A 57671-nucleotide genomic window follows, 5' to 3' on the forward strand; every position below is an offset into this window, starting at 1 on the left:
GTCGAGGTCTCTCAGGTGGCGTGTGTAGCAGCTCCCATCATCGAGGGACCTCGACCCCCACCCAAGCAACGACGCACCCACCCCACCTATGAACTTCAATAGGCTCCACCTACCACACCCTCAAACACGAAGAGCCTTTTTAGTGATCGACCACTTGCATTACGCAATGCAGCCAGTGTTAGTGATGGACTCTAATCATCTGTTGTATGCAGGATATCTCAAGGGGGTCGCTTTAGGAAGAGGGTCTCCGTGACGTTTCAGGTGTGTCACTCCAATTAGTTTATAGTTCATTCGGTGTAGTATTGACGGGCGTCTAGGTGGTGTGACTCCCTGTGTTGAGGTTAGTATGGGTGGCGGAAGACTTTGAGGTATGCGTGTTTGAGCTGGAGGTGGTAGTTCTTTGGGGGTAACAATGCGTGTGTTGTGTTGTTTGAGTGAGATGTAGTTGCTGGTTTTTAATGGCACTTGGAGGTCTTGAGGTGGATTTGAGTCGGACTGCTGGTGATGGGCAATGCGCGCTATCAAAATCGCCGCAACTTGATGTGTTGTTGGCTGGGTATGCGGTGCAACGCGCGGAATGTTCTGCCATGTATGGGACTTCAACTAGTATGTTGGGTTTGATTGTCGGGACCATGGGGTTTGTTGTTGCGTTTGTTAGCGACCTCAAGGAAGTGTCGCCAATATGGTTGGCCCTGTTATCAATTCTGCCATGGGGTATGTTGTCCTATCATTCTGTCCTCATTGGGGTGAACGCAGGACATTCTTATGTCTGTGAGGTTTATGAGCGTATCCTCGCTGAAGTAGCGCCTGATGGGATCGTGTATCGTGAGAAAAGAGGAGGTGAAAGGGTGATTCTGGGTGTTACGGTCGGGGAGAGGATTTTAGACTACAGGCGGGCGTCGATTTCTAGGCTGGCGGCTGTAGTGTATGCATATACGACGAAGTTCGTTCTCCCTATCTTATATTCTTCTGCTATTTTGGTTGCACTTCGTGAAGTGAGTTATTTTTGGTTCGTTTTCTCTGTGGTTGCCGTCATGGCTGGGGTGACCGTTGTTGCGATTAATGAGCTCAAGAATGCTGGCCGCTCGGAGGTTAAAGAAATTGGCAGAGCGTTGAGGCTGTCAAATTAGTTTTCGCTGGGTCGATATGTTGTCCATTTGGTGTTCGTAAACTTCTTGCGAGGTTGAGGTCTATTGATGATTTGTGTGGTCTTCCACTGCTAGCACAGAAGATGTCTAGGTGCGATTAAAATTATTGGTTTTCATTGAATGTTCGGGTTGCTTTCGGTAAAGGGTGAGTCTCGATGGCAGTGGCGTGGGTTTGTCGCGTTCGGTGGGTGAATGTTGGCTGCTTGGTCAAGGAGTGTCGTCGCTGAGGTGCCGAACGTGTCGGTGGCCTGGCCTAGGCTTGGCCTCACGATGAACGCGATGAACTCCCTCTTCGGCGCCCTGCCCATGCCCGGCTCCGGCGGCGCGCCCACCCCGCCGCCTGAGGCCGCGCTGCCCGCCCTCATCCCCGCCGCAGGCTCCTTCGACGACGACTCCTGGGCCGACGTCGAGGCGCCTGAGGAGGACTGGGGCCCTGAGGACGCCCCGCCGCCCGAGGACGAGTCCGCCGCAGCCCCCACCTGGGAGGAGCGCCAGGACGAGGTCTCCGCTCTGGTCGCCCGCGCCCAGGCCAATGCCGCCGCGGCCCGCGCCCGGGCCGACGGCACCGCGCCCTCGGGCCGGCCCTCCGGCCGGTCCTGGGGCGTGACGGTCTCAGACCCGGCCGAGCTGCTCACTGGCCTCAACCCCGCCCAGGAGGCCGCCGTCACCCACGCAGGCGCCCCCCTGCTCATCATCGCCGGTGCGGGCTCGGGCAAGACCCGGGTCCTGACCCACCGCATCGCCCACCTCATCGCCACCGGCCGCGCCCGCCCCGGCGAGATCCTGGCCATCACCTTCACCAACAAGGCCGCCGCCGAGATGCGCGAGCGCGTCACCGCCCTGGTCGGGCCCGCCGGCGAGCGCATGTGGGTCTCCACCTTCCACTCCGCCTGCGTGCGCATCCTGCGTCGCGAGCACGAGGCCGCCGGCCTGCGCTCCACCTTCTCCATCTACGACGCGGCCGACTCCACCCGCCTCATCACCCTCATCGTGCGCGAGCTGGGCATCGACCCCAAGCGCTTCACCCCCAAGACCTTCGCCCACCGCATCTCCGACCTCAAGAACGAGCTCATCACCCCGGCCCAGTTCGCCGAGCGCGCCGTCACCTCCAACCCTCTCGAACGCCACCTGGCCGAGGTCTACCGCGCCTACGCCCAGCGCCTGAGCGCCGCCAACGCCCTGGACTTCGACGACATCATCATGCGCACCGTCGCCCTGCTCCAGACCCGCCCGGCCGTGGCCGAGATGTACCGGCGCCGCTTCCGCCACATCCTGGTCGACGAGTACCAGGACACCAACCACGCCCAGTACGTCCTCGTGCGCGAGCTCGTCGGCGGCCCCGGCACCTCCGGGGCAGGCTCGGCCCTGCCCCCGGGGGAGCTCACCGTCGTCGGTGACTCCGACCAGTCCATCTACGCCTTCCGCGGCGCCACCATCCGCAACATCGAGGAGTTCGAGGAGGACTACCCCTCGGCGCGCACCATCCTGCTGGAGCAGAACTACCGCTCTACCCAGAACATCCTCTCGGCCGCCAACGCCGTCATCTCCCGCAACAGCGGCCGGCGCGAGAAGAACCTGTGGACCGCCGCCGGCGACGGCGCCCCCATCACCGGTTACGTCGCCGACTCTGAGCACGACGAGGCCCGTTGGATCAGCCAGGAGGTCGACCGCCTGGCCGACGAGCACGGCGTGCGCCCCCGCGACGTCGCCGTCTTCTACCGCACCAACGCTCAGTCCCGCGCCCTCGAAGAGGCCTTCATGCGCGCCGGCCAGCCCTACAAGGTCATCGGCGGCACCCGCTTCTACGACCGCCGCGAGATCAAGGACGCCATCGCCTACCTGCGCGCCGTCGACAACCCCGACGACGACGTCAACCTGCGCCGCATCCTCAACGTCCCCAAGCGCGGCCTGGGGGACAAGGCCGAGGGGGCCCTGGCCGAGCACGCGGCCCGCTACGCCGTCTCCTTCGGGCAGGCCGTCGCTGACGCCGCCGGAGCCTCCCGCGAGGCTCAGACAGGCGAGACCGAGGAGACCGGCGGGCAGGCCCCCTCCACCACCGGGGCCGGCGAGCCGCCCGAGGTCGAGGGCCTGACCACCCGGGCCCGCAACCAGGTGCGCGGCTTCCACGAGCTGCTCACCACCCTGCGCCACATGGTCACCGCCGGCGACGGCGTCGCCGACGTCCTCGACTCCGCCCTGGACGCCTCCGGCTACCTCGCCGAGCTGCGCGCCAGCGACGACCCCCAGGACGCCACCCGCGTGGAGAACCTCGCCGAGCTCCACTCCGTGGCCAGCGACTTCCAGGCCGCCAACCCCGACGGTACCCTGGCCGACTTCCTCGAACGAGTCTCACTCGTGGCCGACTCCGACCAGCTCCCGCCCAGCGCCGACCTGGAGGACGAGGACGCCCGGCAGGCCGAGGAGCAGGGCCAGATCACCCTCATGACCGTCCACACCGCCAAGGGCCTGGAGTTCCCGGTCGTCTTCGTCACCGGCATGGAGGACGGCACCTTCCCCCACGCCCGCTCCCTGACCGAGGAGACCGAGCTCGCCGAGGAACGGCGCCTGGCCTACGTGGCCCTCACCCGCGCCCGCGAGCGCCTCTACCTCACTCGCGCCGCCGTGCGCTCGGCCTGGGGAGCCGCCAACGCCATGCCCGCCTCCCGCTTCCTCGACGACGTGCCGGACGAGACCATCGACTGGAAGCGCCTGGCCTCCTCCATGGAGGCGCTGCGTGGCGGCGGCACCGGCTGGGGCAGCAGCTGGGGCGAGGGCGGCTTCGGCTCGGGCGGACGGCGCTCGGGCTCCTCCCGGCAGAGCCCCTACTCCGACGACGATGACTTCGCCCCGCCCGTGGGCGCAGGCACCAGGCGCTCGGGCAAGCTGGGGCGCGTGGAGACCGCCCAGGACCGGGCCGCCAAGCGCGCCTCCGCCCGCCTCGAGGCCCGCGGCAAGCAGAACGACTCCTCACCGGCCGGCGGCGCAGGCTCACAGGACCTGCCCGCAGCCGTCGCCGGGCTGAGAACCGGCGACCAGGTGCGCCACGACTCCTACGGGGTGGGCACCGTCGTCGGCCTGGAGGGCAAGGGGCGGTCCCTGACCGCCCGCGTCGAGTTCGTCATCGACGGCGCCCCCACCACCAAGCGCCTCATCCTGCGCTACGCCCCCGTCGCCAAAATCTGACGGAGCCATCCCCCATCAACCTCCCGCGGTATCGGACACCGTGCTGAAGGCAGTGGGCGCCGGTTCCTCCTGGCGGGGGAGGTGCGGTGACCGGCAGACGGGGAACACTGGGGTCATGAACACCCCGGCCTCCTCTTCGGCGTCATCGGTAGCGCCTCGGGCCTCTCGCCTTCTGGACCGGCTCGTCCCGGTCAGTCCCCAGTGGCGCATCCCTGCGCGAAAGGCGGAGCGCCTCGGCTGGCTCCAGCTTCTTCTGGGGGTCCTGGTCGTCGTCGGCGCTCAGATGATCGTCGGGCTGGTGGCGGTGGCGGCTGGACTCGTGCGACTCGGTGCCGGGGGAGGGGCGGCAGCCCGGCCGGGTGCCGCGTTCATCATCGCGATCAGTGCCGTGCCCCTGGCCCTGCTCGGGTACTGGCTGGTGGTGCGCTTCGTCGGTAGCCGGCCCGTCATCGAGCTGGGCGGGCGCGGGGCGGCACTGCGCGAGCTCCTGGTCGGCCTGGCCATGGGTGCGCTGCTCATGTGCGCCGTCATCGCGGTACTGGCCCTGCTCGGTTCCTACCACGTGGTGGATGTCGGCTGGAGCACGGGGATCCTCGCCGGCCTCCAAGCCGGAATCCTCGCCGGATTCACCGAGGAGATCCTCGTCAGAGGCGTCATGCTGCGCCTCATCGAGGGGTGGGTGGGGACCTGGTGGGCGTTGGCCGTCACCGCCGTGTTCTTCGGCGCCGCCCACCTCGGCAACCCTCAAGCCACCATCTTCGGCGCGGTCGCGATCGCACTGGAGGCGGGGATCCTGCTGGGCGCCTGCTACCTGCTCACCCGGCGCCTGTGGCTGGCGATCGGGGTGCACGCCGCCTGGAACTTCGTCCAGGGAGGCATCTTCGGCTCCGACATCTCCGGCACCGGGTCGGGACGCGGACTCATCGAGGCCCGCTTCACCGGCCCCGACCTGCTCACCGGCGGAGCCATGGGGATCGAGGCCTCCGTCGTCGCGGTCGTGCTGTGCACGGCAGCCGGGCTGGTCATGCTGCTGGCGGTCCGCCGGCGCGGGCTCGTCGTACCGCCCTGCTGGCGCCGCCCCGTACTGGGGGAAGCCGTCGGCGATGAGCGCAGTGCCGGGTGAGCGCTCACCCCGGTCAGGGCCGAGTCAGGAACGGGCGGGCACCAGACGCACGGGGCGCCGCTCGGCCCGGAAGTCGTTGACGGGGGCCTCGGAGGCGTAGCCCAGGGCGAAGCCCGTGATGAGGCGGTAGTCCGACGGCGCCTCGAACTCGGCGTCGAAGGGGCGGCGCCAGGTGGCCAGGACCCCCAGGGGGCAGGAGTCGACGCCGTGGGCCTTGGCGGACAGGAACAGGGTCTGCAGCATGATCCCGGCGTCGAGCGCGGCGAAGGGCATGAGACCCTTGTGGACCAGGACGAAACCGATGACCGGGGCGCCGAAGGCCTCACAGTTGCGGCGGGCGGCCGCATCACGGGCATCGCGGTCCTTGCGGGCGATACCCATGTGCGCGTACAGCCGGCCGCCGACCGCCTGGGAGTGGGGCAGCAGGTCCGCGGGGTAGGGCGCCCAGGTCCGGTAGTCGCCGTCGGGAGTCTTGCCGCTCAGAGCCAGGCGGGCCATCGCCCCGCGCTCCTTGTGCTGGACGGGGAGAGTGGCATCGAACTCCTTGACGTAGGCCGCGCGCAGGCGGTCCGCCTGCTCACCGGTGGCCAGCGCCACCATGAAGGGGCGCGTATTCGACCAGCTCGGCGCCTGGCGGGCATCCTCCAGGATCTCCTCGATGACCTCAGACGGTACGGGATCGGGCCGGAAGTCCCGCACGGAGTGCCGGGAGGCGGCCAGGTCGGAGAAGGCTTCAGGGTTCATTGCGGCGTCTCCTGAGGCGGGTGCTGATGGCGCGGGCCGAAGGTGGAGTCATCGAGCTGACGCAGGACCCGGGCCGGGTTGCCCACTGCCAGGCTGCTGGCGGGAACGTCCCTGGTGACCACCGAGCCCGCGCCGATGACGCAGTTGTCCCCGATGGTCACGCCGGGGCAGACGATGACCCCGCCGCCCAGCCACACGTTGTCCCCGATCGTGATGGGGTCGGCCGCCTCCAGGGAGCAGGCGCGCGGCGTCGGCTCCAGGGGGTGTATCGGCGTGAGCAGCTGGACGTTCGGGCCGAGCTGGCAGTGCACGCCGATACTGATCCGGGCGACGTCGAGCGCCACGAGCCCGTAGTTGGCGAAGGTCCCCTCACCCACGGTGATGTTGTCCCCGTAGTCCACGCGCACCGGCGGCAGCAGGCGTACCTGGTCACCCAGCCCCGGGATCGCTGAGCGCAGCAGGTCCCAGCAGTCCTCCTCGCCCTCGGCGAAGGCCCGCTCGAAGCGGTGGAGCATCTTGCGGGCGTGGGCGGCGATCCTGGCGTTGTCCGGGTCGTCGGAGACGTACCAGTCACCGGCGAGCATGCGCTCGCGGTTGGTGCGCTTATCGCCCACGAAGTAGGGCTCGGCCTCCGGGAAGCGCGGGGTGGGACTCTCACTCATACCCAGCAGCCTAGCGGCGGCCCGACACGCCCGTCGGTCCGTTCGAGCCGACCCGCCGGAGTCGGTGCTCGGAGCCTGTTCAGGAGTGGTGGAGTACCTCGGCCACGGCCGCCCGCAGCGTCTCCGGCAGGCCCAGGGCCTCGAGCTCACCCAGCAGGGCGGTTCCGCTCAGGCCCCGCTGCACCGCGTCCCAGGCCAGGTCCTTGGCCATGTACTCCACTCGCGCCCCGTCCAGGACCGCGTGGACCTCTTTGCGCCAGTCGGCCGGGGAGTGCTTCGTGCCGCGAAGGACCAGCTGGACGCCGTCGATGAGCTTCTGGCGGCTCAGCTCCTCCAGGTGCACCAGCGTCCCGGCCCCCAGGGTGAAGCCGTCACCACTGACCTCCTCGGTGGCCAGCCGGCGCGCCCGCTCACCCACCCCCAGCCAGGCGCCGGCCACCTGGCCGGCCAGAAGCCGCACCGTCACCAGTCGCGAGGCCGGCACGACCTCGGCCGCCCCCTCCAGGCGGATGCGCAGCACCACGTCGGCGCCGTCCTCGTCCTCGGCCTCCGGCCAGGTCAGCGCCATGTGGGTGCGGGCGATGCGGTCGTCCCCGGGCTGGGCCGAGCCGTCGTCCTCCTCCAGGGTGAAGCTCCCCGAGTCCCCGGGCACGACGACGATCTCCAGCTCGCGCGGATTGTCTCCGGCCGCCTCCCTCAGGTTCCCGGCCAGGGGGATCACGGAGCCGGCCCGGGCCAGCGCCCCGATCCGGTCCAGGGGGCGCGACAGGCTCAGCATGCGACCGCGCCCGCCGGTGGTGGCCTCATAGCGGCGAGCCGTGGGCAGGTCGTACCAGACGCCGTCGGGCAGCCAGGTCAGCTCCCGCCCCAGGCCGGTGGTCTCATCGAGCCGGCAGGTGAAGGGCACCACCAGCAGATCCCCGAAGTAGAAGCTGCCCCGGTGCTCGTAGGCGGCCAGCTCGCGCGGGTGGTCGTGGTAGACCGGGCGCACCGGCCCGACACCCTCACTCACCGAGCGGCGCGCCCACGTGTACAGGTAGGGCACCAGCCGGTGACGCAGCCGCAGGTGCGCCTCCATCGTGGCGCGCGCGTCCCGCGAGTAGCGCCACGGCTCCTTGGAGGTGAAGGCTGAGTTCGACGAGTGCAGGCGGTTGATGGGGGAGAAGCAGCCCAGCTGGAACCAGCGGGCCGCCATCGCGTCGTCGCTGCCGCCCATCATGTGCCCGCCGATGTCGTTGGACCACCAGAAGTAGCCGATGTTGGCGGCCGTGGCCGTGAACCGCGGCTGGAAGCGCAGGGAGTCCCAGCTGATGATCGTGTCCCCGGAGAAGCCCACCGGGGTGCGGTGGCTCGAGGCGTCGGCGAAGCGCGAGAAGGTCACCGGGCGGCGCCGCTCCACGCCACCGCTGGCCGCCGGGCGCTCGCGGCCCGAGTCGAGGTAGTGGACGTGGTTGAGCATCCACAGCGGGTCCAGGCCGGGAACCGTCGTGGAGCCTCCCTGCTGCCAGTCCAGCCACCAGAAGTCCACGCCCTCGTCCTCCAGGGGATGGTGGAGGCGCGAGAGGTAGGAGCCCACGAAGTCCCGGTCGGCGATGTTGAAGGGCACGTCCTCCCCGGTGCTCGCATCCAGGCCCAGGTCGGCGCAGACCTCCTCATAGGCCTCCTCGTGGCGCCGCACCCCCTGGGCCGGGTGCACGTTGAGCGTGGTGAGCATGCCCCGCTCGTGCAGGCCGGCCAGGAAGGCCGCCGGGTCGGGGAACAGCTCCCGGTTCCAGGTGTAGCCGGTCCATCCCGTGCCGATCGCCGGGTCGATGTCGGTGACGTGCCAGTCCATGTCGATGACGGCCACGGAGAAGGGCAGCTCCTCGGCGGCGAAGCGGTCCATGAGCGCCAGGTACTCCTGGTCGCTGTAGGGGTGGTAGCGGCTCCACCAGTTGCCCAGCAGCGCCCGCGGGATGAGGGGGCTCGGCCCGGTGAGGCGGAAGAAGTCCCGCAGTGCCTCCTGGTAGTCCTGGCCGTAGCCGAAGACGTAGAGGTCCTGCGCCCCGTCGGCCAGGCGGTTGCCGGGCTCACGGGGCTGGACCCACTCGTCCTGGGTGAGCAGCAGCGAGGCCGAGTCGTCCAGGGCGGTGATGCCGTTGAGACTCAGCAGGCCCGGACCGAGGGCGACGGCGCCGTCGGCCTCATCGAGGGTGCGGGCGGTGCCGCCCAGGTTCGTCGGGAAGGTCTCGCCCGGGTCCCACACGTCGCCGTGGTGCCAGGTGCCGCCGTGGGCGTGGAGCGCCGTCGAGCGCAGCCTGACGCTGAGCCCGGAGGGGGAGAAGCCCAGGGAGGGCACATGGGTCAGGTGCAGGTGCTCGGTGATGATCTCCAGGCGGTCCTGGCCGCGCACCACCCGGAACGACGGCGTCTCACCCAGGTCGCGGTTGACGACCAGCTGGGTGGCGGCGTCGGTGAAGACGCCCGTGGGGGAGTGCTCCATGCGGATGAGCCGAGAGGTGAGCACCGTGAACCGGTAGTGGGACTCCTCCGACGAGGTCCCGGCGATGACCGCCTCGGGGCGGGCAGCGGCCGGACGCGGAGCATCAGGGGCATCGCGGAGAGGAGAAACCAACGGTCGGCCTTTCACAGCAGGGGTCGTCACGGGGATCGGTGGAGAGGCGGCGCCCTGGGGCAGGCGCGAGAACTCATCTTAATCGGCCCTCCTCCCGGGCGGGTTCTGACACAATCGGTACCGGCCCGCAAGAACCCGTCAGCCCCGGTGGCGGAGCAGGGGCAGGCCCTCACGCACCCGGCCCCGCCCCGTTACTCTCGCATCCCCCTGGCCGGTAGGAAGGAAGCCGCCCGTGACCTCTCCCGCACCCCTCGTTGTGTCCGCCCACCACGTCGGCGACGATCCGGACTGGTGGCGCCGCGCCGTCGTCTACCAGGTCTACCCCCGCTCCTTCGCCGACTCCGACGGCGACGGGATCGGTGACATCCCCGGCCTGACCAGCCGCCTGGACCACCTCGACGAGCTGGGTGTCGACGTCGTGTGGCTCAGCCCCGTCTACCGCTCCCCGCAGGACGATAACGGCTACGACATCTCCGACTACGAGGACGTCGACCCGCTCTTCGGCACCCTGGACGACCTCGACGCCCTCATCGACGGCCTCCACGCCCGCGGCATGCGCCTGGTCATGGACCTCGTCGTCAACCACACCAGCGATGAGCACCCCTGGTTCACCGCCAGCCGCTCCTCGAAGGACGACCCCAAGCGCGACTGGTACATCTGGCGGCCCGCCCGGCAGGTCGACGGGCTCGCCCCCGGGCAGCCGGGCACCGAGCCCACCAACTGGGGATCGGCCTTCTCCGGGTCGGCCTGGGCCTGGGATGAGGAGAGCCAGGAGTTCTACCTGCACCTCTTCTCACCCAAGCAGCCCGACCTCAACTGGGAGAACCCGCAGGTGCGCCGCGCCATCCACGAGATGATGGCCTGGTGGCTGGAGCGCGGAGTCGACGGCTTCCGCATGGACGTCATCAACTTCATCTCCAAGACCTACCCGCTCACTGACGCGCCCCAGGGCGAGGGCGACCTCTACGGCAGCGCCTTCGCCGCGGTGGCCAACGGCCCGCGCATCCACGAGTTCCTGCGCGAGATGAACCAGCAGGTCCTCGCGCCCCGGCCCGGGCACGTCATCACTGTCGGGGAGATGCCCGGGGCCACGAGGAGTGAGGCCGCCCTCTACACCGACCCCGCCCGAGGCGAGCTCGACATGGTCTTCCAGTTCGAGCACGTGAGCCTCACCGACGGGCCCGGAGGCAAGTTCGACCCTCAGCCCCTCGAGCTCGTCACCCTCAAGAAGAACCTCGCCGACTGGCAGGCGGCCCTCGCCCCCGTCACGGACTCCTCCGGCGTCGTGAGCGCGGAGAAGGGCTGGAACTCCGCCTACTGGGACAACCACGACCAGCCCCGCGCCGTCTCCCGCTTCGGCGACGACGACCCGGCCTGGCGCGTCCGCTCGGCCAAGACCCTCGCCTCGATCCTCCACACCCACCGCGGCACCCCCTACGTCTACCAGGGCGAGGAGCTGGGCATGGCCAACACGGTCTTCCGTGGCATCGAGGACTACCGGGACCTGGAGTCCGTCAACCACTTCCACGAGCGCGTGCGCGCCGGCGATGACCCGGCCGCCGTCCTGGCCGGCATCGCCCCCGTCTCCCGGGACAACGCCCGCACCCCCGTCCACTGGGACAGCAGCGAGAAGGCCGGGTTCACCACCGGCGAGCCCTGGATCGCCCTGGCCCCCGACCACGGCACCGTCAATGCCGCCGCCCAGGTAGGAGTTCCCGGCAGCGTCTTCGAGCACTACCGCCACCTCATCGCCCTGCGGCACGACGACGACGCCCTCTCCCTGGGGACCTTCCGGCTCCTGGCGGCCGACCACCCCTCCGCCTGGGTCATCCTGCGCCAGTGGCGCGCCCCTGAGGCCCAGGGCGGCGGCATCGAGCAGCTGCTGCTCATCGCCCAGTGCGCCCGCGAGGACCTGCCCCTGACCGGGCAGGGCGGCCTGCTGGCGGCCCTCGCGGCCGAGGACCTGGAGCCAGGGGAGTGGAGCGGGGCCGAGCAGGTGCTGCGCGCCGCCGATCCGGACGTTCAGCCCGGCTCGACCCACGCGGGCCTGCCGGAGGCGCTACCGGGATGGGACTCGGTCCTGCTGCGCCGTTGGGCCTGAGGAGGGGCGCTCTGCGCCCGCCCGACGGTCCCAACTGGAATAGTGCTGGCCGGCCGGTCGTTGGTCTGGGTGGACAAACCCGTGGATTTCGGAAGTAGGGGAGCACTATGGAGTTCAGCCAGGTCGTCGCCAATCGTCACTCGGTACGAGACTTCACCGACCAGCCCGTCTCCCAGGAGGATCTGGTCGACATTGTCCGCACCGCCCAGCAGGCGCCGTCGTGGGTGAACTCCCAGCCCTGGCGGGTTTATGCGGCCACCGGGGCCACGCTGGCCGGGATCAAGAAGCGCCATGCTGCGGACGTCGCTGCCGGCAGGAAGGGAAACGCCGACCTCCCGGTGAAGCCTCGTGCAGAGTGGTCTCCGACCACCCAGGAGAACATGGCCGCGCTCGGCGAGCAGATCGGTGCACAGCTGGGTGAAGGCGTCCAGGAGTTCCAAGCATCGCAAGGACGGCTGTTCAACGCCCAGGCAGTCCTGTACGTGACGATCCCGGTCGAGTCCACTCCGTGGTCCTTCCACGACCTCGGGGCCTTCTCCGCCATGCTCGTCCTGGCGGCCGCCGACAAGGGCCTTGGCGCCATCAACGCCTACGCCCTGGTCATGTACCCGGACGAGGTGCGCGAGGCCATGGGGATCGGAGCCGATGAGATCGTAGCGGTCGGGATCGCGCTGGGCCATCCCGCGGACTCGGCACTGGCGGCCTTCGCCCCTGACCGCGTCGACGTCAACGAGATCCTCACAATCAAGGACTGAGCGCCGAGGGCTGCTTCCCTCGTCGGCCCTGGAGGAGGATGAGGGCGGCCACCACGGCCGCGCCGGTGAGCAGGATCGCCGCGTTGAGCCACGAGAGCTCGAAGTCGGGCAGGTTCTCGCTCTGAAGCTGGCCGATGAACAGGCCCAGGGCGTTACCGCTGACGTGCAGGCCCAGGGCGAAGAATATCGACCGCAGCCGCACCGCCGACCAGCCGGCGAGCAGCCCGAAGAGCACCTTGTGGAGAATCTGCCAGGCGTAGCCCTTGGGACTGGTGTCGGAGGTCAGCCAGGTCGGCAGGTGCAGGGCGGTGAAGGACGCCGTCGTCATCAGCACAGCGGCCGTTGCCCCAAAGCGCTCGTGCACCGGTGAGAACAGGGTGCGCCTGAGCGTGATCTCCTCGGGGATCGCGTTGTAGGCGACGCCGACGGTCAGGGCGAAGACCAGGGCGTGAAGCACCGTGGAGGCGCCGATCTCCAGTTTCCACAGCGGGCCGGTGCCCGTCGGCCCCATCCAGGTGTGCAGGCCGCCGAAGGCGACTCCGCCCAGGGCGCCAGCGGCGAACAGGACGGTTCTGCTACGTATGCCGCCACCGGTCAGCAGATTGCGCCAGCCGCGCCGAGCCATCCCGAACCACAGGACGAGCCCGCCCACGTGAAGGAGAACGAGCATGAGGATCCACGGGCCCCGAAGGAACGCCAACGCCGTGCCCAGCGCCGGGGCACCGGTCAGTAGGGCGACGGCGGCAAGGGTGACGCCTTCGGAGGCGGCGGGTCCTCCGGTCTCGAAGGCGTGGGCGTCGGCCGCGCAGGGCCGTAGCGCGTGACGAGGTGGTGCGGCGTCGTGGTGGCGATCCATAGTGATTCCGATTGCGACGTGGCTGCCGGGTGCAATCCGCTCAGGAGTATATGTTCACTCGGTAGAATCAATGACCCTGACACGTCGCAGGCGGGTCCGGCTACCGCAGCCGTGAAGCCACGGTGCGCCGCCAGGCGGGGGAGGCCAGCAGCGTGACCGCCACGACGACGGCGAACAGGGCCACCAGCGTCCAGGCCCCGGCGCGGGCCAGCTCCCAGGTGAAGACGATCCCGAAGACAGGGGCCCTCTGGGTGGTGGCGAGCACCGCGCCCGCGCCGGCGATTGCCAGTACCGCGACACTGACCTCCACCCCACAGGCGTGGAGCGCGATCGCCAGGGCGGCCCCGGCGCTCGAGCCCGCGGCCAAGGAAGGGGCCAGCCGGCCGCCGGTGGCGCCTGCTCCCAGTGTCAGACCGGTGAGGACCGGCTTGAGGACCACGATGCCCACCAGCAGGGCCAGGACCGCACCCGTAGCGCCGCTCCAGGCCTCGGGAATGTCAGTACCCACAGCCATCTCCATGGCGTCGCGCCCATTGCCGACGACGGCCGGGACCCACAGGCTCACCAGCCCGGTGACCAGCCCCGCCGCTCCGATCGCCACTGGCAGCCACCGGAGGACACGCACCCGGTGCGCCAGCATCCACGACCACAGTCGCCTCGCCCCCACGCCGAGCGCGGCGGCCACGGGCACGAGCATGACCAGCCCGAGGGCGGTCCCCGACGACATCCCCGGTGAGGTGACCTCGAAGGTGGGGCGCCCGCGGGAGTGCAGCCAGGAGACGAGCGTGGCGATGAGGCACACGGGGAGCGCCACGAGGGCCCCGCGCCGTCGCATCCCGGAGACCATGACGAGCTCGACGGCGTAGGCCGCCCCTCCCAGCGGCGCGTTGTACATGGCGGACAGGCCCGCGCCGGCGGCGGAGGCGATGAGGATCGCGCCCTCACTCCTGCCGATCCCCAGGCGGGTGGCGAGTCTGGCCGCCACCGCGCCGGCGGCCAGCCGCGGGGCGCCCTCGCGGCCCACCGAGTTGCCCGCGCCGACCGTGAGGACCTGGGTGACGGCGTCGAGGAAGGGGCGCGCCAGCCCCATCCGGGAAGCCGCCTGACCGCTGCGGTCCGCCACTGCGGCCTCCACGTCGGCCACCCCGCCAGTGGCGCGCAGCCACCACCACATGCCGCCGGCGATAAGGCCGCCCATGGCCGGGGCGAGTGCGCGCCGCCAGGGCGGGGCGTCGGCCAGGCGTTCCAGGAGCCCGCCGTGGGCGACGCCGTAGAACAGCGACTCGAAGAGCTCCAGGAGCAGCGCCATCGCGATCCCGATGAGACCCGCGGCCACGCCCGTCACGGCGGCAGCCACCAGGAACCGGGGTCGTATCAGCGCGCGCACGCCAGGCACGATACCCGGCCCCGAGGCTCCGGGGCCGGTGGGTCAGCTGGCCGCGTCGTCGACCGCCTCACCGAAGTCGGGCACGTCCTGAAGCGTCAGGGTCCCGATGTTTTGGCTGACCAGGCCGACGGCGGGGCGCAGGCCCAGCCACCACTGGTGGCGGGGGCGACGGTTGTCGCGGTCGAGGTCGTCGTTCATGCGGTCCAGGGGCTGGTCGGAGACCTTGCCCCCCAGCAGGCCCACGTAGGAGGCCGTCGGCTCGCCGCGCTTGAGGGCGCCGGCCAGCAGCTCCAGGGAGTAGGAGACGAGCTTGGTCGCCATGAGCCGGTCGAAGGCTGTGGGGCTGCCGCCCTGCTGCTGGTGGCCCAGGATCGCCTCGCGCACGTCGTAGAGGCCCTTGCCCTCCTCGGCGAAGATGTGGGCCAGGACGTCGGTGGTGTAGTTGACGCTGGCCCGCTCGTTGCGGATCACCAGGTAGAGGCTGCGGCCCGAGCGGAAGGACTCCACCATCCGCTCGGAGTCCGCCGCCAGGCCCTTGAGCGTGATGCCCTCCTCGTTGAGGTAGACCTTCTCCGCGCCGGTGGCCAGGCCCGACATCAGGGACAGGTAGCCGCACTTGCGGCCCATGACCTCGGCGACGAAGCAGCGGTGGGAGGCCGCCGCGGAGAGCTTGATGGAGTCCAGGGCCACCACCGCGTTGTTGAGGGCCGTGTCGGTGCCGATGCTCAGCTCGGAGCCGGGCAGGTTGTTGTCGATGGAGGCGGGCACGCACACGATCGGGATCTGGAAGGCGGGGTAGCGGTCCCGCTCGGTGACCAGGCGGAAGGCGCTCAGGTAGGCGTTGTAGCCGCCGATGACCAGCAGGGCGTCGATCTCATGGAGCTCGATGGCCCGGCCCAGGGCGTAGAGCTGCTCAATGGTGGGCACCTCGCGGCGAGTACCCAGCTGGGCACCGCCGTCACCGACCCAGCCCTCGACGTCGGCCCAGGTCAGCTCGCGGACGTCGCCGTCGAGCAGGCCGGGGAAGCCGCCGTAGACACCCAGCATCGTGAAGTCGTGGTCGATGCCCAGGCGCACGGCCGCGCGCGCCGCCGTGTTCATCCCCGGGGCCAGGCCGCCGGCGTGGATGATGGCGACCCGCTTGGGGCGGTCGGAGGACGACGGCGTCGAGCCCGCGTCGGTGGCCGGCTCGGCGGGAGGCGTGGACATGGTCTCGAACAGCTCGAGCATCCTGCCGAAGCTGGCCCCGCGGGCCTGGATCGCCCCGAGGTAGTCGTGGGCGGCCACGAGGTCCTTGACGGCGCGGGTGGCCGCGATCTGCTCCATCATCGGCAGACGGCGGATGCGGTTGTGGCGCTCGGCGATGATGACCGGCTCGCTGCCCGGCTCCATGGACACCACCTCGCGGGCGGCGGCGCAGCCCAGCAGCGTGGACATCCAGCGGTCGTAGGCGCTGGGGCGGCCACCGCGCTGGACGTGACCCAGGATGGTGACGCGGGCGGCCTCACCCAGCTTGTCGGCGATGACCTGGCGGACGTCGTCGGCGGTGATGCGGTTGCCCTCACGGTCGGTGGCGCCCTCGGCGACGATCACCATGGACTCGCGGCGCCCGGCCTCCCGGCCCGCCTGGAGCTTGGAGCACATGTCCTCCTCCCAGTCCTTGCCCGGGGGGAGCTCGGGGACCAGGACGTAGTCACAGCCCCCGGCCACGGCCGCCATGAGGGCCAGGTAGCCACAGTGGCGGCCCATGACCTCCACGACGAAGGTGCGCTGGTGGGAGGCGGCCGTTGAGGAGATGTCGTCGATGGCCTCCAGGATGCGGTGGAGGGCCGAGTCGGTGCCGATGGTCATGTCGGCGCCCACCAGATCGTTGTCGATGCTGCCCACCAGGCCGGTCACCATGAGAACGGGGTGGGCGGCCGCCGTCTCCGCACTGATGTCACCTGCTGCGACGAGCTCCTCGAGCAGGGAGGGCCAGTTCTTGCGGAACTCGTTGGTGCCGGTCAGGGATCCGTCGCCGCCGATGACCACGAGCCGGTCGATGCCGTGCTCCAGGAGGTTGCGGGCGGCCGCCAGCTGGCCGGCGCGCTCGCGGAACTCGGCCGAGCGGGCGGTGCCGATGATGGTGCCGCCGCGTTGGAGGATGGAACCCACCGAGTCCCACTCCAGGGGGCGGATGCCGTCACCCCCGGCCACGGCCCCGGCCCAGCCCTCCATGACCGCGTAGGGCTTGGCCCCCAGGCGGATGGCGGTGCGCACCACGGCCCGCACGGCCGCGTTCATGCCCTGGGCGTCACCGCCGGAGGTGAGGACCCCGATGCGCAGGGGCTCGCCGTCCAGGCCGAGCAGCGGGCCGGCCGACGAGCCGGTGGGGGAGGGGACGGTGTCTGAGGACATGGCGGTTGGCATGTGGGGTCCTTCCCTGGGATCGCCGGTGGGCCTGGCTCCCGGCGTCGTCCGGGAGGGCATCAGTCCATATTGTTGCTGGTGAGCGCCGCCACGTCATCCGCCTGTGGTCCCAGAAGCGTTTCCTGGCCGCGGCATCCGCACATTCGCCGGTTCCCGGTGAGCCCCAGGAGAAGGGGAGCGATGTGTCCCCCTGCTTTGGGAACAGGGGGACAGTAGGTCCACGGGCTAAGGAGCTACCGGTCGCTGCGGGCGCGGAGGCTGTGGGCCCCGGCGTCGAGGGCGCGCTTGCGTCGTCGGCCCCACCGCCTGCCGCTCCAGAGACCGAGCAGCACCATGGCGCCGACCAGCACGCTCGTCACGGTCAGTGAGGGCATGACTGCCTCCCCTCTCTCGAGCCCCTCGTGTCAACCCATGATAATTCCCGTGCGCGGCGCACGGCCCTGGAACCAGGACGTACATCCCGAACGAGGACTGCGATCTCCCCCAGACGACTGGGGTCTGACCTCAGTCATCTGGAGGAAGACGCAGTCCTCGTGGGGAAAGTACGTCCTCGACGGCGCTCGTGGCCGGCGGAGGCCCCGGCACGCCCCATCGAGACGCGGCGACCACGTTGCGTGAGACTCCGTCGCCTCGCGCCCGTGTCCACCCTCCTGACCGGCCAACGGGACGTTAGGCTCATCATTGGCGCCTGCCCGGCGTTGGCCCGCGCCCGCAAGCCATCCACATGCCCCGAGAGGATCAGCTGCATGGATCTGTACGAATACCAGGCCAGGAACCTGTTCCGCCAGCACGGCGTCCCCGTGCTCGACGGCGCGGTGGCCACGACCCCCGAGGAGGCGCGCAGCGCGGCGCAGTCCCTCCTGGAGGCGGGTAGCGAGCTGGTGGTCGTCAAGGCCCAGGTCAAGACCGGCGGCCGCGGCAAGGCCGGCGGCGTCAAGCTCGCCCGCACCGCAGACGAGGCCGAGGCCCGCGCCCGCGACATCCTGGGCATGGATATCAAGGGCCACACGGTGCGCGCCGTCCTCATCTCCGACGGCGTCGACCTCGACGCCGAGTACTACTTCTCCATCCTCCTGGACCGCGCCGAGCGCCAGTACCTGGCGATGTGCTCGCGCGAGGGCGGCATGGACATCGAGACCCTCGCGACCGAGCGCCCCGAGGCCCTGGCCCGCGTCGGCATCGACCCGCTCGAGGGCATCACCCCCGCCGTCGCCCACCGGATCGTCGAGGCCGCGGGCTTCGAGGCCGGGCCCCTGGCCGACGAGGTCGCCGCCGTCATCGAACGCCTCTGGGAGGTCTTCACCGCCGAGGACGCCACCCTTGTGGAGGTCAACCCCCTGGTCAAGGCCGCTGACGGCCGCATCATCGCCCTGGACGGCAAGGTCACCCTCGACGACAACTCCCGCTTCCGCCACCCCGCCCACGCCGATCTCGTCGACAACGCCGCCACCGACCCCCTCGAGACTCGCGCCCGTGAGGCCGGCCTCAACTACGTGCGCCTCGAGGGCCAGGTCGGGGTCCTGGGCAACGGCGCCGGCCTGGTCATGTCCACCCTCGACGTCGTCGCCGGTGCCGGCGAGCGCCACGGCGGCATGAGGCCCGCCAACTTCCTCGACCTGGGAGGCGGGTCATCGGCCGAGCTCATGGCCACCGGCCTGGAGGTCGTCGCCTCCGACCCCCAGGTGCGCGCCATCCTCGTCAACGTCTTCGGCGGCATCACCTCCTGCGACACCGTCGCCCGGGGCATCGTGACCGCCGTCGAGTCCCTGGGAGGGCTGCCCAAGCCCGTCGTCGTGCGCCTGGACGGCAACAACGCCGACACCGGTCGCGCCATCCTGGCCGACGCCGCCATCGAGGGCGTCACCGTCGTCGACACCATGGACGGGGCCGCCGACGTCGTCACCGCCATCGCCGAGAAGATCAGCGGCCGGCCCGCTGGCAAGGAGGCCTGAGACATGAGCATCTTCCTGACTGAGACCGACCGCGTCATCGTCCAGGGCATGACCGGCTCCGAGGGCCGCAAGCACACCACCCGCATGCTCTCGGCCGGCACGAAGGTCGTCGCCGGCGTCAACCCCCGCAAGGCAGGCACCACCGTCACCTTCGACGTCGCCCCCATCGGCCCCGGAGCCGGCGAGGTCCAGGCCGGAACCGTCGAGGTCCCCGTCTACGGCACCGTCGCCGAGGCCAGGCAGGCCACCGGCGCCGAGGTGAGCGTCGTCTTCGTCCCACCCGCCTTCGCCAAGGACGCCGTCGTCGAGGCCGTCGACGCCGGAGTGCGCCTCCTCGTCGTCATCACCGAGGGCATCCCGGTGGCCGACGCCACCTGGATGCGCGCCTACGCGGCCGACCACGGCGTGCAGATCATCGGCCCCAACTGCCCCGGCATCATCTCCCCGGCCCGCTCCAACGTGGGCATCACCCCGCCCGACATCACCGGCCCCGGCCCCCTGGGACTGGTCTCCAAGTCCGGGACCCTCACCTACCAGCTCATGCACGAGCTGTCCGATCTGGGCTTCACCACCTGCATCGGCATCGGCGGGGACCCGGTGGTCGGCACCACCCACATCGACGCCCTGGCCGCCTTCGAGACCGACCCCGACACCCGCCTGGTCGTCATGATCGGTGAGATCGGGGGCGACGCCGAGGAGCGGGCCGCAACCTACATTCGCGAGCACATGACCAAGCCGGTCGTCGCCTACGTCGCCGGCTTCACCGCCCCCGAGGGCCGCACCATGGGGCACGCCGGCGCCATCGTCTCCGGCTCCTCGGGCACCGCGGAGGCCAAGAGGATCGCGCTGGAGGCCGCCGGCGTCCGGGTGGGGCGCACCCCCAGCCAGACCGCTGAGATCGCTCGCGAGCTCTACCGGGCCCTGGCCGGTGAGGTGAGCGCTTGAGCCTGGCGCGGCAGCGAGCCACCGGCCTGGCGTCCTGGGCCCTGTGGTCCCTGCGCGTGGGGGTCGAGTCGGTCGGCCTGGTCTGGCTGGTGGTGGTGCTGGCGACGATCGCCGTGTCCAAGGCGGCCTCCGGTCTCAACGCCGCGGCCATCCTGAGCGCGGGCGACGCCCTGCACACCGGGACCGCCCTGTGGAGCCTCGGCTTCGGGGGGACGGTGTCTCTGTCCTCCGAGGATGACGGCGTGCTCAGCCTGCCGCTGCTGGGGCTCACCCTGGTGCAGGCGGGGTGGACCTGGTTCTGTGTGCGACGAGCCCACCCCTCCCGGCCGGCAGCCGGGGCGGCCATCGTCCTCGCCGCGACCGTCGTCGCGGTCCTGGCCTGCCTCACCGGCCCCGCCGGGCTGGACACCTGGCCCGCCGTCGTCGGCATCGCCCTGCTCACGGGCGCCATCGTCGCCATCCAGCTCCTGCGCGCCGGCCACCACTGGCCGCCCCTGACCCACTGGTGGGACCGCCGACCCCACTGGCTGGGACCGTCCCTGTCACTGGCCTACGGGGCCGCGCGGGCCCTGAGCCTGCTGAGCCTGCTGGTGGTGGTCGTGGCCGTCTTCAACGGCGCCGGCCGGGTCTCGGTCCTGCACGACTCCCTGGCCAGGGACGGCTTCGTCGCGATGGGCGGCCTGATCCTGCTTCAGGCCGGCTGGGTGCCGACCATGGTCATCTGGGCCTGCTCCTGGCTCATCGGTGCCGGTTTCAGCGTGGGCACGGGCACCGTCTTCGCTCCCGACCGGGTGGTGGCCGGCCCCGTCCCGCGCCTGCCGCTGCTGGGGATGCTGCCGTCGACGCCGCTGAGCAGCGTGGGCCTGTGGCTGCCCCTGGTGGTGACGGTCGGCGCCATGGTGGCCGCCTGGCGGCGTCGGGAGGTGCTCAACGCCCTGCGGGTGCGCTACGCCCTGAGCGCCGCAGGCCTGGCCGCCCTCCTCGTGTCCGGCGGCGTGGGCCTGCTGTGCCTGGCCGCCTCCGGGGCCGTGGGCCCGGACCGGATGACCACCGTCGGCCCGCTGGTCCTCTACACCGTCATCCTCGTCTTCGTCGAGGTCGGTGTCGGACTGGCCTCCATGGCCGTCCTGGCCCACCCCTACACGCGCACCTGGGCCCGTAACACCCTGCCCGAGTCGGTCCTGCCGGCGCCCTACCGGCGCCACGATGCGCGTGAGGGCGTCGTCGATGAGGAGGACAATGAGGAAGACACTGAAGCGGACGGCGAGGCGTGAGCCAGCGAGTCAGCGAGCCGCCGTGCTCGCGCCGCTCAGGGCACTGACGGCGGCATCCACACCCTCGACCAGCTCGGGCGTCACCGCCAGGAGCGCGGTCCCGGCCCGGTAGGTCATCCCAGGGATGGGGGTGTAGAGGACATTCGCCTCCAGGAGCGCGCGCCCCTCCTTGATGGCCTGCCACAGCTCGGGATTCTCCCGGAAGAACCGCGCGACGCGCTCGTCGCAGGCCAGGTGCTCCAGAACGTTGTCGGCCGACTTGTGCGCTGCCCGCCCCGGCAGCCTGCGGGGAGGAATGTCGGTCTCGTCGTCGTCATCAATGGTGGGGGCGGCCCCCTGGTACTCGACGACGACCAGCTGGTTCCCGGCGGGGGAGAGCGCCAGGGCGTGGACGGGGCTGTCCACCGGCCGCTGGTCGATGGCCTCGCCCCGGAAGTCGTCGGTGATCCGCAAGCCCTCCAGGATGGCGAACTGCTCGCCGCTACCGGTGTTGAGGCGGCGCGTCAGGCCCAGGATCTCGGCCTGCTGCTCCGACACCGAGGCGGCCAGGTCGCGCATCTGTCTGACGACCTGGGAGTCGGCCCCGGAGTCGGCCAGATCGGCGACGGTCTCATCGATCCGGCTGGGCTCCAGGGCATCGACGCCGGTAACGCCCAGGGACTCGGCGAGCCGGCGAAGGCGCGTGATATCGGCCTCGACCGCCACCTGCCGTTTGGTACGCGCCGTGAACAGCGCCTGGCTCTCGGAGAAGCTCTCAGCGCCCCGGATCCGCCGGTTGACGGAGAGCTCGGCGGCCAGGTCGGTACCGCCCCCGGCGGGGCTGGCGCTCAGGGCCGAGCGCGGCATGTAGGTCATGGCGAAGTCCAGCAGTGCCAGGCACGCCTGCCCCGGCGTGAGAGTGAGCAGGTGACTGACGAGGCTGCTCGACGACGGTGCCGTGCTGATGCGGCGCCCCGGCGCCCCCAGCGTCAGGACGAGGGACAGGCTCATGGCCACCGCGGTCAGCGCGCCGATCGCGTAGAGGAGCCCCTGGGTGCCGCTCAGGTCGCTCCACCACTGGGAGACCAGGCGCGGCAGGGCGGAGAGGAACAGGTCGTCCTCGGTCTCCTTGAGCTCGGGGGCGAGCTGCCAGACGGTGCGCACCTCGTACATGCAGCACAGGAGGAACAGCACGACACTGACCACCAGGATCCCCAGGCGGAAGCCCTGGCGGGCATTGGGCTCAGTGCCTGGCGTCGTGGCCTCCATGGCATCGGCCCGCACGCCGCGCACCTGCTCTGCCGTGGCCCGCCCCGCCCGCATGGCGTCGAGACGGCCCTGGCGCAGGTCCCCGTAGGCGTCCCAGGTGACGGCCAGGTCGCCCCAGGTGAAGTTCGCCAGCGCCACCACTGAGACGATGAGCGCGCGCGCGAAGGGCGGCGCCTCGGTGAGGTTGGGGTAGCGGGGAGCCGGTGCCCCGGCCACCGTCCAGCCGTGCACGCCCGCGTAGGCGCGACGGTGGGCGTCCAGGAGCAGGCAGGCGGCCATGAGGATGACGGACAGGGGGATGGCGCTCATGCCCCCACCGTTGATCCTCCACAGGAACATCAGCAGCGCCGGGAAACCGCCGCCGGAGTCGCTCTGGCCGAGCTGCTGGGCGATCCTGGCGATGTAGGTGGCGTGGTCACTGACCGACTGCAGGATGACCATCGCCGGCAGGATCCAGGCCACGATCCGCAGCCACACGAGGTTCTTAGCCCCTTCGAAGGCCGGCGAGTCCTTGAGGCGCCACAGCGTGATCGCCACTGCCACCGCCATCGTGATGTTCGCGGTGCTCACCTGGTTGCTGACGGCCAGGACGTTGCTGTTCTCCTGAGTCATTGACCCCGAGGTCCACGGGTTGAAGGAGAAGGGCAGGCGCCCGTTGCCCAGGACCGAGGAGAGCAGGCTGTTCTCCTCAAGGGCCCGAACACCGTCATTGAGGGCCGTCAGACCGCCGCCGGCGGCGAAGCCCAGCAGCGCCCAGTCGGAGGCCGCCAGGCGGCGCATCCGCCCCGGCGCCAGGAAGACCACGAGCACCAGGGGCACCAGCGGGCTGAGAACCTCCAACGCAATGGTCAGGGCGATGCTCATCCCGTTACCCATGACGGACAGTCCTGCGCGCGTGCGCACCGAGCTCATGGTGACGGCCACGACGAGCGACCAGGCGGCGCCGACGCCGTACATGAGCAGCACCGAGCGCCAGCTGATGGTGCGGGTGCGCGCCAGGAGGGCCACCACCATGAGGCACACGGTCATGAAGGCCGCCGGAACGGAGGCGTAGGCCAGCCGCGGCACCATCACCAGGGCGGCGATGAGCAGCGGGATCATGAGGGCGTAGGCACCGCGCGCCACCAGGTTCAGGGCACTGGATAACCCCGGGTGGCGGCTCCACCAGCGCCGGTAGGCGGAGGCGGCCTCCTGCCACCGCTCCGGGGGAGTCCTCCGATATACCGGTGTTGCTGCGATGTTGATGGGCGCAGTCATGCTGTGGACTGTATGTCGTCTCTCAAGCCGTCCGCAAGGAAACAGGCCGTTCGGTCGGGCGGTTCGCCGGGAGCGACATGGAAAATGTCAGGTCAGGCAGGCGCGGCGCTCTTCTCCGGTGGCGTCGTGGCCCCTACCCGATAGGATGGGGGCGGCTGCGACTGGCGAGGGTGGGGCACCACCGGGGAGTGGCCGAGGCCGTCCACGAACGGGACGTCGCCCGCCTGGGCGTCCCGCTTCCCCACGCCGCACCAGGAGCGCCATGTCCTCGTCCATGTCCCCGTCGTCGTCGTCCCAGTCCTCGCAGTCCACGAACCAGGCGGCCCCCACCGCTCACCTCCCCACCGAGGGCCTCGTCAGCCCCGACCGCGTCCCAGTGCGCCGCGCCCTCGTCTCCGTCTACGACAAGACCGGTCTCGTCCCGCTCGCCCGTGCCCTGGTCGAGGCCGGCATCGAGATCGTCTCCACCGGCTCCACCGCCGCCACTATCGCCGCCGCGGGCCTGGCCGTCACCCCGGTGGAGGAGGTCACCGGCTTCCCCGAGTGCCTCGAGGGGCGGGTCAAGACCCTCCACCCGGCCGTCCACGCAGGCATCCTCGCCGACCGCCGCAAGCCCGACCACCTCGACCAGCTGGCCACCCTGGGCGTGGCCCCCATCGACCTGGTCATCGTCAACCTCTACCCCTTCACCGACACCGTCGCCTCCGGCGCCCCCTTCGACGCCTGCGTCGAGCAGATCGACATCGGCGGCCCCACGATGGTGCGCGCCGCCGCCAAGAACCATCCCGCCGTCGCCGTGGTCACGAGCCCCGGCCGGTACGACGACGTCGCGGCCGCCGTGCGAGAAGGCGGCTTCACCCTGGCCTGTCGCCGCCGCCTGGCCGCCGAGGCCTTCGCCCACACCGCCGCCTACGACGCGGCCGTGTCGACCTGGCTGGCCGGCCAGATCGAGACCGACGACGTCGCCGACGCCACGGACTCTGCCGATGCGGCCGGAGCCGACTCGAGCGGGTCGGCCGCGCCGGCGGCCTACGTCGGCGTCGGCTACGAGCGCCTGGCGAGCCTGCGCTACGGGGAGAACCCCCATCAGCGGGCCGCCGTCTACCGCACCGCCGGGGCGAGCGGCGGAGTGGCCGGAGCCCGCCAGCTCCACGGCAAGGCCATGAGCTACAACAACTACACCGACACCGACGCGGCCGTGCGCGCCGCCTACGATCACGGCCAGGCCGTCACGGTCGCCGTCGTCAAGCACGCCAACCCCTGCGGCATCGCCGTCTCGGCCGCCGGCGACGTCGCCGAGGCCCACCGCAAGGCCCACGCCTGCGACCCGGTCTCCGCCTACGGCGGCGTCATCGCCACCAACACGGTCGTCACCGCCGAGATGGCCCGTCAGATCAAGCCGATCTTCACCGAGGTCGTCGCCGCCCCCGCCTTCGACGACGAGGCCGTGGAGATCCTGTCCACCAAGAAGAACCTCCGCCTGCTCCTCGTCGAGGCCCCCCAGCGCGAGGGCTACGAGATCAAGCAGGTCACGGGAGGCGCCGTCATCCAGGAGCGCGACGTCCTGGACGCCGCCGGTGACGACCCCTCGACCTGGACCCTGGCCGCGGGGCCGGCCGCCGACGACGCGCTCCTGGCCGATCTGGCCTTCGCCTGGCGCTCGGTGCGCGCCGTGCGCTCCAACGCGGTCCTCCTGGCCCACGACGGCGCCACCGTCGGCGTGGGCATGGGACAGGTCAACCGCGTCGACTCCTGCAAGCTGGCCGTCGAGCGCGCCAACACCCTGGGGAGCCGATCCACCGGTGACGCCGCACTCGACGGCTCCCAGCAGGAGAAGGGGGCCGTGGGAGGGGCCGACGCCGCCGAGGTCCTGGGGGACTCATCCGGTGACGCCGCCGCGCCGCAGCGCGCCCGCGGGGCCGTGGCCGCCTCCGACGCCTTCTTCCCCTTCGCCGACGGCCTCCAGGTCCTCATCGACGCCGGGGTCCGCGCCGTCGTCCAGCCGGGCGGCTCCATCCGTGACCAGGAGGTCATCGACGCCGCCCAGGCCGCCGGCGTCACCATGTACCTCACCGGCACCCGTCACTTCTCCCACTGAACCGCCTGTGCCGCCTTGTGCCCGGCTCCTCGCGCCGGGCACAAGGCCGGCATGTGAGCCGGAGAAAGGTCATGGACCCGCACCTCACGCGCCGATAGGCTCCTGTCCGTGACTCACGACCCGCATCCCCAGCAGGCCGAGCACAAGGAGCCCTATCGCACCATCTGTGTGGTCCTCGTGGCCCTCGGCCTGGCGGCGGTCCCCGCCATCGCGCTGCTGGGGCACCGCCGCATCGCCGTCCTGTGGGCGGCCGCCGGGATCCTCACGCTGGCCATCGTCCGCCTCCAGCGCCCCGACGGCACCTGGTTGGCGGCGCGCAGCCGCCTGTTCGACGTCGTCCTCGGCATCGGTCTGGCCGCCGTCCTGTTCCTCCTGTCGCCTTACGTCAACCTGCCCCGCATCCTGTGAGCGGGGAGCACTCCGCACACCGCGTGAGTTCTCACGGCGACGCTGCGCGCCGCCCCGTGTGATCTGTGCCCTGGGAGTGCTCATTCTTCGGTCCGGTGCGGCGCCGTGACCGGGCGGTATGGCACGCTGGCCCCGGTCAAGACGTCTTGTCATCTCGTTTCACACCCTGAAGGTCCCTCTATGCCAAGCAATCCCTCGGCCTCGCCCTCGCTGGCCCATCGTCTCAGCCACAGCATCCTGACCTGGGTCATTGGCGCAATCCTGCTGGCCCTGTTCCTGGGATCGATCCGCTTCGGGGGCCACCCGTTCATTCCCAAGCCCGTCGGCAACGTCTTCGCGACCTTCTCCGACCTGTTCAACCAGTTCCTCAGCTTCTCCATCCCGCTCATCATCATCGGCCTGGTGACCCCCGCCATCGCAGATCTGGGACGCGGGGCCGGCAAGTGGCTCGGGATCACGACAGCCCTGGCCTACACCTCGACCCTCTTCGCAGGCTTCCTCACCTTCCTGGTGTGCGCCGCCGCCTTCCCCCGTCTGCTCTCCGGCACCTCTCTGGCTGATGTCGCCAAGCCTGAGGGGGCTCTGAGCAGCTACTTCACGGTGAAGATGCCGCCGGCCGTCGAGGTCATGACCGCCCTGCTGCTCTCCTTCGTCGTGGGCATCGGCCTGTCCATGGTGCCTCGGGGCGTGCTGCGCAAGGGCTTCATCGAGTTCCGAGCCATCATCACCCGCCTCATCGAGCGGATCATCATCCCGCTGCTGCCCCTGCACATCTTCGGCATCTTCCTCAACCTCACCTACACCGGGGCGGCCGGGGCGGTGATGAAGGCGCTCCTGCGGGTCGTCGTCGTGGTCCTCATCCTCGAGGTCGTCATCCTGGGCATCCAGTTCCTCACCGCAGGACTCATCGGCCGCCGCAACCCGCTCAAGGCACTGCTCACCATGCTCCCGGCCTACCTGACGGCTCTGGGCACCTCCTCGTCCGCGGCCACGATCCCGGTCACCCTGCGCCAGACGAAGAAGAACGGTGTCTCCGATGCGGTGGCCTCCTTCACCGTCCCCCTGTGCGCCACGATCCACCTGGCGGGGTCGACCTCGAAGATCTTCTCCTTCGCCTTCGCGATCGTCCTCACCCAGGGTGTGCACGTGACCACCGCCCAGTGGATCGGCTTCATCTTCATGCTCGGCATCACGATGGTGGCCGCGCCGGGCGTGCCCGGGGGCGCCATCATGGCGGCCACCGGCCTGCTGTCCTCCATGCTCGGCTTTGACAAGCAGCAGGTGGCCCTCATGATCGCCACCTACATCGCCCTGGACTCCTTCGGCACCGCCACGAACGTCACCGGTGACGGCGCCATCGCCATCATCGTGGACCGCATGGCCGGTGGCTCCGTCAACGACGAGGGCGACCCGGAGAACGTTCGCGAGCTCTCCTTCGATGGCATGGCCTACCTCCACGCGGTCAGCGTCGAGGGGGTCGTCAGCCCCGAGGAGCTCGAGGCCTCGGCCGCAGCCACGCGCTCGGGCGAGTAGAGATCGCAGTCAGCCGATCGGGCGCCGGGAGTCAATCGACTCCCGGCGCCCGATAGTGTTCCAGCCGGAATCCGCCTGCCGCGCTCTCAGCGACCTCGGCTGAGCAGTGCGCGCAGCGGTCCGGGCTCGGCCAGGAGCCTGGCCGGCGGCCCCGTCTGCACGATCGCCCCCGCGTCCATGACGACGACGTGGTCGGCCTGCTCGGACCACTGCAAGCGGTGAGTGATCTCGATGATCGTCGCCTGCGGAAGATAGGTGCGCACCCCGATGCGCACCCGCTCATCCAGGTCAGGATCCAGGTGTGAGGTGAACTCGTCGAGGATGAGCACCCCGGGGTGGGCCAGGAGCGCGCGCGCCAGTGCCAGGCGTTGGCGCTGGCCCCCGGACAGGGACTGGCCGCGCTCGCCCACCAGCGTGTCGTAACCGTCCTCGAAGGCCTCGATGTCCTCGTCGATACAGGCGGCTTGGCACGCCCGGCGCACCTGTGCGTCGCTGGCCGACGGCGCCGCCAGGCGCACGTTGTCCGCAATGCTGGCCCGCATGAGGTGGACCCGCTGATCCACTAGACCGATCTCCTGATAGAGGCTGACGGCACGCAGATCGATCACGTCCTGGCCGTCGATGAGAATGCGGCCCGAGTCCGGCTCATCGAAGCGCACCGCCAGCTGGGCCAGTGTGGACTTGCCCGATCCGGAGGCCCCCACGATGCAGGTCCACCGTCCGGCCCTGGCCCTGACACTGGCGCCGTGGACGGCCTGGACGGCGGTGTTGGGGTAGGAGTAGGTGACGTCCTGCCACAGGACCTCGTGGGAGATGCCTGCGGTCAGCTCCTCATCGCCGTCGTGCACCTCCACGGGGGCGTTGACAACCTCCCACACTCTCTCGGCCGAGGCGAAGGAGGCATTGAGCGCCCCCGAGAGCTCCTCGACGCCGCGCACTGTCTCGGCAAGCCGCAGCACCGCAGCGGCTGCCGCAGCCAGGATGGGAACGCCTGTGCCCGAGCCGGTCGCGGGCAGCATCGCACCCACGGCGACGACGGCGATCGGCGCGCTCAGACTCGCCAGCTGGTTGAGGCCTCGTCTCACGGATGCCCACTGTCCGGTTGGCCTGGCGGCACCGGCGATCTCGGCGTCGATCCTGGCCATCTCATCGAGACGCTCCTGGCCGCGCCCGTACCCGACGACCTCGCTCATGCCCTGGACGGTGTCGGTCACGTGCTGGGTGAGGTTCGCCCGCGCCGCCGAGACCGAGCGGGAGGCATCGACGGAGGCGGCGAACCCCAGGCGGGGCACGATGAGCAGCTGGAGCACCACGAAGGGGAGCGCCGCCAGGGCCACCAGCCAGGACACCTTGAGACCGATGACCGTGAGCACCGTGAGCGGGACGACGACGGCGCAGACCGCCGGAGCGAAGGTGTGGGCGAAGAAGACCTCGATCCGGTCCACGTCCTTGGTGGCCCGCGACAGCAGGTCGCCCGAGCGCGACGTCGCGCTGACCCTGGGGGAGCGGGGGATGAGCGAACGGAAGATCTGGCCGCGCAGCAGCTCGAGGGCCTTGAAGGCCACCAGGTGGCCGAGGAACTGCTCGGCGTAGCGCAGGGCCGCCTTGAGCAGAGACAGCCCGGCCATGACGGCCAGAACCGGCCAGACGACGGGCACCGGTGCACCACTGGCCATCGCCAGACCCACCCGGGCCACGGCATAGGCCCCCAGGGAGAACAGGACCACGCCGCACAGCAGGTCAGTGACACGGCACAGGGTGGAGCCCAGCAGCGGTGAGAGCACCGGGCGGGTGACCTGAAGCAGCCAGCGCACCAGCATCACCCGTGAGGGAGGTGACTGCGTGGAGGCATCGGCCCGGCCGGTCCCGCTGCGCTGCCGCGAGTCGCCGGCTGCCCGCGAGCGGGGCGCCGAGGACCGCCTCGACTGGATCGATCGGATCATGCCCGCTCCTCCTGGTGAGCCCCGTCGGTGGCCTGGGGGGAGGGATCCTCGGCCTCGTGGGCCTCGGGCTGCGTGGCCTCTTGAGCGGGCGCTGTGCCCGCGGATCCGGGGCCCGCGGTTCCTCCCGCCTCATGGACCGCCCCGGCCTCGACCCTCACGGTCCGGTCCGTTGCGGTCAGTGCCCCGACGCGGTGGGAGATGATGACGACGGTGCGGCCCTGGGCCAGCTGCTCAAGGGACTCAATGATGGCCGCCTCGCTGGCCAGGTCCACCTGGCTGGTGGGCTCGTCCAGGAGCAGCACGGGGCGGTCGGCCAGGAAGGCGCGGGCCAGGGACAGGCGCTGGGCCTGGCCTCCTGACAGCCCCAGGCCGGCCTCGCCGACCTGCGTCTCCAGCCCCTGAGGCATGAGCGCCACCTCCTTGTCCAGGCGGGCCACCTCCAGGGCCTGCCACATCTGCGACGGCGTCGCGTAGGGCTGGGCCAGGCGCAGGTTGTCGGCGATCGTCCCGGTGAACAGCCAGGTCGTCTGCGCCACCAGCGCGGAGGCCGAGCGCACCTCGTCCTGCGTCGCGGCGCTCAGCTCGGTGCCCTCGACGCGCACGAACCCGCCGCTGGGCAGCAGGTTGCCGGCGAGCATCGCCATGAGCGTCGACTTTCCCGCCCCCGAGGGACCGACCACCGCCAGGCTCTCGCCACGGCGCACGCTCAGGCTCACGCCCTCCAGCACCGGGTCGGCGTCCCAGGCGGCCTCGACGTCGTCGAGCACGATGGAGGCCTGCGCGCTCGCCGCCGGGGAGGTCCGGGCCCTGGGCCGAGCGGCGGAGCTCGGCAGAGGGCGCGACAGGATCCTGCGGATGGCGCGCTGGTTGGCCATCCCGCCCATGCCCACGTAGAAGAAGGCGCCCACGTGGTCCAGCGGCTCAAGGAGCACGTAGGAGGTCAGGACGATCGCCAAGGCGTCACCGACGTCGATCATGCCGCTGGACAGCCGCAGCAGGGCCAGACCGGCGGCCACGGTGATGAGGAAGAGCGAGAACAGGCCGTCGGTGAGCAGGATGACGAGCTGGTTGCCCGCCAGCAGCCCCATGACTGCGCGCCGGTTCGACTCCCCCTCCAGGCGCAGGCGCGCACTGGTGCGCTCCGCGGCCCGGGCCAGGGTGAGGGTCCGCAGCCCCTGGATCGCGTCGAGGTACTCGGCGGCCAGACGCATACGGGCCCGTCGGGAGTCCGAGGACGAGGCCCGCAGCCGCGAGTGGCACCAGGCGATGAAGGCCGGCACCACGACGACGGCCGCTGCCAGGACCAGGGCGGGAACGACATCAACGAAGGCGGCCAGCTCGATGAGCACCAGCAGGGGAGCCGCTGCGGCCGCCAGCGTGGGGGCCAGGAAGGTCTGGCGGTAGAGGGCCACGCGCTCGGCGCCGTCGGTCAGCAGGGAGGCGGTCGCACCGCTGCGGACGTCGGCGGCGCGAGCCGGGCCCAGCCCCAGCAGGTGAGCCAGGGTGAGTCGGCGCAGGTGCGACTCCTCGGCGAGCGCACTGAAGCGGGCGACCCGCTGGGCCAGCAGCTGGCAGGCGGCGCTCACGGCGGCTGCGGCCAGAGCCTGAGCGAGCAGACCCGCCGCCGACGAGGAGCTCAGCAGGGCGCCCAGAGCGCGTCCGGTGGAGATGAGGCACCACCCGGCTCCCAGGGCACCCGCGAGCGTCAGGCCGAACGAGAGAGCGCCTGCGCGACGCCCGGCGGGTGAGGAGACCGCCGGGCGGGGCGGGGAACCGCGGCGCAGCGGCGCAAGGATGGGCGCGGGGGATCGGCGTGAGCTCATCACGGTCCTGGAAACGAGAAACGGGCTGGGGGAGGCCCCCAGCGTATCGACCAGGACAGGATGTTGTCAGGGGCGGTGAGCATCTCACGGAGAGCACGGGCTACCAGGAGGAATCCCACCTCCGTGGCTCCGGGCAGTGGTGAGAGTCACGAAATGCGGCGGAGCGGTGTGTTCACCTGCGCGAACGTCATAGCGTTGTCCTGCCGGGCTGCCGCCTGCGGCCCGCGACGACACACGTCTCGAAGGAGTCCTCGATGGCAAACGCCCCCGTCAACATCACCATCACCGGTGCTGCCGGCAACATCGGCTACGCCCTGCTGTTCCGCATCGCCTCCGGCGCCCTGCTCGGCCCGGACCAGCGCGTCAACCTCCGCCTGCTGGAGATCCCGCCGGCCGTCAAGGCCGCTGAGGGTACCGCGATGGAGCTGTTCGACTCCGCCTTCCCGACCCTGGGCAGCGTCGACATCTTCGACGACGCCAAGGCCGCCTTCGAGGGCGCCAACATCGCCTTCCTCGTCGGTTCCATGCCCCGCAAGGCCGGTATGGAGCGCGCTGACCTGCTCTCCGCCAACGGAGGCATCTTCGGTCCCCAGGGAGAGGCCCTCAACGCCGGCGCCGCCGAGGACATCAAGGTGCTCGTCGTGGGCAACCCCGCCAACACCAACGCCCTCATCGCGGCCTCGCACGCCCCCGACATCCCCTCCTCGCGCTTCACGGCCATGACCCGCCTGGACCACAACCGCGCCCTGGCTCAGCTGGCCACCAAGGCCGGCTGCCACGTCACCGACATCGACAAGGTCACCGTCTGGGGCAACCACTCCTCCACCCAGTACCCCGACCTGACCCAGGCCACCGTCAAGGGCGCCCCCATCACCGACATCCTGGCCGACCGGGCCTGGGTCGAGAACGACTTCATCCCGACCGTCGCCAAGCGCGGCGCCGCCATCATCGACGCGCGCGGCGCCTCCTCGGCGGCCTCGGCGGCCTCGGCCGCCATCGACCACGTGCACGACTGGGTGCTGGGCACCTCCGGGTCCTGGACCTCCTCCTCGGTCATGTCCGAGGGCTCCTACGGCGTGCCCGAGGGCATCATCTCCTCCTTCCCCTGCACCTCGGAGAACGGTGAGTGGAAGATCGTCCAGGGGCTCGAGATCGACGAGTTCTCCCGCGCCAAGATCGACGCCTCGGCGGCCGAGCTCGTCGAGGAGAAGAACACGGTGGCCTCCATGGGGCTCATCTGAGCCCCTCCGGCCCTCCGGATCGGGCCCGGGCCCGCCCTGAGAGAGCCCGCTCGAGCCCGGCCCGTTTCTGGTACGGACCACCCTGGGGGTGGGGGGCGTCAGGCCCTGTCCGCTCCCACCCGGGTCCTCGCCGCTCATCCGAGCGGCGAGGACCTTTTTCATGCCTGTGGCGGACGGGGTGGTGAGTGAATCGTTGCCATTGCTGGTATAGACCTGTGGTTCACGACCAGAATAATGATTGGTTGCGCAATATATGTTTGAGTTTCGCTCAGTTTAGGTCTACTCTCCTGGCGAGTTCAGATGACTAGACAACATCTGGCCTCCCCGCCCGCGGCAACGGTGCCGTGGTCATGAGACACCGTCGTTTCTAAGGAGCAGTCCCATGCGTCCCTCCCACTACCTCTCCCGCCGCGCCGTGCTGGCAGGGCTGGGAACCACTGCAGTCGCCGCCACCCTGGCCGCCTGCGCGACCTCCGGCAGCTCCGGCTCGAAGTCCGGTGGAGCCGCCGGTGAAGGGGACGCCAGCCAGGTCGACGTCGTCACCTGGTGGTCGGCCGGCTCGGAGAAGCTCGGCCTGGACGCCCTGGTCAAGGTCTTCAACCAGCAGTTCCCCAAGACGAAGTTCGAGAACAAGGCCGTCTCCGGCGGTGCCGGCAGCCAGGCCAAGCAGAAGCTCGCCGCGGACCTGGCCGCCAAGAACCCGCCGGACACCTACCAGGCCCACGCCGGCGCCGAGATCAAGGACCACATCGAGGCCGGCTACCTGCTGGACGTCTCCAGCCTCTACGAGGAGTTCAAGCTCAACGAGGCCTTCCCGGCCACCCTCATGGACCGCCTCAAGGACTCCGACGGCAAGATCTACTCCGTGCCCTCCAACATCCACCGGGCCAACGTCGTGTGGGCCTCGGTGCCCGCGCTCAAGGCCGCCGGGCTCGACCCGACCAAGCCCGCCACCACCATCGACGCCTGGATCGCCGACATGGAGAAGGTCAAGGCCGCCGGCCTGACGCCCATCACCATGGGCATGGCCTGGACCCAGCTCGAGCTGCTCGAGACCATCCTCATCGCCGACCTGGGCGTGGACGCCTACAACGGGCTCTTCGCGGGCAAGACCGACTGGGGCGGCGCCGAGGTCACCAAGGCGCTGGGGCACTACAAGACCATCGTGGGCTTCACCGACTCCTCCCTCTACACCGAGGACTGGGAGCCCGCCATGAAGCCCATCATGGACGGCAAGGCCGCCTTCAACGTCATGGGCGACTGGGCCGTGGCCGGCTTCGACGCCGCCGGCAAGAAGGCCGGCCAGGACTACGTCTACTTCCCGGTCCCGGGCACCGACGGCGTCTTCGACTTCCTAGCCGACTCCTTCACCCTGCCCGACGGCGCCAAGCACCCCGGCGGGGCCAAGAACTGGCTCAACGCCATCTCCTCCAAGGACGGCCAGATCGCCTTCAACACGGTCAAGGGCTCCATCCCGGCCCGCACCGACCTCACCGACGAGGAGAAGGGCAAGTTCTCCGAGTACCAGCGCTCGGCCATGGAGTCCTTCGCCAAGGACAAGATCGTCTCCTCCATCGCTCACGGCGCGGCCCTTCCGTCGAAGGCCACCAACGCGATGAACGACGCCCTGACCAAGTTCGCCCAGGGCGCCTCCGACGTCACCGCCCTGCAGGCCGACCTCAAGGCCGCTGCCGCCTCCTGACCGGTTCCCCGGGGGCGGGGCGGGCCGCGCGTCCGCTCCGGTCCGCTCCCGTCCCCGGGGCCGACCCCTCGCCGATCATCCGGCCGGAGCTCATTACCACGACAGGCGGAACCTTCCGTCACCTACGCATCAGGAGAACCTTGTGAGCACCAAGAGCGCCCCCGTGCGGCGCCGTCGGGCGAGCTGGAGGCAGTGGGGCCCGGGCCTCCTGCTCATCTCGCCCTCGATCATCCTCGTCGGCGTCTTCGTCTACGGGATGATCGGCATCAACATCAATACCTCCCTGCTGGACATGCACACCGCCGGCCAGGTCTCCGGACGCAGGGGGACCACCGTCGTCGGGCTGAGCAACTTCACGACCCTGTTCGGCAACCCGGACTTCCGCCACTCCTTCGTCAACCTCATCCTGTTCACCGTCACCTTCCTGGCCGGCACCCTCGTGGTCGGCTTCCTGTGGGCCTGGCTCCTGGACCGCCCCATCAAGGGGGAGGGGATCTTCCGCTCCATCTTCCTGTTCCCCATGGCCGTGTCCTTCGTGGCCTCGGGCGTGGTGTGGCGGTGGCTGCTGAACTCCGCGCAGGGCGAGAGCGCCTCCGGGCTCAACCGCCTGTTCGAGATGACCGGCCTGAAGTTCCTGGAGAGCTCATGGACCCAGAACACCACCTGGGGGATCCTGGCCATCGCGCTGCCGGCCGTGTGGCAGCTGGCCGGATACGTCATGGCGCTCTTCCTGGCCGGCTTCCGCGGCATCCCCGACGACCTGCGTGAGGCGGCCCGTGTCGACGGCGCCAGCGAGTGGCAGCTCTACAAGTCGATCATCTTCCCCCAGCTGACCCCGATCGCCCTGAGCGCCGTCATCATCATCGGGCACATGTCCCTGAAGTCCTTCGACCTCATCATGTCGATCACGGACCAGCGGACCTACTCCACCAAGGTCCCGGCCATCGACATGTTCAACTTCATGACCGACAACGACTACTCCAACGCCGCCGCCGTCGGCACGATCCTGCTGGTCCTGGTCGCCGTCGCCGTCATCCCCTACCTCATCCACGACGCCAAGGGCAGGAGGTGAGCGGCCATGGCACAGGCACTCATGACACGCAGTCCGCGCCGCCCCGGCTGGGGCCAGAGCGTCCGCTTCATCCTGCTGCTGGCCTCGGTGGTCCTCGTCCTCATCCCGGTCTACGTCCTGCTGGTCACCTCCTTCAAGGGATCCGCCGACGCCGACCCCTCGCGCACCTGGTACCTGCCCGAGGTCTGGGTCACCAAGAACTGGTCCAACGCCTGGAACCAGCTCAGTGGCGGGCTGCTGCGCTCCCTGGCGCTGGTCATCCCCTCCTCGATCATCTCCGCGATGCTGGGCAGCGCCAACGGCTTCGTCCTGTCCAAGTGGCGCTTCCCCGGGGCCAACGTGGTCTTCACCCTCATCCTGTTCGGCATGTTCATCCCCTACCAGGCGGTCATGATCCCGCTCATGCGCCTGGTGACCAGTGCCGACCTGGGCTTCGGGATCCACACGCTGATCCTCATGCACGTCGTCTACGGCATCCCGATCACGACGCTCATCTTCCGCAACTACTACGAGACCATTCCCAACGAGCTCATTGAGGCCGCCCGGGTCGACGGGGCCGGCATGCTGCGCACCTACGTCTCGGTGGTCCTGCCGATCTCGGTGCCCAGCTTCGTCGTCGTCCTCATCTGGCAGTTCACCTCCGCCTGGAACGACTTCCTGTTCGCCCTGTTCTTCGGTGGCGGGGCGCAGTCCGGGCCGGTGACGTTGGCGCTGAACAACCTGGCTCACGGCTCGATCCTGGCCGACTACGGGGCCTCCATGTCCGGTGCGCTCATCGCCTCGGTGCCGACCCTGGCGGTCTACATCCTGCTGGGCAAGTACTTCGTCGGCGGCCTCATGGCCGGATCCGTCAAGGGCTGAGACCGGTCCGGGCAGCTCGCCCAGCGTCCTACGCTCCCGCCTGCTCTCGCATCCGGCTGCCGCCCCGGCTTGGGGACGGCAGCCGGATGTGATGTGATCGGGGCATGGCACGTCGCAGATCCAAGCGCCCCTACGGGCAGGGGCACATCCCCTTGAGCATGGACCGTCTCGCCTCCGTGCCGCGCACCCAGACCGGCCCCGGCGGCGCCGACTTCACCGTGCGCCACCTGCGTGGCGGGGACAAGTCCTACACCTGTCCCGGCTGCCACCGCGTCATCCCGGCCGGCACCGCGCACGTGGTGGCCTGGAGCAATGAGTCCCTCTTCGGAGCGGACCGCGGACTGGAGGAGCGGCGTCACTGGCACACCTCATGCTGGGAGCGCCGCCTGTGGTAGGGCCCGACGCCGGTGGGAGGCAGCGGGGCTGAGAGTCACACGAGCGGTTCTTCGGAGCGCCCCTCCCATCCCGGCAGCAGGCGGTCCAGCGCGAAGCGCAGCGGCACGACGTCCCCGTCGCGTCCGCCCTCGCCGATGGTCATCGGCACCGGTTGGCTCTCGGGCCTGACCCCGCGCAGGCGCTGCCCCAGGCTCAGCGGCATCGACAGGACGTAGTAGCGCCCCTGTGTGTCGATGCCGACCGTCTCGTCGGCCCTCAGGTACCAGCCGCGCAGCGGGGTGCGGGCACTGCCGCCCCCGTAGCCGCGCACCCGCAGAGGAACGTCCTCAAGGCCCTCCTTGCGGGCGACCCTGAGGAATAGCCCCACGATGCGGGAGGCCCGGGCGTGCTCGGCATCCTGACGCTCCTGGAGCATGCGGGCCCGCTGCGTGGCCGCACGACGACGCGACGTCGCCCAGTCGCAGGCACCAGAACCGCAGGTGCTGGTCGACTCGGTCTCGGGCCGGGTGGCGTCGTCGGCTGTCACGTCGGCGTCTCAGCGACGTCCTTTGCCCTGACGGGGGTGGCGGTTGGCGGCGTGACCGGAGCCGTTCGAGCTCTTACCGGGGGCTGGAACGTGCTCGATGCGACCGGCCGCGCCCTTCTGGGCGTTCTTCGGGGCCGACTGCGCGCCCGCCTGCTGGCCGTCTCCCGAGGTCGCAGCGGCCTTGTTGCCGGCCGGCGCGGGGGCTGCCGAGGTGGCCGACGGCGCGGAGGAGGCGCTGCTCGAGCCGGCGGAGCGCGCGCTGCCGGAGGCTGCCGGCTCTGCCGACTCCGCGGAGTCCGGCTCCGGAGCCGGAGCCGGACTCGGCTCCTGGGGCAGGGCTGCGACGTGGTCGGAGAAGGTGGGGGCCTGGGGCAGCGCGCCTCCCAGGACGCCACGCATCTCGGTGAGGTAGGCGGCGACCGAGTCGCGCTGGCGCTCAAGCTCCTGGAGCTGGCGGGCGGCCACCTGGGCGGTGACGTCGGCGTCGGCGCGGGCGTCGCTGACGATCTGCTCGGCCTCGATCCGGGCCTGCGCCAGAGTCTCCTCGGCCTGGGTGACGGCCTCCTCCTGGCGCTTGCGGGCCTCGGCGTCGGTGCGCGCGCGGACCTCCTCGGCCCGGGACAGCGCCTCCTGCAGGCGCTCCTCGGCCTCCTGGGCCTGGATCTGGGCCTGCTCCTGCATCTCACGGATGCGCTCGCGTGTGGCCTCGTGGGCGTCGGAGTCCTCCTGGGCGGCCTGCTCGTGCGCCGCGGCGATCTCCAGGGTGGCCTGCTGGCGCAGCTCGGTGGCCTCGGAGCGGGCCGCGGCCGCCTCGTCGGTGGCCGAGCGGCGCAGTGTCTCAGACTCGTTGCGCGCCGAGGTGAGGATCTCCTCGGCCTCGCGTTTGGCCTTGCCGACGGTCAGCTCAGCCTCCTGCTTGGCGGCGGAGAGGATCTCCTCGGCCTTCGCCGTGGAGGTCTTGTGCAGCTCGTCGGCCTCGGCCGCGGCCGCCTCGCGGTTGGCGGTGGCGTCGCGCTCGGAGGTGATGGCGATCTCGGCGGCCTGCTTGCGGGCCTGGGACAGGACCAGTGCGGCCTCACGCTCGGCGGTGGCTCGCATCTCGGTGACGGCCGCCTCGGATTCGGCGGAGATCTGGGCGGCCTTGCGTGAGGCGGAGGAGACCATCTCCTGGGCGCGGGCCTCGGCGTTGGCCAGAGCGGTCGAGGCCTCCCCCTGGGAGCGGGAGCGCAGCTCGCTGGCCTCTCGGCGGGCGTCGGCCAGCAGGGTCGCCGCCTCCGAGGCGCTGCGCTCGGAGAGGTTCTTGGCGTTGGTCCGGGTCCGGGTCAGCAGGGCGTCAGCCTCGGCGTTGGCCTTGGACAGGACGGAGGCGCTCTGCTCCTCGGCGCTGCGCAGCAGCTGCTCGATCCGCGAGCCCAGGCCGGCGTAGGTCGGCTTGTCGGACTCCCGCAGCCGGCGCTGGGTGTCGGCCAGCTCGCCGGCCAGCGTCATGGCGCGCTGGTCAAGGCTGGCCACCTCGCGACGCGCGTCGGCCAGCTGGCGCGAGAGCTGCTCCAGCTTCCGGTCGACCTGAGCGCGGTCGTAACCGCGCATCGTGATGGCAAACTCGCTGTATTCCTCAGCCACGTCGGGTTCCTCCTCCTGGCGAGCTGGGGACGCTCACCACCAGGGCAAGCCTAACGATTGGGTGTGATCAGGACGGTAACCACAAAAGTGTGACCATGCGCACAGGAGGCTGGTGGTGGTTCGGTTCCCGACCGGGCGGGAGGAGTGGCGGATGGTTGCGCTGATGGACCGTTCGGACGCGTCTGATTCTTGTGCGTGCGTTTCTCCGCACTTTCCTCCGTTTCCACTTCGAGGCCGGAGCGGTGCTCGACGGACCGGCGAGGCCCTTTCTGCTGGCGGAATTCCGGGAGATATCGCTTCGCTCAGCGCGTGTCTTGCTGTGATCTTGCGCCGAGGTCGGTGCGGTCGTGGGGTCCGTCATGCGATTCTGGTTCCTGGGCGGGCGCACGGTGAGCGCTCGCAGCGATACCCGGCTCCGTAGCCGGCCGTCGTCCAACCGTGTCCGCGAGCATAGGAGACCCGCGTCGTGAGTCGACGTATCTTGAGCGTGGTGGTGACCGTCCTCGGACTGGTCCTCGTCGCCCTGGCCGTTTGCTCGGCCACCATCTGGAAACCCGGCTCCAAGGTCGAGGCGAAGTTCGCCTCCGGCCCTTCTCAGCCCTACGTCATCACAGCCCCCGGGGTTCTCAGCGGTGCGGAGTCCGACGTCACCGTGACGGCGAGCTCCTCCGACGGCAAGGACGTCCACCTCTTCGTGGCCAGGGCGGCCGACCTCGACGCCTGGATGAGCCCCGATGCCGACAAGGCACTGCCCTACACGGTGGTCACCAGCATCGACGCCGACGCCGGAACCCTGTCCTCCAAGGACGAGACCCAGTACTGCCCGCCGGCCAACGCCACTCCCGCTCCTTCCGCGGCGGCCTCCTCCCAGCCCTCCGCCTCCGCGCAGGCCGGTGGCTCGCAGTGCTCGGCGCGCAAGGCCAACGGTGTGACCGCCTCGGGCTCCGACATCTGGCTGGGGGAGAAGACCGGCGGCTCGTCAGTCACCTTCAACACCGGGGACGACGCCGATCGCGCCATGCTGCCGCACAAGAACGTCGACGAGCAGATCGTCGTCATGGCCATGACCGACGGCAAGGCCCCGGCTCCCGGCCTGACCATCAGCTGGAAGCGGCAGGTGGAGACGCCCTGGTACTTCTACGGGGGACTGGTTCTGGGCAGCCTCTTCGTGCTCGTGGGGGCCTTCCTGTTCTTCATCGACCTCCAGCTGCGCCGGGCCAATGTCGATCGGCGTACCCGTTCGGCCGAGCGGGCGGCCCGCATCGCCAACGCCGACTCGGTCTCCACCGAGGGCATCCCCCAGGTGGACGATCCCGACCGACGGCTGACCCGCCGAGAGCTGCGGGACAAGGAGCGCGCGGAGGCATCGGGCGAGCCCTGGACCGACCCGCGCACCGGGCGCGTCTACCTCGACGGCGTCGAGACGTCCTCCGCCCCCCAGGCACCTGAGGAGCTCCCCGCCGACGGCTACGACTATGGCCCCGTCGCCGGGCTCAGTGGTGGCACCGGCAGCGGGTTCGGTGACGGAGCCGACGCCGCCTACAGTGAGGGCCACGGCGGGCAGGACGACCATGCGGTGGCCGGGGCTACCCGAGGTGCGTCCGTCGTCCCCGGTCTTGACGAGGCAGTCACCCAGCAGTACCGGGCCGCCCGGGAGCCGGAGGGCCTCCAGGACGGTGAGGCGCTGGCCATCACCACGGATGCTGCCAACACGTCCGACTCGTCGGCTCACTCCAACCCCCCGACCCTCAGTGAGACCGGCGCCGGCCACATGGCCGTGGGCGCGGACCAGGTGGCCGACCAGCCCGCTGATGCCCCGGACCACTCCCGCTTCGCGCCGCCGGAGCACCACACCAGCCACGTGGCGGGCGGTGACGATGCGCAGTCCTTCGAGACTGACACCGCCGAGTTCCAGGACGCGACGTCCTCGGCCCCGTCGCAGGACCCCGGCCTCAAGGTGCCGACCGGATTCGCCCAGCCGGAGGTGAGCGACGCGTCGCTGAGCTGGAGTGAGCAGGAGGTCGAGCCGGCGCGCGGCCCCGCCTTCTCCCCGAGCGGCTTCGGGGACTCCTCCGCGACGTCGACCACCGTGTCCTGGCCCTCCTACTCCGACGGTGTCGAGCTGCCTCCCCAGGCCGACCCCGCCGTCATCCAGGCCGTCGACGCCGAGCCCTTCAGTGAGCCAGACCCCACCGCGGACCCCGACAACCAGGAGCACGCATGATGTCCACCCGTCGAGCCTTTCTGAGCGCAGGCGGTGCCTCCGCCATCGCCCTGAGCCTGGCCGCCTGCTCGCGCTCTCAACCCAAGACCGCCCAGACCGTGGCCTCCGGTACGCCGATCGCCGAGCCCGTCCTCAACGACAAGCAGCTAGCCGAGATCCTCCAGCGCGTCCAGACCGGCCTGGTGGCGGCGGACAAGGAGAAGAACGCGGACAAGCTCAAGGAGATCATGTCCGGTCCGGCGGCGCGGATCCGCGCCGCCGAGTACGCCACCGCCTCCGCCGGCGGGAACGACTCCTACATCCACGCCATGTCCACGAAGATCCAGGGCGGGGGAGTGGGGCAGACCGTCGGCTTCCCCCGTAACGCCGCGGTCGCCTCGGAGGGCGACAAGAGCGTCTCGATCATCTCCCTGGAGCAGAGCTCGGCCCGGGACCAGTTCAAGGTGTGGGCCTGGGTGCAGGGATTCGCCGCGCAGGCGAGCATTCCCGTGCTGACCAAGCAGTCGGCCCAGCACGCCAAGCAGGTGACGGCCGAGACCACGGGGCTGGTCGCCACCCCCAAGGCGGTCCTCGACTCCTATGTCGATGCGCTCAACCACCCCGACGGTGAGAACGGCAAGGCCTTCCCCGACGACAACCTGCGTCAGAAGGTCCAGTCCGCCCGAAGCACCGATCTCAAGTCCCTGGGTGAGGTCACCGTGACGGCGGTCCCCGGTCAGGACGGGTTCCAGGGCCTCCAGCTGGAGGAGGGGGACGGCGGGGCGCTGGTCTTCACCACCCTGACCTTCACGGTGGTCTACAAGCGCACCGTCGACGGCTCCGACCTCACCCTGCAGGGTGACGTCGCCGCCCACATGGGCGGCAACCAGAAGATCGTCGGAACCGTGACCGCCACCTACGACTCCATGGTCGCCTTCTCCATCCCCAAGGAGGGAAGCAGCGAGAAGGCGACCGTTCTGGGCGCCGAGACGGCGCTGATGAAGGTGGAACGGGACGACTCCAAGACACCGGCGCCCACGGCGGCGTCAGCCAAACCGTCCTGACCTCCTCCGGTCCCCCGGCCCGGCTCCGTGACCACTCGGAGTCGGGCCGCTGACGCGCCCGGGTCCGTGAGCAGTGCGAGGCCCGCCCACCGCGCCGGCGCCGGGACACCGAAAGACCCAGATCCACGAAGCAACCGGGCTGCGGCCCGAGGAAGGCAGAGCTGCCATGAGCATGTTCGGTGCCGTCGACCTGTCCAGTTTCGCCCCCGCCAAACCTGCCGGCCCGACCGGCGCGACCCCGAGCCCTGCCGCTCAAGGCCCCGCGGGAGCCTCCGGCTCCGGACTGCCGGTGCCGCTGGTGGTCGACGTCGATGCCTCCAGCCTGCGCGAGGTCGCCGAGGTCTCGACCCAGGTGCCGGTCGTCGTCGTCCTGCACAGCCCGCGCAGCCAGGCCAGCGCTGATCTCGCCGCCGTCCTGGAGCAGCTCGCCGATCAGTACGCCGGCCGCTTCCAGCTGGCGCGCGTGAACGTGGACGCCGCCCCACAGGTCGCTCAGGCCCTCCAGGCTCAGGCCGTCCCCACCGTCGTGGCCCTCATCGCGGGCCAGCCGGTGCCGATGTTCCAGGGGACGGTGCCCCAGGAGCAGCTGCGTTCGGTCATCGACCAGCTGCTGGAGGTGGCCGCCGCCAACGGCGTCAACGGCACCATCGCCGTCGACGGTGCAGCCGGCGCCGATACTCAGGCCGAGCCCGAGGAGACCGAGATCGAGCGGGCCGCCCGCGAGGCCATCGAGGCCGGGGACTTCGCCGCCGCAGAGGAGGTCTACACCCACGCCATCGCCCAGAACCCCGGTGACGACGATCTCAAGGTCGCCCGCAACCAGGTGCGCCTCATGGCCCGCCTGGACGGCCAGGACCCCCACGAGCTCCTCACAGCGGCCGACGCCGCTCCCGCGGATCTCGCCGCTGCCCTGGCCGGTGCTGACGCCGCCCTGGCCCTGGGGGATGTCAATGCGGCCCTCGGCCGGGCCCTGGAGGCCGTGCGCACCCACGCGGGGGAGGAGCGGGAGACGGCCCGGCTGCGACTACTCGAGCTCTTCGAGGTCATCGGCTCCACCTCCCCGGAGGTCGCCCAGGCCCGCCGCCGCCTGGCCACCATGCTCTACTGAGCCTCGACGAACAGCTCTGCCGGGCGTCCTCGCTCACTCACCCGGTGTGCATACACGAGCGCCCCTCACCGTACTGGTGAGGGGCGCTCGCTCATGCCGTGACGATCAGGCGATCGGCTCGGGGTCGATCTTCCAGACCTCGCGGGCGTAGTCGCTGATGGTGCGGTCGGAGGAGAAGCGGCCCGAGCGGGTGATGTTCACCCAGGCCTTGCGCTGCCAGGCGCGGGCGTCGGCGTAGTCGGCCGCCATGGCGTCCTTGGTCTCGCGGTAGGAGGCGAAGTCGCCCAGGACGTAGTAGACGTCGGCCGGCTCGTAGGAGGCCTCCAGCAGGCTGCGGCGCAGGTCGGCGAACCAGCCCGAGCCGTTGTCGTCGAGGGTGCCGTCGGTGAAGGCGTCCAGGACGCGCTTGAGACCGGGGACGTTCTCGTAGTGCCACACGGGGTCGTAGCTCTCGCGCAGGGAGGGCAGCTCGTCCTCGGTGGCGCCGAAGATGTAGGCGTTGTCGTCACCGACTGCCTCCAGGATCTCCACGTTGGCGCCGTCGAGCGTGCCCAGGGTCAGGGCTCCGTTCATCATGAACTTCATGTTGGAGGTACCCGAGGCCTCCTTACCGGCCATCGAGATCTGCTCGGAGACGTCGGCGGCCGGGATGATGTGCTCGGCCGGGGAGACGTTGTAGTTGTGGACGAAGACGACCTTGATGGTCTGGGAGACCACGGGGTCGTTGTTGACCAGGTCGGCGATGGCGTTGATGAGCTTGATGACGCCCTTGGCCCGGATGTACCCGGGAGCCGCCTTCGCCCCGAAGATGAAGACCCGCTTGGGGACCTGCAGGCTCGGGTCCTGCTTCATGCGGAAGTAGAGGTCCAGGATGTAGATGGCGTTGAGCAGCTGGCGCTTGTACTCGTGGAGGCGCTTGATCTGGACGTCGAAGATCGCCTCCGGGTCGATCTCGATCCCCTCGCGCTGGGCGATCCAGGCGGCGAAGTCCACCTTGTTGGCGTGCTTGATCTCCGCCAGGCGGTCGTAGACGGACTCGTCCACGGAGTCGGTGTGCTCGGCCAGGACGGAGAGGTCCTTGACCCAGGTGTCCGAGCCGGTGACCTCGTCCAGGAGCGCCGACAGGCGCGGGTTGCACTGGCGCAGCCAGCGGCGCGGGGTGACGCCGTTGGTCTTGTTGTTGAAGCGCTCGGGCCAGATGGCGTGCCACTCGCCCAGGGTCTCGCGCTTGATGATCTCGGTGTGCAGCGCGGCGACGCCGTTGATGGAGTAGGAGGCGTAGCAGGCGATCCAGGCCATGCGCACCTTGTTCCCGGAGATGGGGGCCATGTAGTCGATGGTGTCCTGCTCCAGGCCGCGCTCGGCCATCTCGAGGCGGAAGCGGCGGTCGATCTCGCGAACGATCTCGGTGATGCGTGGGAAGAGGCGGTCGAAGATGGAGATCTCCCAGGTCTCCAGGGCCTCGGCCAGCACCGTGTGGTTGGTGTAGGCGAAGGTCTTGGTGACCACCTCCCAGGCCTGCTCCCAGCCCAGGCGGTGCTCGTCCAGGAGGATGCGCATGAGCTCGGGGATGGCGAGCACCGGGTGGGTGTCGTTGAGCTGGATGGCGTTGTAGTCGGCGAAGCCGGTCAGGTCCTCACCGTGGTGGCTGACGTAGTTCTCAACGATCTGCTGCAGGGAGGCCGAGCAGAAGAAGTACTGCTGGCGCACCCGCAGGACCTTGCCCTCGTAGGTGGTGTCGTTGGGGTAGAGGACGCGGGAGATGTCCGAGGTGCGCTCGCGATCGACGATGGCCTCGGTGAAGCGCTGGGAGTTGAAGGTGTCGTAGTCGAACTCCTCGAGCGGCTCGGCCTTCCACAGGCGCAGGGTCCCCACGTTCTTGGTGCCGTAGCCGGTGATGGGCATGTCGTAGGGGATGGCGCGCACGGTCATGTCCCGGTAGTGCACCAGGCGCTGGGCCTCCTCGTGGCGGATGACGAAGGGGTAGCCCTCCTCCATCCAGGGGTCGGGGTGCTCGGTCTGGAAGCCGTCCTCGAAGAGCTGCTTGAACAGCCCGTAGCGGTAGAGGATGCCGAAGCCGTTGACCGGCAGGTCGAGGGTGGCGCAGGAGTCGAGGAAGCAGGCGGCCAGGCGTCCCAGCCCGCCGTTGCCCAGAGCTGCGTCGGGCTCCTGCTCCAGGACGTCGGAGAGGTTGACGCCGAAGGAACCGACGACCTCGCGCGCCTCGTCGACCATCCCCAGGTTGGAGAGGTTGTTGAGCAGGGCGCGGCCCATGAGGAACTCGGCGGAGAAGTAGTGCTCCTGGCGCCCGGCGCTGTACTTCTGCTCGGTGGCGTACCAGTCGTCCGCAATAGTGTCGACGACGGCGGCGGACAGGCCCTGCCAGACCTCCATGAGGGTGGCTGCGGTCTCGGGGCGACCGGATACGGCGCGCACCTGCGCGGGGGCGCTCGTGACCAGTTTCTGTGTCATTCTTCTTCCCTTGTCAGGCATCGTGGTCGCCGACTGCAAGAATTTTGCAGCGGACTGAAACATCGTACATCGACGGGGTCGGACCGACCGGAGCACACAGAGTTACAGGGCACCGGAGGCCGCACGCCTGTGCGAGACAGGGCCCAGACTACCGGCTCTTAGGCGTTGGCGGCGGGTCAAGTTCGAAGTTTTGAAGACGCGACGAGCAACAGGCCGCGGTGGGGTGGGAGGCGTGGGCCCCTCACCCCACCGCGGTGCGTGGTTTCGGCCCGGATCAGTCCTGAGCCGGACGCAGGAAGACCGCCCCCATCGGGGGGACCCGCAGGCTCACGGAGGCCGGGCGCCCGTTCCAGGGCAGGTCCTCGGCCTCGACACGGCCCAGGTTGCCCACGCCGGAGCCGCCGTAGTCCTCGGAGTCGGTGTTGAGGACCTCCTCCCAGTCCCCGGCGAAGGGCAGGCCCACCCGGTAGCCCTCGTGCGGGGTGCCGGCGAAGTTGATGATGCAGACCATCAGATCGGCCCGCCCGTCGGCGTCGGTCCCCTTGCGCAGGTAGGACAGGACGTTGTGGTCGCCGTCGCCGGCCTCGATCCACTCGAATCCTCGGTGGGAGAAGTCCTCCGACCACAGGGCCGGCGAGCTGAGGTAGAGGTGGTTGAGGTCGCTGACCAGAGCGAGCAGCCCCTGGTGGCCGGGGTCATCCAGGATCCACCAGTCCAGGGACGTATCCGCGTTCCACTCGGTTCCCTGGCCGAACTCCTGCCCCATGAACAGCAGCTGCTTGCCGGGGTGGGACCACTGGTAGGCGTACAGGGCGCGCAGGCCCGCCAGCTCCTGCCAGTGGTCGCCGGGCATCTTGGACAGCAGGGAGCCCTTGCCATGGACGACCTCATCGTGGCTCAGCGGCAGGATGAACTGCTCGGAGAAGGCGTACACGAGGGAGAAGGTCAGCTCGCCGTGGTGGTAGCGGCGGTTGACCGGGTCCTCTGCGAGGTAGCGCAGGGTGTCGTTCATCCAGCCCATGTTCCACTTCAGCCCGAAGCCCAGGCCGCCGTACTCGGTGGGGGCGGTGACGCCCGGCCACGCCGTGGACTCCTCAGCGGCCATGACGATGCCGGGGTTCTTGCGGTAGGCGGTGGCGGTGGCCTCCTGCAGGAAGCTGATGGCCTCCAGGTGCTCGCGGCCGCCGAACTGGTTGGGGTGCCACTGGCCGTCCTGGCGCGAGTAGTCCAGGTAGAGCATGGAGGCCACGGCGTCGACGCGCAGGCCGTCGGCGTGGAACTCCTGGAGCCAGTACAGGGCGTTGGCAACCAGGAAGTTGCGCACCTCGTTGCGTCCGAAGTTGAACACGTAGGTGCCCCAGTCGGGGTGCTCGCCGCGCTGCGGGTCGGGGTCCTCGTACAGCGGGGTGCCGTCGAAGCGGGCCAGGGCCCACTCGTCCTTGGGGAAGTGGGCCGGCACCCAGTCCAGGATGACGCCGATGCCGGCCTGGTGGAGCTGGTCCACCAGGTAGCGGAAGTCGTCCGGGGTTCCGAAGCGCGAGGTGGGCGCGTAGTAGCTGGTGACCTGGTAGCCCCAGGAGCCGCCGAAGGGGTGCTCGGCCACCGGCAGGAACTCCACGTGGGTGAAGCCGGCCTCCTTGACGTAGGGCACCAGCTCCTCGGCCAGGCCTCGGAAGCCCAGCCCCTGGCGCCACGAGCCGATGTGGACCTCGTAGATGCTCATCGGCCCGCCGTGGGGGTCGGTGGCGGCGCGCTTGGCCATCCACTCCTGGTCCTCCCACTGGTGGAACTGGTCGGTGACCACCGAGGCGGTGGCCGGGGGGACCTCGGTGGCGCGGGCCATCGGGTCGGCCTTCTGGTGCCAGGAGCCGTCGGCGAAGCAGATCTCGAACTTGTAGCGCGCACCGACCCCGACGCCGGGCACGAACAGCTCCCACACCCCGGAGGAGCCCAGGGAGCGCATGGCGGTGGCGGTGCCGTCCCAGTAGTTGAAGTCGCCGACGACGCGCACGGCGCGGGCGTTGGGGGCCCAGACAGCGAAGGCGGTTCCCTCGATCTCTCCCATGGGGCCGTCGTAGCGCTTGACGTGGGCGCCCAGGACCTCCCACAGCTCCTCGTGGCGGCCCTCGGAGATGAGGTAGGTGTCCATCTCGCCCAGGGTCGGCATGTAGCGGTAGGGGTCGTCGACGGTGGTGGTCTCGTCGCCGTAGGTGACCTTGATGCGGTAGTCGGGGATCTCCTGGCCGGGCAGGACCGCCACCCACACGCCGTCCTGCTCATGAGTGGCCGGGTGGGTGCCGTCCTTGGTGACGACGACGACGTCGTCGGCCAGGTGACGGACCGTGCGGATGGTGACTCCGTTCTCGCCGACGTGGGCGCCCAGGACCTCGTGCGGGTCGTGGTAGCGCGCGTAGGCGACGTCAGCCAGAATCCAGGGGTCCACAGGGACAGGGGCGAGGTTCTTCTCAGGTGTGTTGGCGCTCATACAGCAACTCTTCCATGCGTTGGTGATTAACGGGTGCTTTTGGACGTCGGACCGATGGGGATGAGGGGGATGGAGGATCGTCGCGTGCTCAGCCCTCCGCGTGCTTGGACAGGACCGACTCGATCCCCGCCATGGGGATGCCCAGCCAGTCGGGACGGTTACGGGCCTCGTAGACGGCCTCGTAGAGGGCCTTGTCCAGCTCCAGGCAGGTCAGGACCGTCTGGTACGAGGCCTCGGCCTGCTCCTGGTCGCCGGATGCCGCTGGCGACGGGGCGAGAGAGCCGGTCTCCTGGCGTCCCAGGCGGTAGCCCTCCTCGAAGGCGGAGCGCACGGCGGGGAGCCAATCGGGGTGGGGTGCCTTGCCCACGGCGGCGGCGTAGTCGAAGGAGCGCAGCATGCCGGCCACGTCCCGGGCCGGCAGGTCGGGGTCGGAGCGCTGGGCCAGGGGGCGCAGGGGCTCGCCCTCGAAGTCCAGGACGTACCAGCGCTGCTGGCCGCCGATCTCGTGAAGCACCTGCCCCAGGTGGTAGTCGCCGTGGATGCGGGTGGCCGGCTCCAGGGCCTCGAGCGCCTCGAGCCGCTCCATGGTCTGCTCCACCTTGAGCTCCAGGGCCCGGATGTGCCCGGAGAGCTCGGGCACCTCCTCCAGCGCCCACCGGGCGCGCTTGCGCAGGGAGGCGGCGAGCTCGGTCGGCGTTGGCGGCCGGCTCGTGCCCAGGGAGGCGGCCAGGTGGTGGTGCATCTGCGCGGTCGTGCGTCCCAGATCCCGGGCCAGCTCCACGGCGCGGGCCCGCACCGGTCCGTCGACGTCGTCGGTGGAGGCCAGTGAGCAGAACAGCTCGAAGCCGTCGTCGGCGCGGGGGACGAAGCTGCAGGCCACGGCCGAGTCGGTGGACTCCTCCAGGGCGGGCTGGCCGCAGCCGCCCATGCGCGTCCAGGTCATGGTGGACCAGGCCACCGGCGTGGGCACCCGGTCCCAGCCGCTGCGGGCCAGGGCCACCGACAGCTCCACGTCGGGGTTGCGCCCGTGCTCCAGGACCCGCAGGAGCTTGACGATGAGGTCGCCGGTGGCGGCGTCCTGCTCCCCGAGAGCCTCGGCGGGGTCGGTGGGGGCCGGCAGGATGACGGAGGTGTTGGACTGCTCCCCGGTGGTCACCCGTAGCCTCGGCGCCCGCTGGGCGATGGCCAGGGCTCCGGCCTCGTCCAGGACGGTGCCCGCCTTCAGCGTGCTCAGGGCCCAGGCGCGCCAGAAGGCCGGGTGGTGGGCGCCGTCGACGAGCGCCACCTGCGCAGGTGCCCCGTCGGAGGCGGTGGTCAGCAGCAGGCCGTGGTTGCCGGGGGCCTCACCGGGGGTGGCGAAGGAGTCGAGCGCCTCGGCGGCCTCCAGGACCACCGGCACGTGCAGCAGCACCATCCCGTCGCGGTGACCGGTCTCGGCCTGGTTGCCCCGTAGGGCGGCGATGACGAGGTCGCGCACGCCCTCCTCCGGCTCCCAGGTTGCGATCACGCGCAGGGAGCCCAGGGGCGGTGCGGCGTCCCCCTTGAGCGGGAACCAGCGCCGCTGGAGCATCCATGGTCCCAGGGCCGCCAGGATCTCGGCGTCACTGGGCCAGGTCGACGGCGCCTGGGCGCTGCGTAGGGACCGTGCCGGCGCGGTGGCGGGCTGCGGTGCGGCGGAGATCGGTTCGTTTGGCATCAGACTTCCTCGGTCGGGTGGTTGTCGTGGTCGCTCTGGGGGGCGTCGTCGGGTTCGGTCCTGTCAACGGACAGCCAGTAGTATCCGCGCGCTCCCAGTGTCAGGGTCAGGTGGCCGCGGTCGTCGACGGGCGGGAAGGCGCAGCCCCCGAACAGGTCCGTGGTGCCCCTGCCCGCCAGCTCGGGAACCTCGATCGTCACCGATCGGGGGGTGGCCGAGAGGTTGGCGACGCACAGGAGGGTCTGGCCCCCCTGCCCTGGCTCCTCGTCGCAGCGCGTGTGCGCCAGGACGGCGTCATCGCTGGTGGGGCGCAGGAGGAAGCTCCCGCGACCCAGCACGGGGTGGGCGCGGCGCAGGTGCAGGATCCGTCGGGTGAAGTGCAGCAGCGAGTCGGGTCGGGCCATCTCGGTGGCCACCGTCAGGTGCGCGTAGCCGGGGGCCTGGATGAGTGGAAGCGTCAGGGCGCCGGGGTCGACCACGGAGGAGAAACCCATGTTGGGGGAGTCGTCCCACTGCATGGGGGTGCGCACGGCGTCGCGGTCCTCCAGCCAGATGTTCTCACCCATGCCGATCTCGTCGCCGTAGTAGAGGTAGGGGCTGCCCGGCAGGGACAGGAGCAGGGCGTAGGCCAGCTCCACCTCGGCGCGCGAGGCGTCCAGGAGCGGGGCCAGGCGGCGCCGGATCCCGATGTTGGCGCGCATGCGCTCCTCGGGGGCGTACCAGGCGTACATCTGGTCGCGCTCGGCGTCGGTGACCATCTCCAGGGTCAGCTCGTCGTGGTTGCGCAGGAAGGTCCCCCACTGCCCGTGAGCGGGGATGTCGGGGGTCTTCTCCAGCACCCAGCGGATGGCCTCGGCCGAGCCCTGCCGCAGCGCGTAGAAGATGCGCGGCATGACCGGGAAGTGGAAGCACATGGTGCACTCGGGCGCCTCCTCGGTGCCGAAGTACTCCACGACGTCCTCGGGCCACTGGTTGGCCTCGGCCAGCGTGATGGTGCCGGGGAACTCCCGGTCGAGCATCTGACGGATCCCAGTGATGATCTCGTGGGTGCCGTCCAGGTTCTCGCAGTTGGTGCCCTCCGACTCGGTCAGGTAGGGGACGGCGTCGAGGCGGAAGCCGTCCACCCCGGTGCGCGCCCAGAAGCGGATGACGTCGTGGATGGCCTCGATGACCGCCGGGTTGCGGTAGTTGAGGTCGGGCTGGTGGGAGAAGAAGCGGTGCCAGTAGAACTGGCCGCGCTCGACGTCGTAGGCCCAGTTGGACTCCTCGGTGTCCACGAAGATGATGCGGGCGTCGTCGTAGCCGGAGTCGTCGTCTGCCCACACGTAGAAGTCCCCGTAAGGGCCCTCGGGGTCCGAGCGGGAGGCCTGGAACCAGGGGTGGGCGTCCGAGGTGTGGTTGACGACCATGTCGATGATGATGCGGATCCCGCGCTGATGGGCCTGGTGGACCAGCTCGCGGAAGTCCTCCATCGTCCCGTAGCGCGGGTCGATGGCCGTGTAGTCGGAGATATCGTAGCCTCCGTCGCGCACGGGCGAGGGGTAGAAGGGCGGGATCCACACGCAGTCCACGCCCAGCCACGCCAAATAGTCCAGGCGGGAGATGAGCCCGCGCAGGTCCCCGACGCCGTCGCCGTCGGAGTCGGCGAAGGAGCGCAGCAGCGCCTCGTAGAAGACCGCCGTGCGGAACCACTCGGGGTCCGGGCTCAGGCCGGGTCGGGCCTGAGCGGGCAGGACCGGTACGCCGGGGATCGGCGGTGCCACCGTCAGCGGCATGGGGATCCCTCCGCTGGGGGTGGGGATCGCCGACATCTGGGCCGCCACGGGGGCCACGACCGGGGCCGCCACGGGGACTCCCGCCGCCGTGGGCCGGCTGAAGGAGCCGGGCGGGCCCGCGGGCGGAACCTTGCCGGCGGGGGGTGCCGGGGGCGCACTCATCGGGTCGGTGCTCACAGCGGCTCCACGGAGAAGACGTGAGCGGCCTGCCCGGCGAAGGGGTCAAGGCGCACATAGTTCTGCCCCGACCAGTCGTAGCTCGCGCCGGTGAGCTCGTCGGTCACCTTGACCACTGGGCGCGAGGCATCCACCCAGCCCGGCAGGCCCAGGGCCTCCAGGTTGAGGTAGACCTCGCCGGCCCGCGCCCCGTACGGGTCGAGGTTGACCACCGTCAGGATGACGTCCTCCCTGCCCGTGGGGCTGTGGAAGGCGTCCACCCGCTTGGAGTAGGCGAGGATCTGGTCGTCGCTGGTGGGGTGGAAGTAGATGTCCCGCAGCTGGCGCAGCGCCGGGTGGGCGGCCCGGGAGGCGTTGAGCCGCGTCAGGAGGTCCTCGATGCCGTTGCGGCGAGCGGCGGCGAAGTCACGCGGCTTGAACTCGTACTTCTCGTTGTCGATCTGCTCCTCGTAGCCCGGGCGCGGCGTGGACTCGGCCAGCTCGTAGCCCGAGTAGATGCCCCAGGTCGGTGAGAGCGTGGCCGCCAGGACGGCGCGCAGCTTGAAGGCCGGCACCTTCCCGTTGGTCATGAAGGGGGTGAGGATGTCGTGAGTCGTGGGCCAGAAGGCCGGGCGCAGCAGGTGGGCGGTGCCCTTGCTGAGTTCCATCATGTACTCGATGAGCTCTTGCTTGGTGTTGCGCCAGGCGAAGTAGGTGTAGGACTGGTGGAAGCCGATCATGCCCAGGGTGCGCATCATGGCGGGGCGGGTGAAGGCCTCGGCCAGGAACAGCACGTCGGGGGACTCGGCGTGGATCTCGGCGATGAGCCGCTGCCAGAAGGCCAGGGGCTTGGTGTGGGGGTTGTCCACCCGGAAGATCGTCACGCCGTGCGCGATCCAGGTGTGCACGACCTCCAGGATCGCCTGATAGATGCCCTCGGGGTCGTTGTCGAAGTTGAGCGGGTAGATGTCCTGGTACTTCTTGGGCGGGTTCTCGGCGTAGGCGATCGAGCCGTCGGCCAGAACCGTGAACCACTCCGGGTGCTCGGCCACCCACGGGTGGTCCGGGGAGCACTGGAGAGCCAGGTCCAGGGCCACCTCCATGCCCAGCTCACGCGAACGGGCCACCAGGGCGTCGAAGTCCTCGAAGGTGCCCAGGTCGGGGTGGATGGCGTCGTGCCCGCCGTCGGGGGAGCCGATGCCGTAGGGGGAACCGGGGTCACCGGGGTGGGCCGTCAAGGTGTTGTTGCGACCCTTGCGGTTGGTCAGGCCGATGGGGGAGATGGGCGTGAGGTAGAGGACGTCGAAGCCCATGGCCGCGATGCGGTTCAGCCTCTCGGTCGCGCTGCGCAGCGTCCCCGAGTGCCAGGTGCCGTCCTCGCCGACGCCCGAGCCCAGCGAGCGCGGGAAGATCTCATACCAGGAGCCGGTCAGGGCGCGCTCGCGGTCCACCTGGAGGGGGTACTCGGCGGAGGGGGAGACGTGGTCGCGCAGCGGCAGGCGCTCCAGAGTGGCCTTGACCGAGTCCGACAGGCCCGCAGCCAGGCGGTCGGCCACGGGGTTGGAGGGGTCGCGCATGATCCACACGGCGTCGTTGAGGGCCTTGACGCCCTCAACGTCCCGTCCCTCGATGGCCACCGCCCGGTCCAGGATCCGGGCGCCCTCCTCCAGCATGAGCTCGACGTCGATGCCGGCGGGCACCTTGATGCCGGCGTCGTGACTCCAGGTGGCGTACGGGTCCGACCACCCCTCGACGCGGAAGCGCCAGTCCCCGGGGGCGTCGGGCGCCACGGAGGCCTCATAGCGGTCCAGTCCCGGAGCGATGTCGTGCATGCGGGCGCTCGGGCCGTCACTGCCGTCGGGACGCACCAGCACCGCGGTGGCGCCGTAGCAGTCGTGCCCCTCGCGGAAGACGGTGGCGCGGATCGGGATGACCTCGCCGACGACGGCCTTGGCCGGCCAGCGCCCGTCCTCGACGACGGGGAAGACCTCGGTGACCGGGATCCGGCCGATCAACGAGAACGGGGCCGGCTGCGGTGCCGTGGAGCTCGCGGACGGCACCGATGGCGTGGTCTGCGTCCCGGTGCCCTGAGCGGGTGCATCGGTGGGAGCGGCAGAGGACTTGGAGGGACGGGTGGACTGCTTCTTGCCGGCCTTCGGCGTCGTGTTCGGAGTCACAGGAACAAGACTACGGTGAGAAACGAGCTGAGTCACATGCCGGCTCGCAGAGCGCGGATCGGCCCGGTACGCGCGTCGCGAACCGGGCCGATCGTGTGGCTGGGCAGATCGGCTCAGCGGCCGACAGGTCGTCAGTAGTTCATCTGCATGGCGGTGCGGACGTCGTCGAGCGTCCTGGTGGCGACCTCGTTGGCCCGGGCATTGCCCTGCCGCAGGACCTCCAGGAGGTAGTCCTCGTTGGCCGCCAGCCCGGTGCGACGGGCCCGGATGGGGGCGAAGAACTCGTTGACGGCCTCCGTGGTGACCTTCTTGAGCGTGCCCGCGCCGCCGTCGCCGATGCGCTCGGCGATCTCCTCGGGAGCGCCCGCCCCGCACAGGGAGGCCAGCATCAACAGGTTGGAGACCTCCGGCCGGTTGACCGGGTCGTAGGTGATGACGCGCTCGGAGTCCGTCTTGGCCTTCTTGAGGGCCTTGGCGGTCTCGTCGGCGCTCATGCGCAGCTCGATCGTGTTGCGGCGCGACTTGCTCATCTTCTCCCCGTCCAGGCCCAGCAGCATCGGGGCCTGGCTGAGCAGCGCCTCGGGACGGCGGAAGACCGGGTGGTCCTTGACCGCCCGCCCGTAGCGCTTGTCGAAGCGCTGGGCGATGAGCCGGGCCTGCTCCAGGTGGGGGAGCTGATCCTTCCCGACGGGCACGAGGTTGGCCTGGCAGAAGAGGATGTCGGTGGCCTGGTGGACCGGGTAGGTGAGCAGCAGGCCGCTCATGGCCCGCCCGTCGGTGGCCTCCAGCTCGGACTTCACCGTGGGGTTACGGTGCAGCTCGGACTCGGTGACCAGGGACAGGAAGGGCAGCATCAGCTGGTTCTGGGCGGGGACCGCCGAGTGGGCGAAGATCGTCGAGCGCTGCGGGTCCACGCCCACCGCCAGGGCGTCGGTGACCAGGGACAGAACCCGCTCGCGAATGGGGCCGACGCCGTCGCGGTCGGTGATGACCTGGTAGTCGGCCACGAGGATCCAGGTCTCCACGCCCGCGTCCTGGATCGTCTTCCAGGAGTGCATGGTGCCGAAGTAGTGGCCCAGGTGCATGTTCCCGGTGGGGCGGACCCCGGTGAACATCCGGTAGCGGCCGGGGTTGACGGCGATATCGGCCTCGATCTCGGCGGAGCGGGCGATCGATCGGGCCAGGGAGGCGTCATTGGTAGCGTTGGCCAGGGCCTCCTCGGCCGCGGTGGAAGTCTGAGTCATGGCCTCATCCTAGGGGGTGCCGGTGCTGCGACGGACTGGGGCCGGCGTCGCCCTGCCCCGGCTCAGCTATCGGCAGGCTGGGCGGCCAGGGCGCGCTTCAGCTCCTGGCGGGCCTGGGCGACGCGCTCGGGAGTGAAAGAGCTGTCATGACTGACCAGGGCCAACCCATCGAGGATCTCGGCACCATAGCGGTGCCCGTGCCCAGCAGGCACGTTCATCGCCCGCGGCAGGTCCGCGCTCACTTGGAAGAAGGTGATGTAGGGCATCCAGCGCATGGTGGGGGAGCGATCCTTCCCGGGCTGCTCCCGTAACCAGTCCGGCGTCTGACGGATCAGCCTCGGCGACCACCACACCACCGGGTCGCTCGCATGCTGGATGTAGAGGATCCTCTGGTCTCCCCAGGTGGCGTCGCCGGCGAAGGCCTCCATATCCGCCTGGTCCTGGGCGAAGCGCACCGTCAGGCCGGCCGAGTAGGTGGGATCTACCTCCCCCGTGCCCGGATCGCGCCGTGTCACCAGGTCCTGCCACAGTCGCGAGGAGTTGGGCGGGCCCACCCACAGGACGCCGTCGACCGAGTCCAGGATGTCGGCCAGGTTGTCGAAGGCGGCCTCACCGGCCAGCACTCCCAACGACTCCCCATACAGCAGGAGCCGGGGCCTGTCGTTTTCCGGAAGCGTCTTCCACCAGGCCACGACAGCCGTCACCAGTGCCTTGCCAGAGGCCCGGACCTTGTCGGTGTCGGCGATGAACTGCACGCCTGAGGGCAGGTAGGAGTACTGGGCGGCCGCGATCGCCGTATCGCCGTCGTAGAGCACCTCCAGTGACAGAGCCGCCACCGGGTCCACCCAACCGGTCCCCGTCGTCGGGGCGATCATGATGGCCGAGCGGGAGGCCGCCCCGGTGCGCTTCAGCTCTTCGACAACGAGTGCGGCCCGTGCCTGGTCGCTCCCCGCGCTCTCCAACCCGGCGTAGACACGGATCGGCTCACTGGCCGGCCGGGAGGTCACCTTCTCAAGGCCCTGTGCGTTCAGGCCCCGGCCCACGAAACGCTTGCCGTAGGTCCCCAGGGACTCCCACGCCACGAGTGACTTCGGCGAGCCCGAGCGCTCGGCCGCCGTCGGCCGCGGCGTCGAAGGCGGATCCGCACTGTTGCGCACGGAGAAGGCCGACTCCGCGCCCCGGATGATGATGCCGGGGATCGCCTGGTTAACCAGCGTGAATACCAGCACGAGCACAATGATCCAGGAGGATGCCGAGCGCACCGGCAGCGGCAGTCGCTGAGGCAGGTGCCGCTTCAGCCAGGCCTCCAGGCGCAGGAAGCCGCGCCCCACCATGACCAGGGCTATCCAGATGCTGAAGCCCACGGGGAAGACCAACAGGTACTGCGTGGGCGTGTAAGCGCGGTAGTCAGTCAGGGAAGCCACCTGCTGCTGCCAATGGACCGCCTGCAGCAGAATCGCGTTGAGCCCCAGCACCACGATAACGCTCAGCGTTATCTCCACCCGTCGCCTCCAGCGAGGCACCCAGGACGGCAGGCTCCTGCCACTGGCCTCCCACAGGATCTGCACCACGTTGCTCACCCAGGTACGCCAGTTCCACGACAAACAAACGCCTACGAGGTAACCGGTCGCCGCGCACAGTCCGCAGGCCACCCCCTGAAAGAGGATGTCGCGGGGGATGAGCGACGGTGTCAGTGCCAGGACGAAGAACACTGAGCCTAGGACCAGTCCTGCCAGGTCCGGCCGCAGACGGTCCCAGGCACGTTCAACAGGGGGAGGAAACGTCAGCATCGGGCACCAGCCTATGCCGAATCAACTGTCTGGTGCGGCAACCCTAGACCGCACTGACCGCCTCAGCCTGTTCGGTCTGGGGACCTGCCTTGAGGGTCTCGAGCGGCTCACCGGAGAAGTAGACCCGCAGGGTCAGCGCCTCCAGCATCGTCGTGTCGCCCGGGCGGTCGTGATAACAGGTCGTGAGACTCTCGACGGGGTGGCCCTCGGAGCTGCTGGCCACGGCCTTGACGTCCTTGACCTCGCCGGCGTCATCCGCCTCGATGCTGACGTCGGTCTGAGTGCCCCGGGGGCTTCGGCTCACGCGCCGTGCCTGGGAGAAGGGGACGGTATGAGGCTGGGGGACCGCCCAGGTCGAGTCCCAGGCCAGGTGCCAGTCGGTTCCGCGGCCCTCGGGCAGGACGACGTCGACCTGGTCCAGGGCGCCGTTGATGACCACGAGCATGTCGTCGTCGTTCCAGGGCCGGCCCGAGCGCAGCATCTGGACCACGCGAGTGTGCGGGTCGTGCCAGGAGTCCCCGTCCATCGGTGCGGCGTCCGCCCGGTACCAGGCCAGATCCGCGATCGCGTCGCCTTCCAGGACCTGCCCGGTCGCGAAGCGCGAGGGGCGCACCACC

39 protein-coding genes (1 of these 39 running past the window's edge) are annotated in these 57671 nt (G+C 70.1%); 19 read left to right on the forward strand and 20 right to left on the reverse strand.

The features are described from left to right. Nucleotides 1-479: 479 nt before the first annotated feature. From BKH32_RS13645 to BKH32_RS10055, 3 genes are all read left to right on the forward strand, one after another. On the forward strand, nt 480-1130 hold the full coding sequence (locus BKH32_RS13645; protein WP_178384612.1) for a hypothetical protein: 651 nt from the start codon (nt 480-482) through the stop codon (nt 1128-1130). A 288-nt stretch (nt 1131-1418) separates the two neighbouring features. Beyond that, nucleotides 1419-4331, forward strand: coding sequence for a UvrD-helicase domain-containing protein (locus BKH32_RS10050; RefSeq protein ID WP_075249909.1), 2913 nt, complete (start codon nt 1419-1421; stop codon nt 4329-4331). Nucleotides 4332-4446: 115 nt separating this feature from the next. Further along, on the forward strand, nt 4447-5454 hold the full coding sequence (locus BKH32_RS10055; protein WP_075249910.1) for a CPBP family intramembrane glutamic endopeptidase: 1008 nt from the start codon (nt 4447-4449) through the stop codon (nt 5452-5454). A gap of 24 nt (nt 5455-5478) precedes the next feature. On the opposite strand, the gene BKH32_RS10060 is transcribed toward BKH32_RS10055, so the two are convergent. The 3 genes from BKH32_RS10060 to BKH32_RS10070 all read right to left on the reverse strand — a co-directional run bounded on the left by BKH32_RS10060 (nt 5479) and on the right by BKH32_RS10070 (nt 9474). Next, nucleotides 5479-6198, reverse strand: coding sequence for a nitroreductase (locus BKH32_RS10060; protein WP_075249911.1), 720 nt, complete (start codon nt 6196-6198; stop codon nt 5479-5481). Next, nucleotides 6195-6860, reverse strand: a complete 666-nt coding sequence (locus tag BKH32_RS10065; protein ID WP_075249912.1) for a sugar O-acetyltransferase — start codon at nt 6858-6860, stop codon at nt 6195-6197. Before BKH32_RS10065 ends, BKH32_RS10060 begins: the two co-directional genes overlap by 4 nt. Before the next feature lie 79 nt (nt 6861-6939). Beyond that, nucleotides 6940-9474 carry a TIM-barrel domain-containing protein gene (locus tag BKH32_RS10070; protein ID WP_075249913.1) on the reverse strand — a complete coding sequence of 845 codons (2535 nt, stop codon included), beginning with the start codon at nt 9472-9474 and terminating at the stop codon, nt 6940-6942. A 232-nt stretch (nt 9475-9706) separates the two neighbouring features. Here BKH32_RS10070 and BKH32_RS10075 point away from each other — a divergent pair, with 232 nt between their 5' ends. Together BKH32_RS10075 and BKH32_RS10080 are read left to right on the forward strand one after the other, a co-directional pair. Continuing rightward, on the forward strand, nt 9707-11575 hold the full coding sequence (locus BKH32_RS10075; RefSeq protein WP_075249914.1) for an alpha-glucosidase: 1869 nt from the start codon (nt 9707-9709) through the stop codon (nt 11573-11575). A 107-nt stretch (nt 11576-11682) separates the two neighbouring features. Continuing rightward, nucleotides 11683-12330 (forward strand): nitroreductase, encoded by a 648-nt coding sequence (locus tag BKH32_RS10080; RefSeq protein ID WP_075249915.1) that lies wholly within the window; start codon nt 11683-11685, stop codon nt 12328-12330. Here the strand turns inward: BKH32_RS10080 and BKH32_RS10085 are convergent. The 4 genes from BKH32_RS10085 to BKH32_RS13950 all read right to left on the reverse strand — a co-directional run bounded on the left by BKH32_RS10085 (nt 12320) and on the right by BKH32_RS13950 (nt 17356). Continuing rightward, nucleotides 12320-13186 carry a CPBP family intramembrane glutamic endopeptidase gene (locus BKH32_RS10085; protein ID WP_075249916.1) on the reverse strand — a complete coding sequence of 289 codons (867 nt, stop codon included), beginning with the start codon at nt 13184-13186 and terminating at the stop codon, nt 12320-12322. The two genes, BKH32_RS10080 and BKH32_RS10085, sit on opposite strands and share 11 nt — an antisense overlap. A gap of 100 nt (nt 13187-13286) precedes the next feature. After that, entirely contained in the window at nt 13287-14573 is a 1287-nt protein-coding gene (locus BKH32_RS10090; RefSeq protein ID WP_075249917.1) for a chloride channel protein, read from the reverse strand. A gap of 42 nt (nt 14574-14615) precedes the next feature. Beyond that, complete coding sequence (locus tag BKH32_RS10095; protein WP_178384614.1) at nt 14616-16982, reverse strand: 6-phosphofructokinase; 2367 nt, start codon at nt 16980-16982, stop codon at nt 14616-14618. Between the two features lie 233 nt (nt 16983-17215). Then, nucleotides 17216-17356, reverse strand: coding sequence for a hypothetical protein (locus BKH32_RS13950; protein WP_178384616.1), 141 nt, complete (start codon nt 17354-17356; stop codon nt 17216-17218). Nucleotides 17357-17728: 372 nt separating this feature from the next. Between BKH32_RS13950 and sucC the strand changes: the two genes are divergently transcribed. The 3 genes from sucC to BKH32_RS10110 are packed head-to-tail and all read left to right on the forward strand — an operon-like array spanning nt 17729 to nt 21153. Then, a complete protein-coding gene (gene sucC / locus BKH32_RS10100; RefSeq protein WP_075249918.1) occupies nt 17729-18934 on the forward strand; it encodes an ADP-forming succinate--CoA ligase subunit beta in 1206 nt (401 codons plus the stop codon). Nucleotides 18935-18937: 3 nt separating this feature from the next. Continuing rightward, nucleotides 18938-19879: a succinate--CoA ligase subunit alpha gene (gene sucD, locus BKH32_RS10105; protein WP_075249919.1), complete on the forward strand. Its 942-nt coding sequence runs from the start codon at nt 18938-18940 to the stop codon at nt 19877-19879. Further along, a complete protein-coding gene (locus BKH32_RS10110) occupies nt 19876-21153 on the forward strand; it encodes a cell division protein PerM (protein WP_075249920.1) in 1278 nt (425 codons plus the stop codon). Before sucD ends, BKH32_RS10110 begins: the two co-directional genes overlap by 4 nt. 9 nt (nt 21154-21162) lie before the next feature. On the opposite strand, the gene BKH32_RS10115 is transcribed toward BKH32_RS10110, so the two are convergent. Continuing rightward, a complete protein-coding gene (locus BKH32_RS10115; protein WP_075249921.1) occupies nt 21163-23658 on the reverse strand; it encodes a hypothetical protein in 2496 nt (831 codons plus the stop codon). A 274-nt stretch (nt 23659-23932) separates the two neighbouring features. Between BKH32_RS10115 and purH the strand changes: the two genes are divergently transcribed. The 3 genes from purH (at nt 23933) to BKH32_RS10130 (ending at nt 27697) form a co-directional block, all read left to right on the forward strand. Beyond that, on the forward strand, nt 23933-25756 hold the full coding sequence (gene purH, locus BKH32_RS10120; RefSeq protein WP_075249963.1) for a bifunctional phosphoribosylaminoimidazolecarboxamide formyltransferase/IMP cyclohydrolase: 1824 nt from the start codon (nt 23933-23935) through the stop codon (nt 25754-25756). A gap of 108 nt (nt 25757-25864) precedes the next feature. Then, nucleotides 25865-26164, forward strand: a complete 300-nt coding sequence (locus BKH32_RS10125) for a DUF3017 domain-containing protein (protein ID WP_075249922.1) — start codon at nt 25865-25867, stop codon at nt 26162-26164. Between the two features lie 180 nt (nt 26165-26344). Beyond that, entirely contained in the window at nt 26345-27697 is a 1353-nt protein-coding gene (locus BKH32_RS10130) for a dicarboxylate/amino acid:cation symporter (RefSeq protein WP_075249923.1), read from the forward strand. 86 nt (nt 27698-27783) lie between these two features. Here BKH32_RS10130 and BKH32_RS10135 read toward each other — a convergent pair whose 3' ends face one another. Both BKH32_RS10135 and BKH32_RS10140 read right to left on the reverse strand, forming a co-directional pair. Beyond that, nucleotides 27784-29640 carry an amino acid ABC transporter ATP-binding/permease protein gene (locus BKH32_RS10135; protein WP_075249924.1) on the reverse strand — a complete coding sequence of 619 codons (1857 nt, stop codon included), beginning with the start codon at nt 29638-29640 and terminating at the stop codon, nt 27784-27786. After that, nucleotides 29637-31463, reverse strand: coding sequence for an ABC transporter ATP-binding protein/permease (locus BKH32_RS10140; protein WP_075249925.1), 1827 nt, complete (start codon nt 31461-31463; stop codon nt 29637-29639). The genes BKH32_RS10135 and BKH32_RS10140 overlap by 4 nt, the downstream gene beginning before the upstream one ends. Before the next feature lie 254 nt (nt 31464-31717). Between BKH32_RS10140 and BKH32_RS10145 the strand changes: the two genes are divergently transcribed. The 5 genes from BKH32_RS10145 to BKH32_RS10165 all read left to right on the forward strand — a co-directional run bounded on the left by BKH32_RS10145 (nt 31718) and on the right by BKH32_RS10165 (nt 36734). Further along, complete coding sequence (locus tag BKH32_RS10145) at nt 31718-32704, forward strand: malate dehydrogenase (RefSeq protein ID WP_075249926.1); 987 nt, start codon at nt 31718-31720, stop codon at nt 32702-32704. A gap of 382 nt (nt 32705-33086) precedes the next feature. Next, complete coding sequence (locus tag BKH32_RS10150) at nt 33087-34406, forward strand: ABC transporter substrate-binding protein (protein WP_075249927.1); 1320 nt, start codon at nt 33087-33089, stop codon at nt 34404-34406. Nucleotides 34407-34548: 142 nt separating this feature from the next. Continuing rightward, nucleotides 34549-35478 carry a carbohydrate ABC transporter permease gene (locus BKH32_RS10155; protein WP_075249928.1) on the forward strand — a complete coding sequence of 310 codons (930 nt, stop codon included), beginning with the start codon at nt 34549-34551 and terminating at the stop codon, nt 35476-35478. Between the two features lie 6 nt (nt 35479-35484). After that, entirely contained in the window at nt 35485-36339 is an 855-nt protein-coding gene (locus BKH32_RS10160) for a carbohydrate ABC transporter permease (protein ID WP_075249929.1), read from the forward strand. Nucleotides 36340-36443: 104 nt separating this feature from the next. Next, on the forward strand, nt 36444-36734 hold the full coding sequence (locus tag BKH32_RS10165) for a hypothetical protein (RefSeq protein WP_070659509.1): 291 nt from the start codon (nt 36444-36446) through the stop codon (nt 36732-36734). 35 nt (nt 36735-36769) lie between these two features. On the opposite strand, the gene BKH32_RS10170 is transcribed toward BKH32_RS10165, so the two are convergent. Both BKH32_RS10170 and BKH32_RS10175 read right to left on the reverse strand, forming a co-directional pair. After that, entirely contained in the window at nt 36770-37261 is a 492-nt protein-coding gene (locus BKH32_RS10170) for a hypothetical protein (protein WP_075249930.1), read from the reverse strand. Between the two features lie 9 nt (nt 37262-37270). Beyond that, nucleotides 37271-38884, reverse strand: a complete 1614-nt coding sequence (locus BKH32_RS10175; RefSeq protein WP_075249931.1) for a DivIVA domain-containing protein — start codon at nt 38882-38884, stop codon at nt 37271-37273. A gap of 466 nt (nt 38885-39350) precedes the next feature. Between BKH32_RS10175 and BKH32_RS10180 the strand changes: the two genes are divergently transcribed. From BKH32_RS10180 to BKH32_RS10190, 3 genes are all read left to right on the forward strand, one after another. Beyond that, nucleotides 39351-41108 (forward strand): hypothetical protein, encoded by a 1758-nt coding sequence (locus BKH32_RS10180; RefSeq protein WP_075249932.1) that lies wholly within the window; start codon nt 39351-39353, stop codon nt 41106-41108. After that, nucleotides 41105-42151 (forward strand): Tat pathway signal protein, encoded by a 1047-nt coding sequence (locus tag BKH32_RS10185; RefSeq protein ID WP_075249933.1) that lies wholly within the window; start codon nt 41105-41107, stop codon nt 42149-42151. Before BKH32_RS10180 ends, BKH32_RS10185 begins: the two co-directional genes overlap by 4 nt. Before the next feature lie 166 nt (nt 42152-42317). After that, nucleotides 42318-43259, forward strand: coding sequence for a tetratricopeptide repeat protein (locus tag BKH32_RS10190; protein WP_075249934.1), 942 nt, complete (start codon nt 42318-42320; stop codon nt 43257-43259). A 105-nt stretch (nt 43260-43364) separates the two neighbouring features. On the opposite strand, the gene BKH32_RS10195 is transcribed toward BKH32_RS10190, so the two are convergent. From BKH32_RS10195 to glgX, 8 genes are all read right to left on the reverse strand, one after another. Continuing rightward, nucleotides 43365-45731: a glycogen/starch/alpha-glucan phosphorylase gene (locus tag BKH32_RS10195; protein WP_075249935.1), complete on the reverse strand. Its 2367-nt coding sequence runs from the start codon at nt 45729-45731 to the stop codon at nt 43365-43367. Nucleotides 45732-46005: 274 nt separating this feature from the next. Next, complete coding sequence (gene glgB / locus BKH32_RS10200) at nt 46006-48216, reverse strand: 1,4-alpha-glucan branching protein GlgB (RefSeq protein ID WP_075249936.1); 2211 nt, start codon at nt 48214-48216, stop codon at nt 46006-46008. Between the two features lie 88 nt (nt 48217-48304). Then, nucleotides 48305-49912, reverse strand: a complete 1608-nt coding sequence (locus BKH32_RS10205) for a phosphotransferase (protein WP_075249937.1) — start codon at nt 49910-49912, stop codon at nt 48305-48307. After that, nucleotides 49912-51687, reverse strand: coding sequence for a maltose alpha-D-glucosyltransferase (treS, locus tag BKH32_RS10210; RefSeq protein ID WP_430383800.1), 1776 nt, complete (start codon nt 51685-51687; stop codon nt 49912-49914). Before treS ends, BKH32_RS10205 begins: the two co-directional genes overlap by 1 nt. Nucleotides 51688-51860: 173 nt before the next feature. Continuing rightward, a complete protein-coding gene (locus BKH32_RS10215; RefSeq protein ID WP_275531525.1) occupies nt 51861-54020 on the reverse strand; it encodes an alpha-1,4-glucan--maltose-1-phosphate maltosyltransferase in 2160 nt (719 codons plus the stop codon). A gap of 131 nt (nt 54021-54151) precedes the next feature. Further along, nucleotides 54152-55264, reverse strand: coding sequence for a tryptophan--tRNA ligase (gene trpS, locus BKH32_RS10220; protein WP_075249938.1), 1113 nt, complete (start codon nt 55262-55264; stop codon nt 54152-54154). Nucleotides 55265-55326: 62 nt separating this feature from the next. Then, on the reverse strand, nt 55327-57054 hold the full coding sequence (locus tag BKH32_RS10225) for an alpha/beta hydrolase (RefSeq protein WP_075249939.1): 1728 nt from the start codon (nt 57052-57054) through the stop codon (nt 55327-55329). Nucleotides 57055-57097: 43 nt separating this feature from the next. Then, nucleotides 57098-57671, reverse strand: partial view of a glycogen debranching protein GlgX gene (gene glgX, locus BKH32_RS10230; protein ID WP_075249940.1) — the 3' end only. The gene runs 1844 nt beyond the window's last position; 574 of the gene's 2418 nt are visible here — the last part of the coding sequence; its start codon lies off the right edge, out of view; it ends in the stop codon at nt 57098-57100.

The sequence above is a fragment of the Actinomyces oris genome, assembly GCF_001929375.1.
GTDB lineage: Bacteria > Actinomycetota > Actinomycetes > Actinomycetales > Actinomycetaceae > Actinomyces > Actinomyces oris_B.

Coding starts and splice junctions, on each gene's coding strand:
- BKH32_RS10050 (WP_075249909.1), top strand. CDS start 1,419: ATGAACGCGATGAACTCCCTCTTCGGCGCCCTGCCCATGCCCGGCTCC.
- BKH32_RS10055 (WP_075249910.1), top strand. CDS start 4,447: ATGAACACCCCGGCCTCCTCTTCGGCGTCATCGGTAGCGCCTCGGGCC.
- BKH32_RS10060 (WP_075249911.1), bottom strand. CDS start 6,198: ATGAACCCTGAAGCCTTCTCCGACCTGGCCGCCTCCCGGCACTCCGTG.
- BKH32_RS10065 (WP_075249912.1), bottom strand. CDS start 6,860: ATGAGTGAGAGTCCCACCCCGCGCTTCCCGGAGGCCGAGCCCTACTTC.
- BKH32_RS10080 (WP_075249915.1), top strand. CDS start 11,683: ATGGAGTTCAGCCAGGTCGTCGCCAATCGTCACTCGGTACGAGACTTC.
- BKH32_RS10085 (WP_075249916.1), bottom strand. CDS start 13,186: ATGGATCGCCACCACGACGCCGCACCACCTCGTCACGCGCTACGGCCC.
- BKH32_RS10095 (WP_178384614.1), bottom strand. CDS start 16,982: ATGCCAACCGCCATGTCCTCAGACACCGTCCCCTCCCCCACCGGCTCG.
- BKH32_RS13950 (WP_178384616.1), bottom strand. CDS start 17,356: ATGCCCTCACTGACCGTGACGAGCGTGCTGGTCGGCGCCATGGTGCTG.
- sucC (WP_075249918.1), top strand. CDS start 17,729: ATGGATCTGTACGAATACCAGGCCAGGAACCTGTTCCGCCAGCACGGC.
- sucD (WP_075249919.1), top strand. CDS start 18,938: ATGAGCATCTTCCTGACTGAGACCGACCGCGTCATCGTCCAGGGCATG.
- BKH32_RS10115 (WP_075249921.1), bottom strand. CDS start 23,658: ATGACTGCGCCCATCAACATCGCAGCAACACCGGTATATCGGAGGACT.
- purH (WP_075249963.1), top strand. CDS start 23,933: ATGTCCCCGTCGTCGTCGTCCCAGTCCTCGCAGTCCACGAACCAGGCG.
- BKH32_RS10130 (WP_075249923.1), top strand. CDS start 26,345: ATGCCAAGCAATCCCTCGGCCTCGCCCTCGCTGGCCCATCGTCTCAGC.
- BKH32_RS10135 (WP_075249924.1), bottom strand. CDS start 29,640: ATGATCCGATCGATCCAGTCGAGGCGGTCCTCGGCGCCCCGCTCGCGG.
- BKH32_RS10140 (WP_075249925.1), bottom strand. CDS start 31,463: ATGAGCTCACGCCGATCCCCCGCGCCCATCCTTGCGCCGCTGCGCCGC.
- BKH32_RS10145 (WP_075249926.1), top strand. CDS start 31,718: ATGGCAAACGCCCCCGTCAACATCACCATCACCGGTGCTGCCGGCAAC.
- BKH32_RS10150 (WP_075249927.1), top strand. CDS start 33,087: ATGCGTCCCTCCCACTACCTCTCCCGCCGCGCCGTGCTGGCAGGGCTG.
- BKH32_RS10160 (WP_075249929.1), top strand. CDS start 35,485: ATGGCACAGGCACTCATGACACGCAGTCCGCGCCGCCCCGGCTGGGGC.
- BKH32_RS10165 (WP_070659509.1), top strand. CDS start 36,444: ATGGCACGTCGCAGATCCAAGCGCCCCTACGGGCAGGGGCACATCCCC.
- BKH32_RS10185 (WP_075249933.1), top strand. CDS start 41,105: ATGATGTCCACCCGTCGAGCCTTTCTGAGCGCAGGCGGTGCCTCCGCC.
- BKH32_RS10190 (WP_075249934.1), top strand. CDS start 42,318: ATGAGCATGTTCGGTGCCGTCGACCTGTCCAGTTTCGCCCCCGCCAAA.
- BKH32_RS10195 (WP_075249935.1), bottom strand. CDS start 45,731: ATGACACAGAAACTGGTCACGAGCGCCCCCGCGCAGGTGCGCGCCGTA.
- glgB (WP_075249936.1), bottom strand. CDS start 48,216: ATGAGCGCCAACACACCTGAGAAGAACCTCGCCCCTGTCCCTGTGGAC.
- BKH32_RS10205 (WP_075249937.1), bottom strand. CDS start 49,912: ATGCCAAACGAACCGATCTCCGCCGCACCGCAGCCCGCCACCGCGCCG.
- treS (WP_430383800.1), bottom strand. CDS start 51,687: ATGCCGCTGACGGTGGCACCGCCGATCCCCGGCGTACCGGTCCTGCCC.
- trpS (WP_075249938.1), bottom strand. CDS start 55,264: ATGACTCAGACTTCCACCGCGGCCGAGGAGGCCCTGGCCAACGCTACC.
- BKH32_RS10225 (WP_075249939.1), bottom strand. CDS start 57,054: ATGCTGACGTTTCCTCCCCCTGTTGAACGTGCCTGGGACCGTCTGCGG.